Source organism: Rhizobium sp. K33, assembly GCF_056501445.1.
In genome coordinates, this window is the sequence record NZ_CP096478.1 from 2368107 (window position 1) to 2422342 (window position 54236).

General features: G+C 62.3%; 63 protein-coding genes (2 of these 63 cut by a window edge). 34 read left to right on the forward strand and 29 right to left on the reverse strand.

The window, feature by feature from the left end; all coding sequences use genetic code 11:
• The 3 genes from M1E12_RS11660 to M1E12_RS11670 all read right to left on the reverse strand — a co-directional run.
• Positions 1-434, reverse strand: the 5' portion of a protein-coding gene (locus M1E12_RS11660) for a hypothetical protein (RefSeq protein WP_479561895.1). 718 nt of this gene lie to the left of the window's left edge; 434 of the gene's 1152 nt are visible here — the first part of the coding sequence; it begins with the start codon at positions 432-434; its stop codon lies off the left edge, out of view.
• A gap of 78 nt (positions 435-512) precedes the next feature.
• A complete protein-coding gene (locus M1E12_RS11665; RefSeq protein WP_479561896.1) occupies positions 513-1601 on the reverse strand; it encodes a hypothetical protein in 1089 nt (362 codons plus the stop codon).
• 214 nt (positions 1602-1815) lie between these two features.
• Positions 1816-2202, reverse strand: a complete 387-nt coding sequence (locus tag M1E12_RS11670) for a c-type cytochrome (RefSeq protein WP_136541223.1) — start codon at positions 2200-2202, stop codon at positions 1816-1818.
• A gap of 257 nt (positions 2203-2459) precedes the next feature.
• Here M1E12_RS11670 and M1E12_RS11675 point away from each other — a divergent pair, with 257 nt between their 5' ends.
• From M1E12_RS11675 to aptA, 6 genes are all read left to right on the forward strand, one after another.
• Complete coding sequence (locus M1E12_RS11675) at positions 2460-3416, forward strand: choline ABC transporter substrate-binding protein (RefSeq protein ID WP_136541224.1); 957 nt, start codon at positions 2460-2462, stop codon at positions 3414-3416.
• Positions 3417-3510: 94 nt separating this feature from the next.
• Positions 3511-4380: a choline ABC transporter permease subunit gene (gene choW, locus M1E12_RS11680; protein ID WP_479561897.1), complete on the forward strand. Its 870-nt coding sequence runs from the start codon at positions 3511-3513 to the stop codon at positions 4378-4380.
• Positions 4377-5420 (forward strand): choline ABC transporter ATP-binding protein, encoded by a 1044-nt coding sequence (gene choV, locus M1E12_RS11685; RefSeq protein WP_113458646.1) that lies wholly within the window; start codon positions 4377-4379, stop codon positions 5418-5420. Before choW ends, choV begins: the two co-directional genes overlap by 4 nt.
• Positions 5421-5467: 47 nt before the next feature.
• Positions 5468-6214, forward strand: coding sequence for a HugZ family pyridoxamine 5'-phosphate oxidase (locus M1E12_RS11690; protein WP_136541230.1), 747 nt, complete (start codon positions 5468-5470; stop codon positions 6212-6214).
• Between the two features lie 117 nt (positions 6215-6331).
• Positions 6332-6649: an ArsR/SmtB family transcription factor gene (locus M1E12_RS11695; protein WP_113458648.1), complete on the forward strand. Its 318-nt coding sequence runs from the start codon at positions 6332-6334 to the stop codon at positions 6647-6649.
• 351 nt (positions 6650-7000) lie between these two features.
• Positions 7001-8329: an omega-aminotransferase AptA gene (gene aptA, locus M1E12_RS11700; protein WP_113458649.1), complete on the forward strand. Its 1329-nt coding sequence runs from the start codon at positions 7001-7003 to the stop codon at positions 8327-8329.
• A 53-nt stretch (positions 8330-8382) separates the two neighbouring features.
• On the opposite strand, the gene M1E12_RS11705 is transcribed toward aptA, so the two are convergent.
• Together M1E12_RS11705 and M1E12_RS11710 are read right to left on the reverse strand one after the other, a co-directional pair.
• Positions 8383-9702, reverse strand: coding sequence for an ABC1 kinase family protein (locus tag M1E12_RS11705; protein ID WP_479561898.1), 1320 nt, complete (start codon positions 9700-9702; stop codon positions 8383-8385).
• Complete coding sequence (locus tag M1E12_RS11710) at positions 9699-10886, reverse strand: FAD-binding domain-containing protein (RefSeq protein ID WP_479561899.1); 1188 nt, start codon at positions 10884-10886, stop codon at positions 9699-9701. Before M1E12_RS11710 ends, M1E12_RS11705 begins: the two co-directional genes overlap by 4 nt.
• A gap of 340 nt (positions 10887-11226) precedes the next feature.
• Between M1E12_RS11710 and M1E12_RS11715 the strand changes: the two genes are divergently transcribed.
• From M1E12_RS11715 to M1E12_RS11725, 3 genes are all read left to right on the forward strand, one after another.
• Entirely contained in the window at positions 11227-11499 is a 273-nt protein-coding gene (locus tag M1E12_RS11715) for a hypothetical protein (protein WP_479561900.1), read from the forward strand.
• A gap of 169 nt (positions 11500-11668) precedes the next feature.
• On the forward strand, positions 11669-12775 hold the full coding sequence (locus tag M1E12_RS11720; RefSeq protein WP_479561901.1) for a branched-chain amino acid ABC transporter substrate-binding protein: 1107 nt from the start codon (positions 11669-11671) through the stop codon (positions 12773-12775).
• A 195-nt stretch (positions 12776-12970) separates the two neighbouring features.
• Positions 12971-14224, forward strand: a complete 1254-nt coding sequence (locus M1E12_RS11725) for a DUF6250 domain-containing protein (RefSeq protein ID WP_479561902.1) — start codon at positions 12971-12973, stop codon at positions 14222-14224.
• Between the two features lie 117 nt (positions 14225-14341).
• On the opposite strand, the gene M1E12_RS11730 is transcribed toward M1E12_RS11725, so the two are convergent.
• From M1E12_RS11730 to M1E12_RS11750, 5 genes are read right to left on the reverse strand one after another with little or no spacing between them, the layout of a single operon-like run.
• Positions 14342-15019 (reverse strand): SDR family NAD(P)-dependent oxidoreductase, encoded by a 678-nt coding sequence (locus M1E12_RS11730; protein ID WP_479561903.1) that lies wholly within the window; start codon positions 15017-15019, stop codon positions 14342-14344.
• Positions 15020-15070: 51 nt separating this feature from the next.
• Complete coding sequence (locus M1E12_RS11735; protein ID WP_479561904.1) at positions 15071-15484, reverse strand: thiol-disulfide oxidoreductase DCC family protein; 414 nt, start codon at positions 15482-15484, stop codon at positions 15071-15073.
• Positions 15485-15515: 31 nt separating this feature from the next.
• A complete protein-coding gene (locus M1E12_RS11740; protein WP_479561905.1) occupies positions 15516-15740 on the reverse strand; it encodes a hypothetical protein in 225 nt (74 codons plus the stop codon).
• A 50-nt stretch (positions 15741-15790) separates the two neighbouring features.
• Positions 15791-16201 carry an SRPBCC family protein gene (locus tag M1E12_RS11745; RefSeq protein ID WP_479561906.1) on the reverse strand — a complete coding sequence of 137 codons (411 nt, stop codon included), beginning with the start codon at positions 16199-16201 and terminating at the stop codon, positions 15791-15793.
• Positions 16198-16521 (reverse strand): ArsR/SmtB family transcription factor, encoded by a 324-nt coding sequence (locus M1E12_RS11750; RefSeq protein WP_479561907.1) that lies wholly within the window; start codon positions 16519-16521, stop codon positions 16198-16200. The genes M1E12_RS11745 and M1E12_RS11750 overlap by 4 nt, the downstream gene beginning before the upstream one ends.
• A 137-nt stretch (positions 16522-16658) precedes the next feature.
• On the opposite strand from M1E12_RS11750, the gene M1E12_RS11755 reads away from it, so the two are divergent.
• From M1E12_RS11755 to M1E12_RS11775, 5 genes are all read left to right on the forward strand, one after another.
• Positions 16659-17060, forward strand: coding sequence for a rhodanese-like domain-containing protein (locus M1E12_RS11755; RefSeq protein ID WP_479561908.1), 402 nt, complete (start codon positions 16659-16661; stop codon positions 17058-17060).
• Between the two features lie 105 nt (positions 17061-17165).
• On the forward strand, positions 17166-18035 hold the full coding sequence (locus M1E12_RS11760; protein ID WP_479561909.1) for an aldose 1-epimerase family protein: 870 nt from the start codon (positions 17166-17168) through the stop codon (positions 18033-18035).
• A 9-nt stretch (positions 18036-18044) separates the two neighbouring features.
• Positions 18045-18494 carry an SAM-dependent methyltransferase gene (locus M1E12_RS11765; RefSeq protein ID WP_479561910.1) on the forward strand — a complete coding sequence of 150 codons (450 nt, stop codon included), beginning with the start codon at positions 18045-18047 and terminating at the stop codon, positions 18492-18494.
• Between the two features lie 69 nt (positions 18495-18563).
• Complete coding sequence (locus M1E12_RS11770) at positions 18564-19376, forward strand: cyclase family protein (protein ID WP_479561911.1); 813 nt, start codon at positions 18564-18566, stop codon at positions 19374-19376.
• A 10-nt stretch (positions 19377-19386) separates the two neighbouring features.
• Entirely contained in the window at positions 19387-19803 is a 417-nt protein-coding gene (locus M1E12_RS11775; RefSeq protein ID WP_479561912.1) for a carboxymuconolactone decarboxylase family protein, read from the forward strand.
• 31 nt (positions 19804-19834) lie between these two features.
• Here the strand turns inward: M1E12_RS11775 and M1E12_RS11780 are convergent, their stop codons facing one another.
• Entirely contained in the window at positions 19835-20272 is a 438-nt protein-coding gene (locus tag M1E12_RS11780) for a hypothetical protein (RefSeq protein ID WP_479561913.1), read from the reverse strand.
• Positions 20273-20275: 3 nt separating this feature from the next.
• The gene (locus tag M1E12_RS11785) at positions 20276-20542 is read right to left on the reverse strand and encodes a type II toxin-antitoxin system Phd/YefM family antitoxin (RefSeq protein ID WP_136541260.1); all 267 of its coding nucleotides are present in this window, start codon (positions 20540-20542) and stop codon (positions 20276-20278) included.
• 121 nt (positions 20543-20663) lie between these two features.
• On the opposite strand from M1E12_RS11785, the gene ade reads away from it, so the two are divergent.
• Genes ade through M1E12_RS11805 form a run of 4 tightly spaced genes read left to right on the forward strand, consistent with a single transcriptional unit; the run spans position 20664 to position 23752 of the window.
• Entirely contained in the window at positions 20664-22358 is a 1695-nt protein-coding gene (ade, locus tag M1E12_RS11790) for an adenine deaminase (RefSeq protein WP_479561914.1), read from the forward strand.
• Positions 22359-22417: 59 nt separating this feature from the next.
• Positions 22418-22681 (forward strand): type II toxin-antitoxin system Phd/YefM family antitoxin, encoded by a 264-nt coding sequence (locus M1E12_RS11795; RefSeq protein ID WP_479561915.1) that lies wholly within the window; start codon positions 22418-22420, stop codon positions 22679-22681.
• 3 nt (positions 22682-22684) lie between these two features.
• A complete protein-coding gene (locus tag M1E12_RS11800; RefSeq protein WP_479561916.1) occupies positions 22685-22951 on the forward strand; it encodes a Txe/YoeB family addiction module toxin in 267 nt (88 codons plus the stop codon).
• A gap of 9 nt (positions 22952-22960) precedes the next feature.
• Positions 22961-23752 (forward strand): ion channel, encoded by a 792-nt coding sequence (locus M1E12_RS11805; protein WP_479561917.1) that lies wholly within the window; start codon positions 22961-22963, stop codon positions 23750-23752.
• 3 nt (positions 23753-23755) lie between these two features.
• On the opposite strand, the gene aac(6') is transcribed toward M1E12_RS11805, so the two are convergent.
• Both aac(6') and bglA read right to left on the reverse strand, forming a co-directional pair.
• On the reverse strand, positions 23756-24196 hold the full coding sequence (aac(6'), locus tag M1E12_RS11810; RefSeq protein WP_479564873.1) for an aminoglycoside 6'-N-acetyltransferase: 441 nt from the start codon (positions 24194-24196) through the stop codon (positions 23756-23758).
• Positions 24197-24204: 8 nt separating this feature from the next.
• Entirely contained in the window at positions 24205-25866 is a 1662-nt protein-coding gene (gene bglA / locus M1E12_RS11815; RefSeq protein WP_479561918.1) for a beta-galactosidase BglA, read from the reverse strand.
• A 179-nt stretch (positions 25867-26045) separates the two neighbouring features.
• Here bglA and M1E12_RS11820 point away from each other — a divergent pair, with 179 nt between their 5' ends.
• Entirely contained in the window at positions 26046-27140 is a 1095-nt protein-coding gene (locus M1E12_RS11820; protein ID WP_479561919.1) for a glycosyltransferase family 4 protein, read from the forward strand.
• 10 nt (positions 27141-27150) lie between these two features.
• Here the strand turns inward: M1E12_RS11820 and der are convergent, their stop codons facing one another.
• The 3 genes from der to M1E12_RS11835 all read right to left on the reverse strand — a co-directional run bounded on the left by der (position 27151) and on the right by M1E12_RS11835 (position 29978).
• Complete coding sequence (gene der, locus M1E12_RS11825; protein WP_113458669.1) at positions 27151-28578, reverse strand: ribosome biogenesis GTPase Der; 1428 nt, start codon at positions 28576-28578, stop codon at positions 27151-27153.
• Between the two features lie 39 nt (positions 28579-28617).
• Entirely contained in the window at positions 28618-29289 is a 672-nt protein-coding gene (locus tag M1E12_RS11830) for a tetratricopeptide repeat protein (RefSeq protein WP_479561920.1), read from the reverse strand.
• 110 nt (positions 29290-29399) lie between these two features.
• Complete coding sequence (locus M1E12_RS11835; protein ID WP_479561921.1) at positions 29400-29978, reverse strand: NnrU family protein; 579 nt, start codon at positions 29976-29978, stop codon at positions 29400-29402.
• A 128-nt stretch (positions 29979-30106) separates the two neighbouring features.
• Here M1E12_RS11835 and M1E12_RS11840 point away from each other — a divergent pair, with 128 nt between their 5' ends.
• Positions 30107-31123 (forward strand): polysaccharide deacetylase family protein, encoded by a 1017-nt coding sequence (locus M1E12_RS11840; protein WP_479561922.1) that lies wholly within the window; start codon positions 30107-30109, stop codon positions 31121-31123.
• Between the two features lie 81 nt (positions 31124-31204).
• Positions 31205-31360, forward strand: coding sequence for a hypothetical protein (locus tag M1E12_RS11845; protein ID WP_479561923.1), 156 nt, complete (start codon positions 31205-31207; stop codon positions 31358-31360).
• A gap of 79 nt (positions 31361-31439) precedes the next feature.
• Here the strand turns inward: M1E12_RS11845 and sbmA are convergent, their stop codons facing one another.
• The gene (gene sbmA, locus M1E12_RS11850; protein ID WP_113458672.1) at positions 31440-32720 is read right to left on the reverse strand and encodes a peptide antibiotic transporter SbmA; all 1281 of its coding nucleotides are present in this window, start codon (positions 32718-32720) and stop codon (positions 31440-31442) included.
• Between the two features lie 214 nt (positions 32721-32934).
• Here sbmA and M1E12_RS11855 point away from each other — a divergent pair, with 214 nt between their 5' ends.
• The gene (locus tag M1E12_RS11855) at positions 32935-33171 is read left to right on the forward strand and encodes a hypothetical protein (RefSeq protein ID WP_113458673.1); all 237 of its coding nucleotides are present in this window, start codon (positions 32935-32937) and stop codon (positions 33169-33171) included.
• 26 nt (positions 33172-33197) lie between these two features.
• Here the strand turns inward: M1E12_RS11855 and map are convergent, their stop codons facing one another.
• Positions 33198-33950 carry a type I methionyl aminopeptidase gene (gene map, locus M1E12_RS11860; protein WP_479561924.1) on the reverse strand — a complete coding sequence of 251 codons (753 nt, stop codon included), beginning with the start codon at positions 33948-33950 and terminating at the stop codon, positions 33198-33200.
• Positions 33951-33990: 40 nt separating this feature from the next.
• Positions 33991-35037 (reverse strand): LLM class flavin-dependent oxidoreductase, encoded by a 1047-nt coding sequence (locus tag M1E12_RS11865; RefSeq protein WP_479561925.1) that lies wholly within the window; start codon positions 35035-35037, stop codon positions 33991-33993.
• A 229-nt stretch (positions 35038-35266) separates the two neighbouring features.
• On the opposite strand from M1E12_RS11865, the gene M1E12_RS11870 reads away from it, so the two are divergent.
• The 3 genes from M1E12_RS11870 to xdhB all read left to right on the forward strand — a co-directional run bounded on the left by M1E12_RS11870 (position 35267) and on the right by xdhB (position 40284).
• On the forward strand, positions 35267-36040 hold the full coding sequence (locus M1E12_RS11870; protein WP_479561926.1) for a 3-hydroxybutyrate dehydrogenase: 774 nt from the start codon (positions 35267-35269) through the stop codon (positions 36038-36040).
• Between the two features lie 92 nt (positions 36041-36132).
• The gene (gene xdhA, locus M1E12_RS11875) at positions 36133-37605 is read left to right on the forward strand and encodes a xanthine dehydrogenase small subunit (RefSeq protein ID WP_479561927.1); all 1473 of its coding nucleotides are present in this window, start codon (positions 36133-36135) and stop codon (positions 37603-37605) included.
• Between the two features lie 342 nt (positions 37606-37947).
• Positions 37948-40284, forward strand: a complete 2337-nt coding sequence (gene xdhB / locus M1E12_RS11880) for a xanthine dehydrogenase molybdopterin binding subunit (protein WP_479561928.1) — start codon at positions 37948-37950, stop codon at positions 40282-40284.
• Positions 40285-40288: 4 nt separating this feature from the next.
• On the opposite strand, the gene M1E12_RS11885 is transcribed toward xdhB, so the two are convergent.
• Positions 40289-41173 (reverse strand): hypothetical protein, encoded by an 885-nt coding sequence (locus tag M1E12_RS11885; protein WP_479561929.1) that lies wholly within the window; start codon positions 41171-41173, stop codon positions 40289-40291.
• Positions 41174-41341: 168 nt separating this feature from the next.
• Between M1E12_RS11885 and xdhC the strand changes: the two genes are divergently transcribed.
• Entirely contained in the window at positions 41342-42142 is an 801-nt protein-coding gene (gene xdhC / locus M1E12_RS11890) for a xanthine dehydrogenase accessory protein XdhC (protein ID WP_479564874.1), read from the forward strand.
• A gap of 72 nt (positions 42143-42214) precedes the next feature.
• Here xdhC and M1E12_RS11895 read toward each other — a convergent pair whose 3' ends face one another.
• Positions 42215-42445, reverse strand: coding sequence for a hypothetical protein (locus tag M1E12_RS11895; RefSeq protein WP_479561930.1), 231 nt, complete (start codon positions 42443-42445; stop codon positions 42215-42217).
• 111 nt (positions 42446-42556) lie between these two features.
• On the opposite strand from M1E12_RS11895, the gene M1E12_RS11900 reads away from it, so the two are divergent.
• The 7 genes from M1E12_RS11900 (at position 42557) to M1E12_RS11930 (ending at position 49795) form a co-directional block, all read left to right on the forward strand.
• On the forward strand, positions 42557-43474 hold the full coding sequence (locus M1E12_RS11900; RefSeq protein WP_479561931.1) for a LysR substrate-binding domain-containing protein: 918 nt from the start codon (positions 42557-42559) through the stop codon (positions 43472-43474).
• Between the two features lie 164 nt (positions 43475-43638).
• Positions 43639-44871 (forward strand): urate hydroxylase PuuD, encoded by a 1233-nt coding sequence (gene puuD / locus M1E12_RS11905; RefSeq protein WP_479561932.1) that lies wholly within the window; start codon positions 43639-43641, stop codon positions 44869-44871.
• Positions 44871-46187: a guanine deaminase gene (guaD, locus tag M1E12_RS11910; protein ID WP_479561933.1), complete on the forward strand. Its 1317-nt coding sequence runs from the start codon at positions 44871-44873 to the stop codon at positions 46185-46187. Before puuD ends, guaD begins: the two co-directional genes overlap by 1 nt.
• A 7-nt stretch (positions 46188-46194) precedes the next feature.
• A complete protein-coding gene (locus M1E12_RS11915) occupies positions 46195-46614 on the forward strand; it encodes a hypothetical protein (RefSeq protein WP_479561934.1) in 420 nt (139 codons plus the stop codon).
• Positions 46615-46642: 28 nt separating this feature from the next.
• A complete protein-coding gene (locus M1E12_RS11920) occupies positions 46643-47077 on the forward strand; it encodes a potassium channel family protein (protein WP_479561935.1) in 435 nt (144 codons plus the stop codon).
• A gap of 105 nt (positions 47078-47182) precedes the next feature.
• A complete protein-coding gene (locus M1E12_RS11925) occupies positions 47183-48328 on the forward strand; it encodes an alpha-hydroxy acid oxidase (protein WP_479561936.1) in 1146 nt (381 codons plus the stop codon).
• A 129-nt stretch (positions 48329-48457) separates the two neighbouring features.
• Positions 48458-49795: a TIGR02594 family protein gene (locus M1E12_RS11930; RefSeq protein ID WP_479561937.1), complete on the forward strand. Its 1338-nt coding sequence runs from the start codon at positions 48458-48460 to the stop codon at positions 49793-49795.
• A 6-nt stretch (positions 49796-49801) separates the two neighbouring features.
• Here the strand turns inward: M1E12_RS11930 and M1E12_RS11935 are convergent, their stop codons facing one another.
• From M1E12_RS11935 to M1E12_RS11960, 6 genes are all read right to left on the reverse strand, one after another.
• Positions 49802-50548 (reverse strand): metallophosphoesterase family protein, encoded by a 747-nt coding sequence (locus M1E12_RS11935; protein ID WP_479561938.1) that lies wholly within the window; start codon positions 50546-50548, stop codon positions 49802-49804.
• The gene (uraH, locus tag M1E12_RS11940) at positions 50548-50904 is read right to left on the reverse strand and encodes a hydroxyisourate hydrolase (RefSeq protein ID WP_479561939.1); all 357 of its coding nucleotides are present in this window, start codon (positions 50902-50904) and stop codon (positions 50548-50550) included. The genes M1E12_RS11935 and uraH overlap by 1 nt, the downstream gene beginning before the upstream one ends.
• The gene (locus M1E12_RS11945; protein WP_479561940.1) at positions 50901-51401 is read right to left on the reverse strand and encodes an ureidoglycolate lyase; all 501 of its coding nucleotides are present in this window, start codon (positions 51399-51401) and stop codon (positions 50901-50903) included. The genes uraH and M1E12_RS11945 overlap by 4 nt, the downstream gene beginning before the upstream one ends.
• A gap of 5 nt (positions 51402-51406) precedes the next feature.
• Positions 51407-51772, reverse strand: coding sequence for a HepT-like ribonuclease domain-containing protein (locus tag M1E12_RS11950; RefSeq protein ID WP_479561941.1), 366 nt, complete (start codon positions 51770-51772; stop codon positions 51407-51409).
• Entirely contained in the window at positions 51769-52062 is a 294-nt protein-coding gene (locus tag M1E12_RS11955) for a nucleotidyltransferase family protein (RefSeq protein ID WP_136541315.1), read from the reverse strand. The genes M1E12_RS11950 and M1E12_RS11955 overlap by 4 nt, the downstream gene beginning before the upstream one ends.
• A gap of 134 nt (positions 52063-52196) precedes the next feature.
• A complete protein-coding gene (locus M1E12_RS11960) occupies positions 52197-53237 on the reverse strand; it encodes a glutamine synthetase beta-grasp domain-containing protein (protein ID WP_113459710.1) in 1041 nt (346 codons plus the stop codon).
• Between the two features lie 393 nt (positions 53238-53630).
• On the opposite strand from M1E12_RS11960, the gene M1E12_RS11965 reads away from it, so the two are divergent.
• Positions 53631-53810 (forward strand): DUF2735 domain-containing protein, encoded by a 180-nt coding sequence (locus M1E12_RS11965; RefSeq protein ID WP_113459711.1) that lies wholly within the window; start codon positions 53631-53633, stop codon positions 53808-53810.
• A gap of 100 nt (positions 53811-53910) precedes the next feature.
• Here the strand turns inward: M1E12_RS11965 and alc are convergent, their stop codons facing one another.
• Positions 53911-54236, reverse strand: the 3' portion of a protein-coding gene (gene alc, locus M1E12_RS11970; protein WP_479561942.1) for an allantoicase. 697 nt of this gene lie beyond the right edge of the window; only the last 326 of its 1023 coding nucleotides appear in the window; its start codon lies off the right edge, out of view — the gene reads right to left on this strand; it ends in the stop codon at positions 53911-53913.

Sequence of the window (54236 nt, forward strand, 5' to 3'; positions counted from 1 at the left end):
GAGAAGATCTCGCCGGCGCCCACCTGTTCGAGATAAAGCCGTTCGGCGATCTGCTGCTGTAGCGCTGAGGGGAAATCCTTCTGCCGCAGGATGAAATCGACCATCTCCTCGCGCAGCTTGTCGACATCAGGAATGGTCGAGAGCCGCGTCGCCGCCCCCGCCCGGTCGTTTTCCAGTTCCAGAACGTTCTGGAAGATCGGAAAGCCGCTTTCCGCCTGGGCGATCTTGAACTGGCCCGTGAAGCCGATCCGGTTCTGCCAGGAGGTGAAGGAATTCCGCAGCCGGTCCAGATAGGGCAGCATATGCAGCGTCGGCGGGCCCTTCTCGCCAAAGCGGCGATCGGTCTGCCCGAAGAACTGTTCAAGACCGGCAAGTGCCGCAGCCATGGTAGCAAAGTAGTGCGACACGGCACTGTTGCGATCGACGACGTTCATGCCCCTCCCCCGCTTAGACAATCTGCGCACCCGGGAAGCGGCACGCGGCCAGATGGCCGCGCCCACATTTCCGCATGATCAGGGCTTCACGTAGTTGGCAGCGTCATGCTTGTCGAGAACCGCCTGGAAGCGCCGGGCGAAAGCCTCGTCGGCGAGCTTCTTGCGGCGCTGGATATCCTGCGTCGAGAGCATGTTCTTCTCATGCAGCTCCAAGAGATCGCCGATATGCCGCTGGGCGGCCGCACCGATGCCGGCCATGGTTTCCTCCGCCGCCGTATCGACCTGGCTGCCGAGTGTGTTGATCCGGTGCGCCACATCCTGCTGGGCGGCCGTTTTCAACGAGTCCTCGAGCGCCTTGTAAAGAACGATGCGCTGTTCGGTGTCGATCGTCAGCTTGTTGATCAGCGTGTTTTGCGCGGCGATCTGGTTGTTCAGGCTGTCCACGAAGGTCTGGAACATCGAGGTGTAGCGTTCCAGCGTCTGGCTCTCGGCCAGCAGCTCCTGTTCGCGCGCCTGGGCCTGATTGTAGTCGGTCGCAAGCTTCGAACGCTCGGCTTCCAGCGCCGTGCGCTCCGAGGTGTCGGTGGAGGCAGCGATCTTGTTTTCGATGTCGAGCAGCGCCGGGTTCAGCGTCTCGATCTTCTTCTGGGTCTCTTCGAGATTGGCAATCGTCTGCTTGCGGCGCTCGATGACCTGCACGAGGCTTGCCTCGGAGGTCTTGTAACGCTCTTCGAGAACCTTCTTCTGTTCCTTCAGGATGCCGACGATGCTGTCGGACTTCGCGAGCAGCTCCTGCAGATTGCCGGCAAGCGACATGTTGCGCACGCGCTCGGTGCGCATGCGCTGCGCCTTCTGCTTGGAGAAGATGCCGACGAACTTCTCCATGCCGGAAAAGCTCTTCATGCTTTCGAACTCGGCACCGAACACATTGGTTGCGTCTTCGAGCCCGATGATCAGGTCGGCGATGTTCGATTCCATCACCTTCTGCTGCTTCAGGACGTCTTCGATCCGCGCGTTCTCGATGTCGAATTCCTGCCCCGTCAGCTTGGAATCGCTCTTGGCGAGCGTATCCAGAACCACGCCGGACTGTTCGATCTTGCCGCGCATTTCGGAGACGATCTTGCGCGTTTTCTCGATCTCGCTGTCGAAGGATTGCAAAGTCGCCATATTCTCTCCCTGTCGCCACTCCGGCGGCGCGCCGGATTCGTGTGATGCCACCATAGCGCGTTTCCGGGCGCGGGAAAGTACCGCAGCGCACAGGACAGAACGCCCCTCATCGATATGGATGGTCGAAGCCCCCACACAAGAGGCGCTAGCAGAGAAATGCGACAGCCGCGAAACAGCTGTCGCATTCCAAAACGCATTCAGGGGTTGAGAGGAATCACTGGCCGCCGGCGGCGGGATCCTTGAGATAGGCGATGATATTGGCCAGATCCTCGTCCTTCTTGACGCCGGCATAGGCCATCTTGGTGCCCTTCACGACCGCCTTCGGCGCCTTCAGATACTCCGACAGAAGCGCTTCGTCCCAGACCTTGCCAGCCCCGAATTCCGTCATCGCAGGCGAATACTTGTAGTCGGCAATCGACGCGACCGGGCGCCCGACAACGCCCTGCAGATGCGGGCCAACCTTGTTCTTCGCTTCGGTCGCGATGTGACAGGCCTGGCAGGCTTTGAAGGCCTTGGCACCGGCAACGGGATCACCGTCGGCGAATGCGGGAAGCGGCGCTGCGGCCAAGGCAAGCAGCACGATCAGGGAAGACGTCTTCATCGAAACTCCTATCTCCAAACAATGGGCGCCGAAGCGCTGCAACCATCGCATCACCTGTTGGCACGAGACTCAAGGCGGCGCTTTGACGCCCATCAAGATCCCGAACTTTTTTTTGCAGCGCCACATTTCCCGGCTCAAAGGGGATGAAGGTCGCAAACAGCGCCGGTCGAGCGACGCAAACGCGCGGGCATCCTTGCATTTCTCCGGTATTGAATGTTGACTTGGGAACCATCAATAAAAAAACCGGGAGCCTGACAATGCCGTATCTTTCCACCCATCGCCGCACCCTCGTGGCCGCCGTTTCGCTCTTCGCCGTCATGGCGACGCCACTTGCTGCACAGGAAGCCGAGAGCTGCTCCACCGTGCGCTTCTCGGATGTCGGCTGGACCGACATCACTGCGACCACCGCCACTGCCTCCGTCATCCTGAAGGCGCTGGGCTATGAGCCGACGACCACAGTTCTTTCCGTGCCGGTCACCTATTCGTCGCTGAAGAACAAGGACATCGACGTCTTCCTCGGCAACTGGATGCCGACCATGGAAGCCGACATCGCGCCGTATCGCGAAGACAAGTCGGTCGAAATCTTCGGACCGAACCTCGAAGGCGCGAAATACACGCTCGCAACCAATGCCAAGGGCGCCGAGCTCGGCATCAAGGACTTCGCCGACATCGCCAAGAACAAGGACGCGCTGGACGGCAAGATCTACGGCATCGAGCCGGGCAATGACGGCAACCGCCTGATCCTCGACATGATCGACGGCAACAAGTTCGAACTCGGCGACTTCGAAGTCGTTGAATCCTCCGAACAGGGCATGCTGGCCCAGGTCGCCCGCGCCGAAAAGGATGGCACGCCAGTTGTCTTCCTCGGCTGGGAACCGCATCCGATGAATGCCAACTTCAAGCTGACCTATCTGTCGGGCGGCGATGACGTCTTCGGCCCGAACTTCGGCGGCGCGACGATCTACACCAACACCCGCGCCGGCTACACCACCGAGTGCCCGAATGTCGGCAAGTTCGTCACCAACCTCAAGTTCTCGCTCCAGATGGAGAACGAGATCATGGGCAAGATCCTGAACGACGGCCAGGACGCCGAAGCGGCTGCTTCCGACTGGCTGAAGGCCAACCCGACGGCGATCGAGCCCTGGCTTGCCGGCGTCACCACCAAGGACGGTGGCGAAGGCCTTGCAGCGGTGAAGACGGCACTGGGCCTCTGAGCCCTGTCCATCGATCGTGGAACCGCGCGACCGGAAGGGGGATCCGGCCGCGCGGCCTCCCAGGCATTGAACCTGTGGCCAATCGGGGACGAACATGGAATTTCTGACAGACAACAAACTGCCCATCGGGCCCTGGTCGAAGAGTGTCGTCGACTGGCTGACCGATAACGTCGATTTTGTCTTCGACTTCATTGCGAACATCTTGAGCGCGTCGATCGACGCCCTGCTCTTCGTCTTGCAGGCACCTTTTCTCGACAACACCCCGGCTGAAAGCTTCTATCCGCTTTTCATGATCCTGCTGTTCTCGGTGGTCGCCTGGGTCATGCGCCGCTCGCTGGGTGTCACCGCCTTCACCTTTCTCGGCCTGCTGCTGATCTATAACCAGGGCTACTGGGAAGAAACGATGGAGACGCTGGCACTCGTGCTGGCCGCGACCTGCGTCTGTATGGTCATCGGCGTGCCGATCGGCATCGCCTGCGCCCGGCGCCCCTGGCTTTACGCCGCCGTCCGGCCGGTGCTCGACCTGATGCAGACGATCCCGACCTTCGTCTATCTCATTCCGGCGCTCATTCTCTTCGGCCTCGGCATGGTCCCCGGCCTGATCGCGACCGTGATCTTCGCCATCGCCGCGCCGATCCGGCTCACGCGTCTCGGGATCATCTCCACGCCGCCCTCGCTGGTCGAGGCTGCCGTCGCCTTCGGCGCGACACCCATGCAGGTGCTGCGCAAGGTCGAGCTGCCCTTTGCCATGCCGCAGATCATGGCCGGCCTCACCCAGACCATCATGCTGTCCCTGTCGATGGTCGTCATCGCAGCACTGGTCGGCGCGAGCGGTCTTGGGGTTCCGGTTGTGCGCGCGCTGAACACCGTCAACATCGCCCGGGGTTTCGAGGCAGGCCTCTGCATCGTCATCCTCGCCATCATCCTGGACCGGATCTTCCGCATGCCTGGAGAAGACGCATGACCGACGCAGTGATCTTCGAGAATGTCGACATCGTCTTTGGCGACAACCCTGAACGCGCCCTGGAAATGGTCGACCAGGGCAAGACCCGCGACCAGATCGGGGCCGAGACCGGCCTGGTTCTCGGCGTCGCCCATGCTTCGCTCACCGTCAAGGAAGGCGAGATCCTCGTCCTGATGGGTCTGTCAGGCTCGGGCAAGTCGACGCTTCTTCGCGCCGTCAACGCGCTCGCTCCCGTCGTGCGCGGCAATGTCCGCGTGCGCACCGAAAACGGCTATGTCGAGCCCTACAAGGCCTCGGCACAGAAGCTGCGCGATCTGCGCACGCACACCGTGTCCATGGTCTTCCAGCAGTTCGGCCTTCTGCCCTGGCGGACGGTGGCCGAGAATGTCGGTTTCGGCCTTGAACTGGCGGGCGTTTCGGAAGCCGAGCGAAAGGACCGGGTCGCCACGCAGCTGGAACTCGTCAACCTGTCGCAATGGGCAGACCGCAAGGTGAACGAGCTTTCGGGCGGCATGCAGCAGCGCGTGGGCCTTGCCCGCGCCTTTGCCACCGGCGCACCGATCCTGCTGATGGATGAGCCCTTCTCGGCGCTCGACCCGCTGATCCGCACCCGCTTGCAGGACGAGCTCCTCGAATTCCAGGCGCGCCTGAAGAAGACCATTCTCTTCGTCAGCCACGACCTCGATGAGGCCTTCCGCATCGGCAACCGCATTGCCATCATGGAAGGCGGCCACATCATCCAGTGCGGCACGCCGCAGGAGATTGTCCAGAACCCGACCAACCAGTATGTCGCGGACTTCGTGCAGAACATGAACCCGATCAACATGCTGACGGCCTCGGACGTCATGCGCAACGGCGTCAGCGGCGAGCAGGGCCAGGTGACCGGCACGACCGGGCCGACCACGCCGCTGGTCGACGTGCTCGATGCCCTCTCGCGTCAGCCCGGGACGATCGGCGTCGTTGACAACGGCGTCGTCATCGGCACGATCGATGCTCAGGATGTGGTGAGCGGACTGACGAAGCACCGCCGGAAGGCCTGAACCGGCCCTGCCCCGCATCGCTTGAAGGCTGCATGCGGGAGACAGAGATGAACGACAAGCCCCAGGTGATTCGCGACACCGACGACGATGCGCGCCGACAGGCGCGCATTCTCTTGCGCGGGGCACGCTTCGCTGCCATCGGGGTGCTTGATCCGGAAACGGGCTTCCCCTTCGTCAGCCGCGTGCTGCTCGGCATGGACAGTGACGGCGCAGCCGTGATCCTCGTCTCCAATCTCTCGGCCCACACGACGGCGCTGCTCGCCGATCCGCGCGCTTCACTCCTGACGGGCGAGCCCGGCAAGGGCGATCCGCTCGCGCATCCACGGCTGACGCTGCAATGCACGGCCGAAAGCGTCGATCGGGACAGCGACAGCCATCAAAGGCTGCGCGCCCGCTTCCTCGCCCGCCACCCGAAGGCACAGCTCTATATCGACTTTCCCGACTTCCGTTTCTTCCGCTTGAGGCCCGAACGCGCGAGCCTGAACGGCGGATTCGGCCGTGCCTACCATTTGAGCAGCGCCGACTTTTTTATACCGAAAATAGACGATGATTTGTTCCAGACCGAGGAGGCCCTACTGCGAGATTTGGGGGGTCGTCATCCCGATCTCGCCACCCGCCTTGCCACCGGATTGAATGGCGCCCCGGACGGAGATTGGCGCATCGCGGCCATTGATTCTCACGGATTGGATATTGTTTTCAAGGACTTGCTGATCCGGCACGAATTTGTGACGCCCATCACAACAGTAGAACATCTGCTATTAGAGTTACCTAAATCAGTATACGCAGTACCTTAAATTTAGGCATATACAATTTTGGTGGTGCTGCTAAGGTTTGGCCTCCAGTTAAGTCATGGATTTTTCAACGACTGCCGCTCCCCCCAAGGGCACTCGACCAAGGAAAGTTGAACTGAGATGAAAACGAAAGCATTGTCCGAACAATCGACTGTCGCAGCCGGTTTGTTGTCCGCCATGGCAAACCCGAAGCGTCTGATGATCCTCTGCAGCCTCGTCGAGGGCGAGGTTCCGGTCGGTGTTCTGGCGACCCAGGTTGGCCTCAGCCAGTCGGCCCTTTCGCAGCACCTGTCCAAGCTGCGCGCACAGAAGCTCGTGAAGACCCGTCGCGATGCTCAGACCATCTACTATTCCTCGACATCCGAGTCGGTGATCAAGATCCTCTCCACTCTGGAAAGCATCTACTGCACCCCGGCAGCGAGCAAGACTGCCGCCTGATGACAGCGCTGCCAGCGCAGCGCTGATCAAGGATGGGAGGGATCGGCGCAGCACTCGCGCGAGCGGGTGAACCCTCTGGCGAGCTGATGTTTCTAAAGCCCCGGTCGCATTGGCGATCGGGGCTTTTTCGTGCCCGGCCACCGGGTGTCAGCTGCCCGTCTGCCCTTACGCGCTGCAGGGCTTTTCCATCACCTAAATTCAGTGATCCATGACCTTTGTTGATGCGGCCGGGCGCATGGCTTGACCGTGCTTCGCGCCCTGCTAACGTGACGGCGCAATCAACGGATATCGGCCCTCGCAGCCGACATCAGGGACAATGGCCGCCCGCAACCAAAGGCCATGGAGAACACGATGTCTAACCGCCTGAATTCAACGCCGAACGACCTGCGCGCCTTCTGGATGCCGTTCACAGCGAACCGCCAGTACAAGAAGGAGCCGCGCCTCTTCGTCGGCGCCAAGGACATGCATTACACCACTCATGACGGCCGCCAGGTGCTCGACGGCACCGCCGGCCTCTGGTGTGTGAATGCCGGCCACTGCCGCCCGCTCATCACCGAAGCGATCCGCGAGCAGGCCGGCGAGCTCGACTATGCGCCGGCCTTCCAGCTCGGCCATCCCAAGGCCTTCGAACTGGCCAACCGCCTGATCGACATCGCGCCCGACAACATGGCGCATGTGCTCTACACCAATTCCGGTTCGGAATCGGTGGAAACGGCGCTCAAGGTGGCGCTTGCCTATCAGCGCGTGAAGGGACAGGGCTCCCGTACCCGCCTGATCGGCCGCGAGCGCGGCTATCACGGCGTCAATTTCGGCGGCATCTCCGTCGGCGGCATCGTCTCCAACCGCAAGATGTTCGGCACGCTTTTGACCGGCGTCGATCACCTGCCGCACACCCACCAGCCGGCCAAGAACGCCTTCACCAAGGGCATGCCGGAGCATGGCGGCGATCTCGCCGACGAGTTGGAGCGCATCGTCACCCTGCACGACGCCTCGACCATCGCAGCCGTCATCGTGGAACCGGTTTCGGGCTCGACCGGCGTGCTGATCCCGCCGAAGGGCTACCTGCAGCGCCTGCGCGAGATCTGCACGAAGCACGGCATCCTGTTGATCTTCGACGAAGTCATCACCGGTTTCGGCCGCCTCGGCGCGCCCTTCGCCTCGCAGTATTTCGACGTGAAGCCCGACATCATGGTCACCGCCAAGGGACTGACCAATGGCGTCATCCCGATGGGTGCGGTCTTCGTGACGGCCGAAATCCACGACGCCTTCATGACCGGCCCCGATCATATGATCGAGTTCTTCCACGGCTACACCTATTCCGGCAACCCGATCGCGTCTGCTGCCGCACTGGGCACGCTCGACACTTACCGCGACGAGAACCTTCTGACGCGGGCGGCCGAGATCGCGCCCTACTGGGAAGAGAAGCTGCATTCGCTGCGCGACTGCCCGAACGTCATCGACATCCGAAATCTCGGCTTGATCGGTGCAATCGAGCTGAAGCCGATCGACGGCGAACCGACGAAGCGCGCCTTCAACGCCTTCCTCAACGCCTATAACGACGGGCTTCTGATCCGGACGACCGGCGACATCATCGCGCTCTCGCCGCCGCTGATCATCACCCACGAGCAGATCGACGAACTCTTCGACAAGCTGCGCAAGGTGCTGATGAACAACATCTGAGCTTCGTCTCGATCTCAGGAAAAGCGGCCCGCGTGGCCGCTTTTTTTTGTCGCTCAGGCGTAATCCCGCAGCATGTCGGCGAGCGGCAGCCGCACCCGCAGCTTCAGAGCGAGAAACGCAAGTCCTGTGATCTTGCGCTGCAGGAACATCTTGTCGGGAGACGGCAGAGCCCAGAGCGCCCGATCGGCAAACACCGGCAGGGCACGTTCGCGGACCCTCGCGATGGGACTGTGGTCACCGAAATCGATCAGACCGTCCGGCGCGTTCTGGACCAGATCGACGACGATCGAGATCATCTCGTCGAGCAAGCGCCCATGGCGGTCGACCTGCGCGCGGGAGAGATACTGCATCTCGATCAGCGCGCCACGCACATCCTCGACCCGTCCTGTGAGGCTCGCCCTGAGAAGCCGGCGATAGTCGTCGGCGCTCTCAGGCGCGACCGGGCGAACGGCGCCGAAATCAAGAAGCACAATCCGGCCATCGTCGGGCCGCCAGAGATAGTTGGCGAAGTTCGGATCCGTCTGCATGTGGGCAAAGACGAAGAGTTCACCCAAGGCGAGATCGGAGATCGCCGTGACCGCAGCGTCGCGCTTCGCCTGCGAAGCCGCAGCAAGCCGCTCGAGCGGAACGCCTTCGACGAAATCCATCGGCAAGACCGTCGGCCGCAACAGTGTATCCACTGGCGACGGCACAATGAAACGCGTGTCGTCGGCCAGCAGCCTGCCGAAGCGGCGCATCTCCTCGGCCTCGCGCAGGTAGTCCGCCTCCTCGCGCAACTGCCTCTTCGCTTCCGCCAGATGCGGTGTGATGTCGAGGCCGGCGGGCAGAAGGCCGGAGAGGCGCAGGAAGGCCGCAACATTGTCGATGTCGGAATCGATGCTTCTGACGACACCCGGATACTGCACTTTGACCGCGATGGCTTGCCCTGATGTCAGCACCGCCCGGTGCACCTGGCCGATCGACGCCGCCGCAATCGGCACCATGTCGAAGCGGTCGAAATGGCGGCGCCAGTCGGGACCCCAGGCATCGGAGAGGCAGGCGGTCAGCTGGCCCGGCGGCATGAAATGCGCGGAAGCCCTCAGTTGCGAGAAGATCGCCTGCAATTCGGGCGGCAGAAACTCGCCCGGCTCGAGCGAAATCATCTGGCCGAGCTTCATCGCGGCACCGCGCATACGCGACAACTGGTCGGCCGCCTTGATCGCGTTCGAGGGCGTCAGCAAGAGGTCTCGCAGATGCGGCCTCTCGCCCCGCGCCAGTCGTCCCAATCCTTCGGCGACTATGCCCGAGGCGACGCCACCGGCAATCTGGCCCAAGGCTGCAAGACGGCTGAGGCGCCCCTGAGGCACCGGACGAAAACGATCCCTCTCGCTCATGGCGTCACCGTCTCTTGCACAAGCGCCGGGATCTTCTCCTTGAGCGCAAAGAAGCCCTTCCGGCAATGGGGCCAGCTTCTGCGATCCCAGTCACGCAGCAATTCCGCGAACCGAAGCCCGTGTTCGGCAAAGGCTGCTCGCTGCGGCGCAATCGAGGCAGCAACCGGTCCGGCCGGGAGAAACGCGGTGGCGATCTGGCTGCAGCCGTGCGCGTTCGCTGTCTCGGCAATGTCGGCAGGAGAGACATTGCCGACCAATGCCGCCTCCGGCCAGACCTGCGCGGCACGGGCAAGGCCGTCTGACAACGCGGTTTGGTCCCAGGCGTTGCGCCCTTCGAGGACGGCGAGCGCCTGGACGGGAAGTGAACGCATCGGCGCCAGCTGCTCGACCGAGAGGTCTTCCACGGTCAGGAGGAGCAGCGTCGCGACCGAAGGGTTCACCTGATGTGCCTGACGAACGGCTGCGGGCTGGGGCACAACGAGGCTATCGGCCGGAATGCGGGCCGTGCGCGCGAGGTCCCGCGGGGCAAAGCGCCCCTCGTTCATCGCCCGGATCCGCTCGCCATCGGCGAGATAGGCCTTGCCGGCGGTGTGAAGCCCCGCCACCCAGCGCCAGGACAGAGTGTTCGAGGCCGGATCGGCATCGATCAGATGGTCGAACATGAAGGCGGCCCCGAGCTCCCATGGCAGGCCGAGCGTGAAGATCCAGATCGAGGCAAACTGCATGCGGGCCCAATTGTGCAGATAGCCGGTCTGCGTGAGTTCCAGCGCCCAGGCGTCGAAACAGTCGATTCCCGTCCGGGCCTCCATCGCCGCCGTATAGCGCTGGCCAAGTTGGGCCGAAGCCTCCAGCTGGGAAGAAGCCCGTTCAACCGCCTGGACGTAGCCGTCCCAGATCGACGGGCGTTGCTCGAGCCAGCCTTTCCAGTAGGTGCGCCAGAAGACTTCGCTCACGAATTTTTCCGCCTTGGAGAGACCGTGCCGCGCGACCACGGCACGGACCACCTCTTCCTCGCTGACCAGTCGTCGGCGCAGAGCGGCCGAGAGCCGGGAGACATGCACATGGCGGCCCGGCCCGTTCTCCTTGTTGCGCAACCGGGCATAGGCACCTGCCGCATCCGGCAGAAAGTCGTCGAGGCGACGCAAGGCGGCATCACGGGTCAAGGCTATTGCGGTCTCTGCCATGCAAACTCCAGGTAATTGGTCGGCAGCAGACCACATCCGACGGTCCGCGAGCGGGACTAAGCTGTCTGCCGCCTTCATCTACGGATGGCGGCGCCCGGCGGACTTCTGCTTGCCCCGGAAAGACGAGACCGCCTCGCTAGCTTGCGCGAGGCTGACCACGCGCCGTGGCTGCGCTTGTCCGCCGGCCTTCCCTCCCGTATCTTCTGAAGAATCGCACGATCGATCCCGGCGCAGATGACCGCGCGGGACACGGCCGACGACTTTGGCAGCCCCCGGCCGTTTCCGCTTCCGACATCACGTCTGAGGCGATCTGTCCGGGTCAGGTCCCGGGAGGATATCCGTGGTCGACCTCTTCAAGCGCATGTTCGGTAACAACGCGTCTCTCGAAGCCTCACGGGACAAAGCCGCTCCGGAACCGGAAGCGCGATCGGCCGCCCGCGCCGATGAGGCAAGGCTTGCCGCCCGCCGCGCCCAGATCAGCAACGATCTCTTCGAACTGCAGCAGATCGCCATGGCGGAACTGGCGCTCCGCCGCGAGCAGGACGCCGCCGCGGCGAAAGCCGGCTTCGAGGCGGACGACCAGACCTCCGGCGGACGCGTCCTCACCGTCTGAGCCTCATCGTCTCATCTGCTTCGAGAAAGCTGTGGCGTGAAGGCGCAGCTGAGCTTCCGGTCTTTTGCTGCCGTTCGTTTTTGTCTAAAGCGATCGTGGGGAGCAACAAAAGAACCCGAATGGCGCCCAAACCGACAGAGATCGGTCGCGCCGACCCAAGGAGCAGGACATGAAATTTCAACTCTTCGCAAGCGCGGCCCTTGCCGCGCTGATCGCCATCGCCCCCGCCGCCCGCGCCGAGATCGTGCTCGGCCTGATGGCGCCGCTCACCGGCCCGCTGGCAGCCGTTGGCGCGCAGATCAAGAACGGCGCAGAAACCGCCGTCGAGGAAATCAACAAGAAGGGTGGCGTGAACGGCGAACAGCTGACGCTGCAGATCGCCGACGACGCCGGCGAGCCGAAGCAGGGCGTTTCGGCTGCAAACCAGCTGGTGGGTGAAGGCGTTCGCTTCGTCGTCGGTCCGGTCACCTCGGGCGTCGCCGTGCCGGCTTCCAGCGTTCTCGCCGAAAACGGCGTGCTGATGGTCACCCCGACCGCAACCGCTCCCGATCTCACCGCCCGTGGCCTCACCACCGTGCTGCGCACCTGCGGCCGCGACGACCAGCAGGCCGATGTAGCGGCACAATATGTGCTGGGCGCCTACAAGGACAAGAAGATCGCCATCCTCGACGACAAGGGCCAGTACGGCAAGGGTCTGGCAGATGCCTTCCAGGCCGCGCTGAACGCCGGTGGCGTCACCGAAGTCTTCAAGGATTCGCTGACCGCTGGCGAAAAGGATTTCGGCGCGCTCATCACCCGTCTGAAGGCGGAAGGCGTCGAGGTCATCTATTTCGGCGGCTACCATCCGGAAGCGGGCCTCCTTGTGCGCCAGATGCAGGATGCCGGCCTGAAGGCACAGCTGATCGCCGGCGACGGCCTGTCGAACAACGAATTCGTCACCATCGGTGGCGAGGCAGCCGAAGGCACGATCTTCACCAATGCTGCCGACGCTCTGAAGAACGAAGACAGCAAGGCCGCCGTGGCTGCCCTTGAAGCCAAGAACATCCCGGCCGAGGCGTTCACCCTGAACGCCTATGCCGCGGTCGAAGTCATCGCGGCCGGCATTGCCAAGGCCGAGAGCGCCGAAGACGCCGAAGCTGTTGCCGCAGCCCTGAAGGACGGCTCGGAAATCCCGACCGCCATCGGCAAGCTGACCTATGGCGAAAGCGGCGACCTGACCTCGCAGAGCTTCGCCGTCTACAAGTGGGAAGCCGGCAAGACCGTGACTGCCGAATAAGCGCGCCATCATCTGAGAAAACGAAAGGCGGCCCCCGCGAGGCCGCCTTTTTTTGTCGGAGAATAATCGAGGCCACGGAACTCACCCGCATCTGTATTTGGCTCACCTCGATGTGCTCTGGCCTAGGCAAGGTCTCGGAAAGCTTCGCTCAATGTTGGGCTGCAAGGAGTGTTCAGCTCAACTGGTGGAACACTCATGGCGCCAATTATCCTGATTACCTTCGCAGGCCGACGCAACCGGATGGAAATCCTCACGAACTATGTCCAGGCGGCTCTGGCTGCCGGGATCATCGATGAATGGCATGTCTGGGATTTCACCCGTTCCGAAGAGGATCGGGTCTGGGTCAGCGAGAACTTTGGCCCCGCGCGATTCATGCACCCTGACACGCCCTATGTGAGCGCCGGCCAGGTGACGCCCATGGCGCCATTCCGGATGGATGCCGGCATCGCTGCCGATCTCCATCTCGCGCTTCTTCCGAAGAACGATCCCGATAACTTCTACGAATTCGTCATCGGAGGCTGGGACAACCAGTTGAGCGCCGTGCGCAAGATGCCGCGCGTCGAGCTCGCGACCTTCGCTCGTGACCATGTCCCGCGCATGGCAGACTTCTCCACCCCCGGCATTCTGTCCCCGAGCCTGCCGAACTCGGTCGTGATGTCGATCGATCGCAACGGCCATCCGGTGCTGACCGCCAATGGAATGAAGATCGGCCCGATCGCCGATGTGGATGTCTCAAGCGGCGCCGACGTCATGGTCCGCGGCGGCTGGGGTGCGGACCTCGAAATCCTCAACGTGAACGACAAGGTCCGCCGTTACATCGGACCGAGGAACGAGAAATACCCCTACCACCACACCTATGCCTATTACTCGAAACATGCGAACCGGTTCTCGGACGCCATCTTCCTGAAATGCGACGACGATATCGTCTACATGAAGCTCGATCGGCTGGGTGATTTCATCAATTTCCGCCGCGACAATCCCACGCCCTTCCTTGTCTCCGCCAATGTCGTCAACAATGGCGTTTGCGCCCATTGGCAGCAGCGCTCGGGCTCGCTTCCGATCGAAGTCGGCCATTTCGAAATGCCGCCCGGCGGCCTGAACGGCAGCCTGTGGGAAAGCGGAAAGCGGGCCAACGCGCTGCACGACTACTTCCTGCAGACCCCGGACAAGCGTCTGCCCCTGCACCAGCCGTTCATCGAGGTGAAGGAACGCGTGTCCATCAACTTCATCTCCTGGCTCGGCCAGGACCTCAAGCACTTCGGTTTCAGACGTCTGGGCGACGAAAAGGCTCTGGCCGTCGATATGCCACGACTGCTCAATCGGCCCGTTGCGATCTATTCAGACTTCATCGTCAGCCATCTGAGCTTCGGCCCGCAGGAGGCCGAACTGCATGTCGACCGTCTGGTATCGGCCTATAGCGACCTGATGCGAGAGCAACTCGCGGCGTAAACCATGACAGCCGCACGGTATCCTTGCTTTCCGTGCGGCCAGTCGGCCGGGGCCATACTGAACTCGCCAGGAGGGCCTCGTCAGCGCTTGAAACGCAACGCAGCCGTCGAGAAGCCTTCACTCCGCATAGATCATCTTGCGCGTCATGCCGCCGTCGAGCGTCAGCACCTGGCCGGTCATGAAACCGGCCTCCGCGAGATAGAGCACAGCCTTGGCCACATCGCTTGGCCGCCCGACCCGACCGACCGGATGCTGGTCGTGATCCTCGGCCCTGAGATCCTCGTCCTTGGTGATCCAGCCCGGCGCAATGCCGTTCACCCGGATCTTCGGGCCGAGACTGACGGCGAGCGCATGGGTCAGGCCGAACAAGCCGCCCTTGGAAGCCGCATAGGCTTCCGAGTTCTTCTCCGACATGAAAGCGCGGGTGGAGAGCATGTTGACGATCGAGGCACCCTCGCCCATCAGCGGCACGCAAGCGCGCGTCATCAGGAAGGCCGCGGTCAGGTGACTGTCGGTGACCTTGCGCCAGTCGTCGAGGGAGAGATCGGCGATCGGCCCGCGATGCGGATCTGCAATGCCGGAATTGTTGACGAGCAGGTCTAGGCTATCCCAGCCCAGCTCGGCAAAGGCCGCCGCGACGGCCGCCTCGTCGGAGACATCGCAGAGCACGGACCGGATACCGGCCGGTGCGTCCTTGAGATCGAAGGAAGCGACTTCGTAATCGGCCATCTGGAGGGCTGTGCAAAGTTCTGCGCCGATAAGGCCGGCGCCACCTGTGACGATCGCATGTTTCATGCAGCCCTCAACGACAGTGGACAGGGAAAGTTTCCTGGATCTTCTAAGGATCTACAGCAGCCGGTCATGAAACTTCGCTGACGGCAGCCAGCAACTCTCGCGCCTGCCGAAGATCCGGTAGCGATTGCGCGCGACGAAGAGATAGAGCGGATCACGGATGAAGCGCGGAACGAGGCGAAAGACGGCAAGCGCTCTCCATGGCCAGCCGAGGCCGGCATAGATGGCAAGCACCGCATCGCTGTCACGCAGCATCTTGTCCCCATCCACGACGATGATGCTGTCTGGATTGGTGGGATCGATACCGAAACGGCGATAGAGGCCGGAGCCCACCTCCCCTTGCATGGCGGCGAGGCGGAAGCGCTTCTTCCTGTCGTGGGTCAGCACGAATTGCGCATTGGCCGAACACAAGATGCATTCGGCATCGAAAAGGATGATCGGCCCTGCGGTGTCAGCTTTGGCGTCCATGGTTTGAAGCTAGGTCATCGACCCAGCCGGCTCAATGGGACAAAGCGTCTTTCGCAGTGCTTGCCGTCCGGCGGTAGGGCAAGAGGAAGAGATAGATGCCGGTGCCCAACAGCGGCAGAAGCGGCACGAGCGCAACGAAGCCGATCCATTGCGGCGAGCCAGGAATCATCATCGCGATCAGATTGGCGACGACGGCCAGCGTGAAGGCGAGCGATAGCCCGCGATGCCATTGGCGTATGCGGTGGCTGATGGACATGCGCAATCCTCTCTTGAAACAACAACGGTGAGAGCGGGTGGTGAAAGGCTTCAGACGGCGCGATCCAGCACCGCTTCAAGGCTGTCGAAGTAGCGCGGCCACCCCATCTTTGCGCCGCCGTAATATTGCGGCTGGTCGCGGCGGAAGCCGGTCTGCTCCATGCGAAGCAGCGTGCCCGCACCGCTCGGTGTCAGGGTCCAGGTGACAAGGCTCCTCAGCGGCCCCGCATCCCAGCTATAGGCAAGCCGCCGGGCCGGTTCCACCACCTGCACCTCGCATTCGACCGCTCCCCAGTCGGCGCTGAGCGTGAAGCGGTGCCCGATATCGGGCGCGAACGCATTGTCCATCAGCCACTCGGCGATCAGCTCTGGCTGGGTCAGCGCCCGCCAGATTTTTTCCGGCGCATGGCGAAACTCGCGCTCGACGACGACGGAGAGGCTGTCTGTCTTGAGGTCGGTCATTGGTCCATCCTGTTCAGGAGATCATCGAGCGCATCGAAACGCATCGGCCAGAAAGCTTCCATCTGCCGCGCCCAGGCAACGAGCGGATCGAGCGCCTGACGGCGCACGCTGTAATGGCTCTGGCGTCCGCTCACCCGATCCTCGACGAGGCCCGCGCGCTTCAGCACAGCGAGATGTTTTGAAACGGCGGGCTGCGACACCCCGGCCCCGGCGGTGAGACCGCCGACAGTCTGACTGCCGTCGCGGCAGAGCCGCTCGAAAAGCGCCCGACGCGTTGGATCGGCCAGTGCGGCAAAGAGGGTGTCAGTCGCGTTGTCCATGCAGGATCCATAACTTCAGGGCTATATATTTCTTATAACCACAGAGTTATACGATTGTCAAATGCAGGGCTAGAACGGCCCGTGACAGCAGCAGCCGACATGCTAGATTGGCTGCGGAATCCGCACGGAGGAGCGCTGTGAAGAAGGGTTACAAGGACTTGCTGGCCGAGGCGAACGCTCTGGTGGAGGCCGTCGACAGCGCAGAAGCAGGACGTCTGCATGCAGCGAGCAACGTCGTTTTCGTCGATCTGCGCGATCCCCGTGAGCGGGAGCGCGAGGGCACGATCCCGAACGCTTTCTCCTGCCCGCGCGGCATGCTCGAATTCTGGATCGATCCGGAAAGCCCCTATCACAAGCCGGTCTTTGCCGAAGACAAGCTCTTCCTCTTTTTCTGCGCCAGCGGCTGGCGCTCGGCGCTCGCCACGAAAACGGCACTGGAAATGGGCCTTGAGAATGTCTGCCATCTCGAAGGTGGCTTTTCCGCCTGGCGGGATGCGGGCCTGCCGGTAGAGGCTGTCGCAGCCAAGGCGAAGGGGTGATCGGCCGCAGCTGGCATGGACGGCCCTGCCCTTGAGCATCCTTTTCCCCGTCGCGCTCCCGCGCCGGAGGCTCTAAGATGGGCCGAACCATCCAAGGGAGTGCTCATGCCAGAGACGATTCGTATCGCCAGTGATCAGCTTGCCATCGAGGTCTCGACGCTGGGCGCAGAAATGCAATCGCTGAGGACGGCGGATGGGCGAGACTTCCTCTGGAATGGCGACGCCGCCTGGTGGACGGGTCGCTCGCCGATCCTCTTTCCGATCGTCGGCAAGGCGCCGGACGACAGGCTGGCGGTGAACGGCAAGACCTACCCGATGGCGCAGCATGGCATTGCCCGCCGGCGGGAGTTTGCGGTCATCGAGCAGACGGCAACCTCCTGCCGCCACGAACTCGTCTCGTCGCCGGAGACGCGTGAAGTCTATCCCTTCGACTTCCGCCTGGTGCTGGAACACGCGCTCGACGGCAATAGGCTCTCGGTGAACGCGACGGTGCAGAACAGCGGAGAAGCGCTGCTGCCCTTCGGCATCGGTTTCCACCCGGCCTTCCTCTGGCCGCTTCCGGGTGCGGACGGCAAGCCACACGAGGTGATCCTCGACAATGGCGCAGAACCCGGCGTCATCCAGCTGGAAGGCGGCCTGATCGGCAAGACGCTGCCCACCTCCCCCTTCAAGGCGGGGCGGCTGACGCTGAAGTCTGACCTCTTTGCAAACGATGCGCTGATCTTCCCGGAAGATGCAGGAACCGGGCTCACCTTCCAGGCGGAAGACGGCCCCTCCCTGCATTTCACCTTCGAGAACCTGCCCAACATCGCGCTCTGGCAAAAGCCCGGCGCCCCCTTCCTCTGCATCGAGCCTTGGCACGGCATGGCCGCCCATGCCGGTGGCACGGCGGAACTGGTCGAGCGCCCCTACACGGTGGCGCTGCCGGCGGGAGAAGAGATGCGGTTCGGGTTCACGGTGGAGATCAGGAACTGAGGAAACGCGATGGTGGTGAAGGCATCGCAACGGCTGACCGAGATCGCTGACGCACTGCCGCTGACCGCAGGCATGCGGGTCCTGGAAATCGGCTGCGGGCCAGGCGTGCTGGCGCGTTTGATAGCGGAACGCATGAAGGGCGACGTCCATGTGCTTGGCATTGACCGCTCGGCGTCAGCGATCGCTGCGGCGACGGCGCAGGTGACGGGGAGCGCCCATCCGAGCGCCATCGCCTTCCGTCAGGTGGCCGCCGAGCACTTCATGCTGGTTGAAGATGAAGAACCCTTCGACCTCGCCGTCGCCATCCGCGTCGGCGCCCTTGACGGCCGCCATCCGGAGGGCGGAAGGCTGGTACTTCCACGTATTCGCGCGGCACTTCGGCCCGGAGGGCGTATCTTCATCGACGGGGGCAATCTGCTTAGGGAAATCCCCCTGACGGGGCTCCCGGACCAGCAATGACGCAGCTCTTGCTCGTTGCCGTCCTTCGGCTACTCTCAACCGGTTATCAACCGTGGAGAGGGCAGAACAATGTGCAATCATTGCGTGACTGAGAATGTGAAGCAGAACATGCTGTCGCGGCGCTCGCTGTTCAAGGGCATGGCCTTTGCCGGCGCGGCCGTCGCCGCCGGCGGGGTCTCCAAGCCGGTTCTGGCGCAGCAGACCGCAAGCAAGGTCGTGGACCTGACCCATGCCTATGACGAGAGCTTCCCGACCTTCGACGGGAATCCGGGGATCCAGTACGAATGGGCCGTGGAATTAGCCGGCAACGGCTATCAGCTGCACAAGCTGACCATCTTCGAACACACGGGCACCCATATCGACGCGCCCTTCCACTTCAGCGCCGACGGCAAGAGCGTCGACCAGATCGAACCGCAACAGCTGGTCGCCCCGCTCGCGATCATCGACATCACAGACCGGGCCAAAGAAGACGCAAATGCGACCGTCGAGGCAGCAGACGTCGAGGCCTGGATCAGCGCCAATGGCGAAATCCCCGAGGGCGCGGTCGTGGCACTGCGCTCCGGCTGGGGGAAGAAGGTGAGTGAACCCGCCTTCCGCAACGACGGCGAAGGCAAGTTCGCCTTCCCCGGTTTCGGCAAGTCGGCAACCGACCTCCTGGCAACCCTGAACGTGGCCGCGATCGGTGTCGACACGCTCTCGCTCGATCCCGGCAATTCGGCCGACTTTGCCGTGCACAACAGCTGGCTGCCGGGCGGGCGCTACGGCATCGAATGCCTGAACAACCTCGAAGAGCTGCCGGTAACTGGCGCGACGATCTTGGTCGGCGCACCGAAACACAAGCGGGGCACCGGTGGTCCAGCCCGCGTTCTGGCACTGATGTGAGGAGGCGCAGATGGCGGTCCTCCCTCTCCTGAGTGACGAGGAGGCGAGCGCGGATGCGCTCGCTGTCTTCAACGACATCCGCGCAAAACGCGGCACCGACTACGTCAACAATTTCTGGCGGGCGCTCGCCCATGATCAGGACGAGCTGAAATCCGTCTGGGACCGACTGCAGACCGTGATGGCACCGGGCGCCCTCGACCCGCTGGTCAAGGAGCTGATCTATATTGCGGTATCCGCCACCAATGGTTGCACCTATTGCGTCCATAGCCACACGGCCTCGGCCAAGGCCAAGGGCATGACGCCGGACATGCATGCTGAACTGCTGCAGGTGATTGCCATGGCGAGCCGCACCAATGCGCTGGCGGTGGCGCTGGGCGTGCCGGTGGATGATCGGTTCGAGGCGGAGGTCGCAAGGAAGGGAAAGTAGCGCCGGTATCCATTCAGCTCAGTGCCCCCCGCTATTCGCTTCGCGGCACAAAACCCGCTCTGCCAGCCCTGGCGAGTTGAACGAACCGATCTCGCACGTCCAGGAAAAGCCTGCGCGGCAACAGCCCGTAGACGACACTGCTGCCCGCCTCGGTATCGAAAGGTCGAAGATCCGGGCCCGGCCAGAAAAATCGATTGGCCTCTGTCAGCACGATGAAGGAAGGCAAGTTATCGAGACCAAGTCGCTGCTTGGTGGCGGCCGGAATCTCCACCGCATACGCAGGATTTGAAGGCGGCGTGTGGGTGATCGGCAGCACCACCACCTGTGTTTCACCGTCATCCCGCGTCAAGGCCAGGATGACGGCACAAGGCCTGTCCTTGCGACCTTCCTCGAGCCCGCGGTGAAACTCGTGGTGCCACAGATAAGAGTAGCGAATGACCTGCCCCGGCTCCGGCGCGGGCCAAGACACGGGTCAGCGATCCAGTTCGCCGTCGAACGCATCCGCGCCCGATGGCGGCAGGCTTTCAGCGATGTCTTGCAACTCGGCGTCGGAGAAATCCGCAGCCGCTAAAACCTCCCGGTCGCGCCGCTTCAGCCGCTGATACTCCTCTGTCGAGATCATCACCGTACGGTCGCGGCCATTGCGCGTGATCACGACGGGTTGCGTGAGGGCAAGATCGAAGTAGCGCCCACTCTGCCGCTGAAACTCCGCAGCACTCACCTTCACCGGATCAGCCATCAATAAGCCTCCCATTTATACATAAGATCAGTATCAAACATAGAACATGTAATTTCAAGATCGTTGGCCCCGTCTGATCAAGAGGCTACACTCCTGAGATCAACAGAATCGGAGACGCCGCATGACCGACCTTGAACGCCGCATCGATCAGGGGACCGGCCGCCAGCCGGCGGACATCGTGCTGAAGGGCGGACGTTTCTTCGATCTGGTCACGGGCGAACTTGTCGAATCCGATATTGCGATCTGCGGCGAGACCATCATCGGGACGGTTGAAAGCTATGAAGGCCGGGAGATGATCGACATCTCCGGCAAGATCGTCGTGCCGGGTTTCATCGACACGCATCTGCACATCGAGAGCTCGCTGGTCACCCCGCATGAATTCGACCGCTGCGTGCTGCCCTATGGTGTCACGACCGTGATCTGCGATCCGCATGAGATCGCCAATGTGCTCGGCACCGAGGGCATCCAGTTCTTCCTGGATTCGGCCGAACAGACGATCATGGATATCCGCGTCCAGCTGTCCTCCTGCGTGCCGGCGACGCATCTGGAGACGGCGGGCGCGGATCTGCCGATCGAGCGGCTCCTGCCCTTCCGCAACCACCCGAAGGTCATCGGCCTTGCCGAATTCATGAACTTCCCCGGCGTGATCCACAAGGATCCGATCTGCGTGGCAAAGCTCGAGGCCTTCCAGGACGGCCATATCGACGGCCATTCGCCGCTCTTGTCGGGTCGCGACCTGAACGGCTATCTCTCCGCCCGCATCCGCACCGACCATGAATGCACCAGTGCCGCCGAAGCCATGGAAAAGATCCGCAAGGGCATGCATATTCTCGTGCGCGAAGGCTCGGTGTCGAAGGACCTGCATGCGCTGATGCCGATCCTGACCGAGCGGCTCTCGCCATTTCTGGCGCTCTGCACCGACGACCGCAACCCGCTCGACATCGCCGAACAGGGCCATCTCGACTACCTGATCCGCGAGGCGATCAGGAACGGCGTCGAGCCGCTCGCCGTCTATCGCGCCGCCTCGATTTCGGCCGCTCGCGCCTTCGGCCTGCGGGATCGCGGGCTCGTCGCCCCGGGCTGGCGGGCGGATCTGGTCGTGATCGACAGTCTCGAAAACTGTAAGGCCGAGATGGTGTTCGCAGCCGGCCGCCGCGTGACCAACGAGCTCTTCGCCACCCGCAAGCCGGTCGCGCCCGTCGGCCTCGACAGCGTCAAGGCAAGGCTGGTGAAGGCCGCCGATTTCGGTGTGCCGGTGGCGGAGGGTGAAACGCCTGTCATCGGCGTCATGCCTGGCAAGATCATCACCGAACACCGCCGCTACCGCCTGCCGAGCTCCGGCAACCAGACCGCCGTCGATCTCGCAAACGACGTGATCAAAGTCGCCGTCATCGAGCGGCACGGCAAGAACGGCAACCACGCCAATGGCTTCGTCCAGGGGTTCGGCCTGAAGAAGGGCGCGATTGCCTCGACCGTCGGCCATGACAGCCACAATATCTGCGTTGTCGGCGTCTCCGAGGAAGACATGGCGCTCGCCGCCAATCGCCTGGGAGAGATCAAGGGCGGCTTCGTCGTGGTCGAGGACGGCAAGGTAACCGGCGAGATCCCGCTGCCCGTCGCCGGCCTGATGAGCCTCGAACCCTACGAAAGCGTGCGCGATACGCTGCATCACTTGAGAAAAGCGGCCTATGCTCTTGGAACGACTCTGGAAGAACCCTTCCTGCAGGTCGCCTTTCTGCCATTGCCGGTGATCCCGCATCTGAAGATCTCCGACAAGGGTATGGTCGATGTCGATCAGTTCCGGCTGATCGGGTGATCTAAGTTGCATCAACTCGTGAGTTGTACCATATTACGGACAACTCGGAGTTTGCCATCATGGACACCATCTTTTTCTCGAAGGCACGGGCCGAGCTTGCCGGCTTGCTCGATAAGGTCAACGACGACGCGGCACCCATCGAAATCGTCAGGCGTGACAAGCCCTCAGCCGTGTTGATGGGCAAGGATGAATATGACAGCCTCGTCGAGACCATTCACCTTCTGTCATCTCCTGCGAACGCCGCGCGATTGCTAAAGGCCAAGCAAGACCTGGAGGCTGGAAACTTCGCCGAGCCTCCTGCGACGTTCGACATTGGGCACTAATCCATGCGGATCGCCTTCACGCCGGATGGCTGGGAGGATTACCTGTATTGGCAGGGGCAAGACCGGAAGACACTGGCGCGGATCAACGAGCTCATTCGAGAGATGCGCCGCCATCCCTTCGAAGGGATCGGCAAGCCTGAACCGCTGAAGGGCACGCTGAAGGGAATGTGGTCTCGTCGCATCACCCAGGAACACCGGATTGCGTACGCCGTTGTCGGTACAGGCGAGCACCAGACGCTGGTGATCCTGCAATGCCGCTACCACTACTGAAGAGGCCCTATGGCATTCGAGACTGCGAAATCCGCGACCCAATCCATACGCCAGCGCCTGACGCGCCTCTATTATGGCCGGGACACGGCAGCGATCCGTTTCCAGTTCGCATTGATGATCATCGACATTGCGATCATCGGATTTTTCCTGGCGGGCCCCTATCTGCGTGATCGGCCGAGTTATCTGATACTGGACTACACGATTGCCGCCTGGATTGCGCTGGAGCTCATCGCCCAGTGGTCGGCGACCTATCCCGCCCGCCGTTACCTCATGCGGCCGATGACCTGGATCGATCTTTTCGTTCTCTGCACGCTGCTCTTTCCGCAATGGCTATTCAACTTCGCCTTCCTGCGCGTCGCGCGCATCTGGGCGGTTGCGCAGCGACCGGTCTTCACGCTGATGCTGAACAGGCTCGGCCTGAAAGAGCAGACGGATGTCGTGACGGCCTTCATCAACCTCTTCGTCTTCCTCTTCCTGGTGACCGGCTTCGTCTACACCTTCTTCTTCTACCGGGAGGATGCCGGCACCGGCTTTATCGATGCGCTCTATTTCACCGTCGCGACGGTCACCACGACGGGCTTCGGCGACATCACGCTGCCGGGCACGGCCGGCAAGCTGACCTCGATCGTGACGATGATCATCGGCATCTCGCTCTTCGTGCGGCTCGCCCAGGCGATCGTCCGGCCCTATAAGGTCACCTTCCCCTGCCCGCAATGCGGCTTGCAACGACACGATGCGGATGCTGTGCATTGCAAGGCCTGCGGCCATGTGCTGAATATTCCCGACGAAGGGGCGGTCTGAAGGTCAAAGCGCCCGGCGGAAACAGACGACGCGTTCGGTTTCCTCAAAACCCAGTGCTGCATGCATCGCATGCGAAACCGTGTTGTCGAGTTCGGCATCGGAGGCGAGTTCGCTGAGGCCTTTACCTCGCGCCCACGCACACACGGCAGCGACCAGCAGAGCCGCAACGCCCTGCCGACGCGCGGCGGGATCGACGACGATGCCTTCGAGAAAGGCGACCGGCGATGTCTCGCAGCCATTCACATAGTCGGAGCGGATGCTGGCTTCCGCCAGCCCCAGGGCACGACCCTCAGTGTCGGAGCACAGGAAGGAGCAGAGCCGGTCCGGCTCTGACAGCGCCGCGACGATCTCGGCCCGATGGTCTTCCAGAGCAAGATGCGGCCAGAGCTGGTGGCGCAGCGCCGACCACGCGTTCAGGTCTTCCTCCGTCGCTTGATGAACCAAAAACTCGGTCACGAGAGCCTCGCGCAGATGCCATCAAGCGGCCCGAGCCGGATCTCGCCTTCGGCGGCCGTGCCGGTCAGTCCTGGCATGGCAAGCACCTCCTTCACCGCATGCCCCTTCGGCAGCGTGAATTCCTGCGGTCCGCGGCGAAGATTGAAGACGAAGAGCAGCCGCTCATCGCCCTTCGAGCGGGTGAAGACGAGCACGTCCTCATTCGTCACCAGAAACTCCATGTCGCCGTCGATCAGCGCGGGGTGGGTCTTCCGGAAGGTGAGCGTCGCCCGATAATGGGCGAGGACGGACTGGGATGACTTCTCCTGGGCATCAACGGCCAGCGCCTGATGCTCGGCCGGGACCGGCAGCCAGGGTTTGGCGGAGGAGAAGCCCGCATGCTTCTTCCCCTTCTCCCAGACCATTGGCGTTCGGCATCCGTCGCGTCCCTTGAAAGCCGGCCAGAAGCGGATACCATAGGGGTCGCGCAGATCCTCGAAAGCCAGATCCGCCTCGGGCAGCCCCAGTTCCTCGCCCTGATAGAGGCAGATCGAGCCGCGCAGTGCTGCAAGCACGGACATGGCAAGCTTTGCGACCGCATCCCGCTCCTGCGGCTGCTGCACGAACCGGCTGACATGGCGTGTCACGTCGTGATTGGAAAAGGCCCAGCACACCCAGCCGTCCCGCACCTGCCGCTGGAAGCTTTCGACGCAGTGGCGGATATGGCTCGGCGTGAAATCCGGTCCGAGCAGGTCGAAGGTGTAGCACATGTGCAGCTTGTCGCCGCCGGAGGTGTAGGCCGCCACCGTCTTCAGCGAGCGCGCCCCGTCGCCCACTTCACCGACCGTCGTACGATCCGGATACTGGTCGAGCAATGCCCGGAAGCGCTTGAGGAACTCGATATTCTCCGGCTGGGTCTTGTCGTAGAGATGACTTTGCATGCCGTAAGGGTTAACGTCGGGCGCATCGAGGCCGGCGTCTTCGCTGTCGGGCACATGGGGCGGATTGTCCCGCAGCTCCTTGTCATGGAAGTAATAATTGACGGTATCGAGCCGGAAGCCGTCGACGCCGCGATCGAGCCAGAACTTCACCGCATCGAGCACCGCATCTTGAACCGCACGATTGTGGAAGTTGAGATCCGGCTGCGAAGCGAGGAAATTGTGCATGTAATACTGCTTGCGGATTCCGTCCCACTCCCAGGCTGGGCCGCCAAAGACCGAAAGCCAGTTGTTCGGCGCCGTTCCATCGGGCTTGGCCGCGGCCCAGACATACCAGTCGGCCTTGGGATTATCGCGGCTCGTCCGGCTTTCCTTGAACCAGGGATGCTGGTCCGAGGTATGCGAGATCACCTGGTCGATGATCACCTTCAAGCCGAGCCGCTTCGCCTCCGCCATCATCGCATCGAAATCGGCAAGCGTGCCGAACATCGGGTCGACATCGCAGTAATCGGAGACGTCGTAGCCCATATCCGCTTGCGGCGAGGTGAAGAAGGGCGAAAGCCAGATCGCATCGACGCCGAGCGAAGCGATGTAGGGCAGCCGCTGGATGATGCCCTTGATGTCGCCGATGCCGTCGCCGCTCGTATCCTGAAAGGAGCGCGGATAGACCTGGTAGATCACGGCACCGCGCCACCAGTCGGCGGCGCTCGAACGTGTGGACTTGGCGGGTGGCTTGGTCATCAGGGGATCCTCCGGCGGGAATCGTCAGCTGCCCTTAGGCAATCGACTTGCACGGCCGATGTCAAACGGCCCCTCGGTAGACTGACATCAAGCTGTAATGTTCCCCGCCCATAAGGCGCCAAGAGCTTGTGAGAGAGAATCGCCGCTGCGGCGGCCGTTCGGATGAGGGCGGACACGCCATGCCGAAACTGACCATCGTGACCGATGCCTGGCACCCGCAGGTGAACGGGGTCGTCCGCTCGATCGAGACCACCAACCGTGAACTGAAGGCGATGGGCGTCGAGGTCTCGATGATCACGCCCGAGCCCTTCCGCAGCATTCCGATGCCCACCTATCCGGAAATCCGGCTGTCGCTTGCCACGCCCGGCCGCATTGGCCGGATGATCGAGGCGCAAAGACCTGATTACGTGCACATCGCGACCGAGGGGCCACTCGGACTGATGGCGCGCCACTGGTGCATCCGCAACAAGCGCCCCTTCTCGACCACCTATCACACCCGTTTCCCGGAATATGTGGCAGCCCGGCTGCCGGTGCCGCTCGCCTGGCTTTATGCCTTCGTGCGCTGGTTTCACAATCGCGGCGGCGCCTGCATGGTGGCAACCGAGAGCCTGCGCCGGGAACTGGCCGCACGTGGCATCAACAATCTCTGCCTCTGGAGCCGCGGCATCGATACCGCTCATTTCCGGCCGCGCGAGAAATCGGAGAGACCCTTCGGCCTGCCGCGCCCGATCTTCATGACGGTCGGCCGTGTGGCGGTGGAAAAGAACCTTCCCGCCTTCCTCGATCTCGATCTGCCGGGCTCGAAAGTTGTGGTCGGGGATGGCCCGGCCCGCGAGGAACTGCAGGCGCGCCATCCGGACGTGCTCTTTACCGGCGTCAAGCATGGCGAGGACCTCGCGCGTGCCTATGCCGAAGCTGATGTCTTCGTCTTCCCGTCAAAGACCGACACCTTCGGCAATACCATCCTGGAAGCGCTGGCGTCTGGCGTGCCCGTCGCCGCCTACCCCGTGACCGGTCCGGTCGACATCATCCCGGCAGGCTCGAATGCCGGCGCGCTCGACCACGACCTGCAGATCGCCTGCATCGCAGCCCTTCAGGCCTCGCCGGCGTCAGCCCGCAGGCTGGCCGAGACCTATTCCTGGGAAGCCGCCACGCAGCAATTCTTCGACAATGTTGTGGAGGCCAAGGAGCAGCGCCGCAAGCGCGGTCTGCGCCAGCGCTTCGGCGCCCGCCCGGCCGAGATCGACGCCCACGGACGCCCTGCCACCGAATAGCCGGCGTCGATTACCGCCGCCGCTTGCGGCCCTCGAACGGGTTCTCGCCCGCCTTGAAGTGGATGCGGATCGGCACGCCCGGCATGTCGAAATCGGCGCGCAGACCATTGGTCAGGTAACGCACATAGCTTTCCGGCAGCGCGTCAGGCCGCGTACAGGAAATCATGAAGGCCGGCGGACGCGCCTTCACCTGGGTCATGTATTTGAGCTTCAGGCGACGGCCGGAGACGGCCGGTGGCGGATGCTGGGTCGTGACCGCATCGAGCCAGCGGTTGAGCTTGGCCGTCGAGATACGCTTGTTCCACACCTTGTCGGTGTCGACGATGTTCTGCATCAGCTTGTCGAGGCCGTAACCGGTCTGGCCGGAAATCGGCACCGCGCGAATGCCACGCGCCTGGGGCAGCAGACGCTCTGTCTTCTCGCGCAGGTCTGCAAGAACGGCCTGCGGGTCTTCGACCAAATCCCACTTGTTGAAGGCGAGAACGGCAGCGCGGCCTTCGCGGATGACGAAGTCGACGATCTGCAGATCCTGCTTTTCGAAGGGAATGGTCGCATCGAAGATGATGACCACGGTTTCGGCGAAACGCACGGCACGCAGCGTATCGGCAACCGACAGCTTTTCGAGCTTCTCCTGCACGCGCGCCTTGCGGCGCATGCCGGCCGTGTCGAACATCTTGATCGTGCGACCGCGCCAGTCCCATTCGACCGAGATGGAATCGCGGGTGATGCCGGCTTCCGGACCGGTCAGCAGGCGGTCTTCACCGAGGAACCGGTTGATCAGCGTCGACTTGCCGGCATTCGGACGACCGACGATCGCCACGCGCAGCGGCTTGCTGTCGTCGTATTCGGGCTCCGCCTCGTCATCCTCGTCGTCGAACTCGCCGTCCTGCGAGAGCACCACATCGGTCTCGGCTTCATCGTCCGGTTCCGGGAAGGCGCGGTCCTCGCCGATCGCCTCGACGATCGCGTCGCGCAGGTCGATCATGCCCTGGCCGTGTTCGGCCGAGATCGGCACCGGCTCGCCGAGGCCCAGCGTATACGCATCGTAGAAGCCGGCGTCGGATCCGCGCGCTTCCGATTTGTTGGCAACGAGCACGACCGGCTTGCCACGCCGGCGCAGCATTTCGGCCAGCGTTTTGTCGAGCGGGGTCAAGCCGAACTTGGCGTCGACGACGAAGAGCGACAGATCCGCCTCGTCGATCGCGGCTTCCGTCTGGGCGCGCATGCGGCCTTCGAGCGTATCGGCACCGGCCTCTTCGAGACCGGCGGTATCGATGATGGTGAAACGCAGGTCCACGAGTTTGGCCTCGCCCGGCCGGCGGTCGCGGGTAACCCCCGGCGTGTCATCGACAAGCGCCAGCTTCTTTCCGACCAGACGGTTGAAAAGCGTGGACTTGCCGACATTCGGACGCCCGACGATGGCGACTGTGAAACTCATGGGAACGCTAGCTTTCCGGCCGTTCAGGCCTTGTCGTTGTTACAGGGCCTTGCCGGAGGCCTTGATGTTGTCGAGCAGCATCTGGGCACGGTTGGCGACATTGCGCGGCGCTTCGGCATCTTCCACGATCTGCTCGAACCATTCGCGCGCACGGGTCATGTCACCGGCCTTGTAGGCGGCAAGACCCAGCGCTTCGCGGGCGGCGTGGCGCATGGCATTGGTGGGCGTCGCCATGGCTTCGACCATGGCCGAAACGTCTTCATAGCTTCCGGTGTCGACCAGCAGCCACGCCGCGCGCACCTTGGCCGTGTTGCGAACCGCTTCCGGGATCGAGGCATCATCGCCGATCGTCTTGAACGAGGCAACGGCACCCGAAGGGTCACCCTTTTCGGCGAGAACCGAGGCCGCACGGAAGCGGGCAAGAATGCCATAGGCACCGTAACCGTCCTGTTCCAGTGCCTGCAGCGCGGCTTCCGCCTCATCGCGCTTGCCCTGGTCGGCCAGCGTCAGCGCGGCAAGGAACTTGTCGCCGGCATCCGACGCCTGGGTCGAATCCCAATGGGTCCAGAGGCGATGGCCAGCCGTGCCGAGAACGATCACCACGGCAGCACCGATGATCAGGCGGCTGTAGCGCTTCCAGGCATTGCGCACCTGGTCGGAGCGGAGCTCCTCGTTCACTTCGCGGATAAAGCTGTCGTTCTGGTCAACCATTCATACCTCCGGGCAATGCCGGCCTTTCGATGCAGTCTCTCATGCGTGAGCGGCCTTCTAGCCGATTTTTGCCCGCTTGTAAGGGGAAAACCGCCAACAGGCTTAAGGCGTCACATGGCAAGCGGCGCAACCCCGATCAACAGTTCGTGCAGCCACATGAGGATGACAGCCCAGAGCACGATGCCGCCGACAACGGCGATCGCATCGTAGCGGGCGGAAACGAAGGGCTTGAGCACGAGCTCACCGGCCCGCACACGCCGCTTGTAGTTGATCCGCAAAATGACCCCCCAGGCGAGCAGCGAAGCAAAGAGAAGGACGGAAGCAAGATCGCCATTGGCAAGAAGGTGGGCGGCGGCCCAGATCTTGATCGACAGGACGATTGGATGCTTGGTCTTGGTCGCGATATGTCCTGCGGGAAGGAAGCCCGCCACCAGACAGATCATGGCAAACAGCATCAAGGTCGTCGTCAGATGGTTCATGCCCACGGGCGGGAACCAGAGATTGATGACCGGTGCCGACGCATAGCCCCAGATCAGCACGATCAGCGACACGAGGCTCATCACCGAATTGATCACCCGCCAGCCCTTATCCCCGAAGCGCTCGATCATCGACAGCCGGAAACCGGGGGCGACGACCCGGATCAGATGGGTGGCGACAAACAGGATGATGCCGAGGATGAGAAGCGTCATGAGTGAGAACCTTTCAGGTCGAGTTGCCCCAAGCCTTACTGGTCCGCAAAGCGAATTTCCAGTGCGTTCAAAGCTTCGCCGCATTTGGATGGGAGGCACACGGCGTGTTGATTGCCGGATATTTGCTGATGTTTCATCGCCTGATTGCCTTGTCCCTTGCCCTCACGGCCTCCACCGCACTGGCCACAGAGCCGCCCCCTGCGGCAAATGGCGCGGACGAGGCCCGCCCGAAACAGCTTCTGCTCATCTCCTTCGACGGTGCCCATGACAACAGGCTCTGGGCTCGCAGCCGGGCGCTTGCCGAACGGACCGGCGCCCATTTCACCTACTTCCTCTCCTGCACCACGTTGATCCCGCGCGCCCGCGCCGAAGACTACAAGGCACCGGGCATGAAATCCGGCCGCTCCAATATCGGCTTTGCACAGGATGCCGAGGAAGTCTCGGTCCGGCTGGATCATATCTGGAAGGCCCGGACCGAGGGCCACGAGATCGCCAGCCACACCTGCGGCCATTTCGACGGCAAGGATTGGTCGAAGGCGGAATGGTTGAAGGAGTTCAAGGCCTTCGATCGGGTTCTTCTCAATGCCTGGAAGGACAACGGGCTTGCCGATCGCGAGCCGGAGGGCTGGGCCGATTTCGTCGAGAACGACATCACCGGCTTTCGCGCCCCCTATCTCTCCGCCCCGGACAGCCTGTTTAAGGCCGAGCGCGAACACGGTTTCCGCTACGATGCGAGCATCGTGACCCATGACCCGGAATTGCCGGCAAACGACAAGGGCCTCGCCCGCTTCGGTCTGCCGCTGATCCCCGAGGGGCCGAAGGAGCGGCGGATCATCGCCATGGACTACAATCTCTTCATCCGCCATTCGGCCGGCATCGATCATCCCTCGAAGGGCGACGAGTTTGCCGAGCGCAGCTACCGAGCCTTCCGCAAGGCCTTCGACAGACAATATGAGGGCGACCGGATCCCGCTTCAGATCGGCCTGCACTTCGTCACCATGAATGGCAGCGCCTACTGGGCCGCCATGGAACGGCTGGTCGCGGAAGTCTGTCCTCGTCCCGACGTCGCCTGCGTGACCTATGCCGAGGCGCTCGACATGCTTGAGAACCGCAACGCTGGGAAGGCTGCACCCGGCGCCATGTGATCGGGCGCCATGTGATCGCATGACGCATTTACTTGAGCGGGCTCTGCCCCGATATGAGCGGTCAAAACCTCGGGGCTAATCATGAAGATCCTGTTTCTCATCGCCTGTGCCTGCGTCATCGCCGCCACCATCGGCGCCGTCGCTATCGGCCTCTCGCTCTTTACCCAGCCGGAGGCCTATGCCGTCTTGGAGGCTCCGGCCGCAGTTAAGACAAACATCACGGTTCCCCTCGCCTGACACTTCGATCCGCCCCAAGAGAAAAAGGCCGCGCTGGCTTCCCGGCGCGGCCTTCTCGGTTTCGTGCAGTCGCCGACCCTTAGTAGGGACGGTCCGCCGCGATTTCACCTTCGGCTGCCTCGCGCAACAGATAGCGCTGATCGATCTCCGGCAGCGGCTCGCCATCAATGGCTGCCTCGAAGGCCGCAAGACGCTTGTGGATCGACAGGAGCTCGATGATCGTCGACCAGTAGCTGACGAGATACTGGAAGCTGTCCGTCACCTGACCGAAGGCGGTCGCGATCTGCTGCCACACGCCCATGGTGATGCGTCCGGCCACGACCGTCGGGATCAGGATGAAGGTGAGGAACAGGGCGTCGAGCTGGCCGTAGGTGTAACGGGCAACGTTGAAGTAGGTGTAGTGCCAGTACATGCGGAAGTAGTTGCGGCGGACGTTGGAGAAGAGCTCCCGGACCGTCACCGGCTGGGCACGTTCGGCATTGTCTTCGCCATAGACCAGTTCCTTTCGGAACGCAGCCTCGACGCGCTGGTTGCGGAACTGCAGACCCGGCAGCTTGATGCCGGCGACCATGAGAAGGATGGTGCCGAAGGCCGACCAGGCGATCGCCAGCCAGAACAGCGAATGCGGAATGGCGCCGAGGATTGGCAACTCGCTGACATTCTCCGACATCCGGAAGAGGATCGGCAGGAAGACCACGAGCGTCATCACCGAGTTGATCAGGGCAACGCCGAGACCTTCGAGAATGTTAGCAAAGCGCATCGTGTCTTCCTGAACACGCTGCGAGGCACCTTCGATGTGACGCAGCTTGTCCCACTTCGACATGTAGAAGTCGTTCATCGCGTTGCGCCAGCGGAAGACATAGTGGTTGGTGAAGAAGGCGGTGACGACCGAGAGCGTCACGCCGACCATGCCGATCTCGAGGAAGCGAAGCTGCAGCTCGTAAAGCTGGCCGGCGGTCACCGTGCCGTCACCGTTCAGCGCCTTCTGGAAGAGGTCGAAGAACGGGCCGCGCCAGTTGTTGACGGCGACCGAGATCTGCACGCTGAAATAGGCGATGAAGATGATGAAGGCCGAGCCCCAGATCGACCAGTTGGTCCAGGGATGGTCGCGCGCGACCAACTGCCAGGCGACACCGAAGATCACCACGAAGATGGTGAAGTAGAGGTAGAACCAGAGATTATCCGGCGTGAAGAAGAAGGCGAGCCCGACGGGCGGCTGCTGTCCCTCTGCCAGTGGCGGCATTCCCAGAGCGGAACCGATCTCGGGTCCGACCGTGTACCAGACGATGATGCAGACGAGCGTCCAGAGGGCCGCCGAAGTGAAGAACAGCTTGGGCTGCGGAAAGAAGGAGTGAAACACGCGGAAAACCTTCGTGTAGGAGAAGTCCTGTAGAACCTGGCGGGAACCTAGGGCAGAAGGTTCCGCCCAGCAATGGCATCGCCAAATTGTGGCAGAATTACCCCCGCCAAAATTAAGGGTCGGTAAGGTTAGGTCGCGGCTGTTGATTTACGCCGTCCTTGCCTCCTCTTCAAAAATCGCTAGGGAAGGGCCAAAGCTTTTTCAGGAGTGCCCCATGAGCGACCTCAGCCTGCAGCAGGCCATCGACAACATCTACACCTCGATCAACAACGACAATGAAGAGATCGACGCACACATCGCGGCGCTGAAGGCGGCGATGGCGCGTGAGGGTGTGAAGGAAGCCGTGTTCGAGCCGTCCAAGCTCGCCCAGTCGAACCGCCAGGGCCGCAAGATCATGCAGTCCTATTTCAAGAAGAAGGGCGTTGCCGTCGCTTTCTCGAAGTCGGAGTAAGATAGCAGTGATGTCAGAGCGCTCGCCTAGTCGGCGAGCGTCAGCACCAGCGGCCCGTTCCGGGTCACCACGATCGTGTGTTCGAACTGCACCGTCGGTGCCCGCGGCTCGCTGTAAAGCGTCCAGTCGTCATTTTCGCCGTCTTCGGCCCATTGGCCGCCCAGCGACAGGAAGGGTTCGATGGTGAACACCAACCCCTCCTCCATGACCCGGGTCTCGTCCGGATCGGGCCAAGTGGAAAGCTCGGTCGGCTCTTCGTGCAGCGAGCGGCCGACGCCGTGGCTCGCGAGATTGGTGATCAGCGTATAGCGGTTCTTCTTCGCAAACGCCCCGATCGAATTGCCGATATCGGCGAGCGGCCGGCCGGTCTTCACCTGGTTGAGGCCCACCCAAAGCGCCCGCTTGCCATCCCGCAGAAGCCGTTCGAGCTTGGTCGTGCCCGGCGGCACGATGAAGGATTGCCCGGTGTCGCCGAAATAGCCGAGCTTCTCCGCTGACACATCGATATTGACGAGATCGCTCGCCTTGATCACCCGGTCACCGGGAATGCCATGGGCGATCTCTTCATTGACCGAGATGCAGGTGGCGCCCGGAAACTTGTAACAGAGTTCCGGCGCCGACTGTGCGCCGTTCTCCTCAAGCACCTTGCGCCCGATCTGGTCGAGTTCGCGCGTGGTGATCCCCGGCTCGAGTGCTGCCGCCATGGTCTTGACCGCCGTCGCGCAGATCCGCCCGATGTCTTTAAGACGCGTGAGGTCCTCTTCGGTTTCGACGATCATGTGGGTCCTTCACTGCTCTTCGGTGGGGGTGACCGCTGCCTTAGGCGGCGGATGCCTTCTCCGTCAACGCCTTCCGAACCAGCGGCGCGACTTTTGTTCCGAAGAGTTCGATCCCGCGCATCAGTTCCTTGTGCGGCATCGGGCCGATCGCCATCTGCATCAGGAAGCGGTCATTCTTGAAGATGCCGTGCATGGCGACGATCTTCTCGGCCACGGCTTCCGGATCGCCGACGAACAGCGCGCCGCGAGGACCGCGCGAGGCATCGAACTGGGCGCGGTTGGCCGGACCCCAGCCACGCTCACGACCGATGCGGTTCATCACCTGCGCCTGCGGCTCGTAGAAGATATCGGCCGCTGATGCCGTCGTGTCGTGGATAAAGCCGTGGACGTTGATAGAGGTCTTCAGCGTCTTCGGATCGACGCCAGCCTTCGCCGCGCTCTGGCGATAGAGATCGAAGAAGGGCGCAAACCGATGCGGCTCGCCGCCGATGATGGCGAGCGCCAGCGGCAGGCCGAGATAACCGGCACGCGCCGCCGACTGCGGGGTACCGCCGATCGCGATCCAGAGCGGCAGAAGATCCTGCAGCGGACGGGGATAGACGCCCCTGCCCTGGATCGGCTTGCGGGTCTGCCCTTCCCAGGTGATCACTTCGTTTTCGCGGATCTCCATGAGCAACTGCAGCTTCTCGGCAAACAGCAGGTCATAGTCTTCGAGGTCATAGCCGAAGAGCGGAAAACTCTCGATGAAGGAGCCGCGACCGACCATCATCTCGGTGCGGCCGTTGGAGAGCAGATCGACGGTGGCATATTGCTGGAAAACGCGCACCGGATCATCCGAGGAGAGGACCGACACAGCACTCGTCAGCCGGATGTTCTTGGTCTGCACGGCAGCGGCCGCCAGGATCGTCGCGGGCGAGGACGCCATGTAGTCAGGGCGGTGATGTTCGCCGAGGCCGAAGACATCGAGCCCCACCTCGTCGGCGAGCTTGATCTCGGCCAGCAACTCGTCGACCCGCCGCTTCGCATCGGCCCCCTTGTTGGCGGCATTGGGATCGACATCGGCAAAGGTATAAAGCCCGAGTTCCATGACATGACTCCTGATCGCGTGTATTGGCTCAAGACATAGAGATTTGTGGCTGCAGACAAAAGGCCCGGAGAGCGAACACTGTGTCTCGTTGAAACCGGGGCGAGAGCGGAGCACGGGTGCTGCGGCAAAACGCCGTTGCACGCGAACTTCCTTTAGGACTAACCTTTGCCTTCGCGGGTGCAACAAGACACCCGTCATCCATCGGCATCCGTCGAGAAGGAACAATCAGATGAAGAAAACAGTCGTCGTCACCGGTTCTACCAGCGGCATCGGTCTGGGTATCGCCCGCGCCTTTGCGGCCGAAGGCGCCAATGTCGTGATCAATGGCTTTGGCGACAAAGCCGAGATCGAAGCCATCCGCAAGTCGCTCGAGGACAAGGGCGGCAAGGCGCTCTACCACGCCGCCGACATGACGAAGCCGGCGGAGATCGCCGACTTGATCGCCAAGGCCGAGCGTGAATTCGGCGGCGTCGACGTGCTCGTCAACAATGCCGGCATCCAGCATGTTTCACCCGTCGAGGATTTCCCGATCGACAAATGGGACATGATCATCGCGATCAACATGTCGAGCGCCTTTCACACGATTCGCGCCGTTGTGCCCGGCATGAAGGCGAAGAAGATGGGCCGCATCATCAACATCGCCTCGGCCCATGGCCTCGTCGCCTCGCCCTTCAAGTCGGCCTATGTGACGGCCAAGCACGGCATCCTCGGCCTTACGAAGTCTGTCGCCCTCGAAGTTGCCGAATTCGGCATCACGATCAATGCGATCTGCCCGGGTTATGTGCTGACACCGCTGGTCGAGAAGCAGATCCCGGACACGGCCAAGGCCCGGGGCATTTCGGAAGAACAGGTGAAGACCGAGGTCATGCTGCGCCTGCAGGCGACCAAGGAATTCGTCTCGATCGACGAAGTCGCCCAGACCGCGATCTTCCTCGCGAGCGACGCAGCCCGCCAGATCACCGGCACGTCGATCTCCATTGATGGCGGCTGGACAGCACAATAAACTTGAAAGATGACGCTGCGCCGCCCACCATCGACAAATCGGGCGACGCAGCCGCGTCCGGCAGCCGGACATCGAGGGGACAAGACCAGTTCATGGCAGACAGCATTCGTTTCATTCTGAACGGCGAGGATATCGCCCTTGCAAGCCTCGACCCGACCGAGACGCTGCTCGACTTCCTGCGCCTGAAGCGCCGGCTGACGGGCTCCAAGGAGGGCTGCGCGGAAGGCGACTGCGGCGCCTGCACGGTGCTGGTCGGGCGCCTCGTCTCGGGACGTCTGGTCTATGAAACGGTCAATGCCTGCATCCGCTTCGTCGGCTCGTTGCATGCCACCCATGTCGTGACCGTCGAGCATCTAGCCGCAAAAGACGGCACGCTGCATCCGGTCCAGCAGGCCATGGTCGACTGTCACGGCTCGCAATGCGGCTTCTGTACCCCGGGCTTCGTCATGTCACTTTACGGTCTGTGGCTGACCTCGGAAAACCCTGGCCGTGCCGAGATCGAACGGGCGCTGCAGGGCAATCTCTGTCGCTGCACGGGATACGAGCCGATCGTTAAGGCGGCCGAACAGGTGGCCCGCATCCGCCCCTCTGCCCTTTTCGACCCGCTGGAGCGCGAGCGTGCTGAAATCGTCGCGCGGCTGGAGGACCTCTCCACCCGCGACACGATCCTGCTGAAGGGCGCCGATGGCCGCAGCCTCGTGGTGCCCGGCAGTGTCGAAGCCCTTGCGAACACGCTCGCGGCCCACCCCAAGGCAACCGTAGTTGCCGGTGCGACCGATGTCGGCCTCTGGGTGACCAAGCAGATGCGCGTGCTGGATCCGGTGGTCTTCATCAACCACCTTGAAGACCTGCAGAAGATCACCGTTATGCCTGACGGCATCACGCTCGGCGCCGGCGTCAGCTACAGCAGCGCCTTCGCCGCACTCCGCCGCGAAATCCCCGCCTTCGGCCGCCTGATCGAGCGCATCGGCGGCCAGCAGGTGCGCAACATGGGCACGATCGGCGGCAATGTCGCCAACGGCTCGCCGATCGGCGACAGCCCGCCGGCCCTCATCGCCCTGGGTGCGACCGTCACCCTGCGCTCGGCTTCCGGCACCCGCACCCTGCCGCTCGAGGACTTCTTCATCGATTACGGCAAGCAGGACCGCCAGCCGGGCGAATTCGTCGAAAGCCTTTTCGTCCCCCGCCCGAAGGCGGAGAGCCACCTGGCGATCTACAAGATCTCCAAGCGCCGCGACGAGGACATCTCCGCGCTCTGCGGCGCCTTCCATCTGGAGAAGGATGCGGCTGGCATCGTCACCCATATCCGCATCGCCTTCGGTGGCATGGCGGCCACGCCCAAACGCGCCCGATCCGTGGAGGCAGCGCTCTACGGCAAGCCCTTGACGCAAGCCACGGTGGAAGCGGCCCGCGACGCCTTCGATCTCGATTACAAGCCGCTCACCGACTGGCGCGCCACGGCGGAATACCGCCAGCTGACAGCAAAGAACCTGCTGACACGGTTCTTCCTGGAGGTGTCGGGCACGCCGCAAGAACTGCAGCGGTTTGCGGTAGAGGAGGCGTGATGGGGAGCGTTTTGCATTGGGGTTGCCCCCCTCTGTCGACTGCGCCGACATCTCCCCCACAAGGGGGGAGAGTGGCCGCTGGCCGACTGCCCACCTACCCCTTGAGGGGGGAGGTCGCCGCGAAGCGGCGGGTGGGGGTGATCCGGGCCGCGAGTTCAATGCAACGGACCGGGGCAGATGTATCGTCTATCACCCCACCCCGGAGCTACGCTCCGACCCTCCCCCTCAAGGGGAGGGTGAGGCCGCGCCGCTTCCCCACACCGCTCTCCCTCCGTGTGGGGGAGATGTCCGGCAGGACAGAGGGGGGTACCTCGCGCGCTACATTTAGAGACGGAGGCCTTGATGGATAAGGCGACCTACGAGACGACGAAATACATCAAGGGGCCGATGCACCAGTCGCTGCGGCATGATTCAGCGCACAAGCATGTCGCCGGAAGTGCCGAATATATCGACGATATTCCCGAACCCGCCGGCCTGTTGCACGGCGCGCTCGGCATGGCGGATCGCGCCCATGCGGAGATCCTGTCGATCGATCTTTCGGCGGTGAAGGCCTATCCCGGCGTGATCGACGTCCTGAAGGCCGACGACATCACCGGCGTCAACGATGTCTCCTCCGGCGGCCGCCACGACGAGCCGCTGATTGCGACCGACAAGGTCGAGTTTCACGGCCAGACCATCTTCGCCGTCATCGCCGAGACCCGCGACGCGGCCCGCAAGGCGGCGCGGCTTGCCAAGGTCGAATACCGCGACCTGCCCTTCTGGACCGATATCGACGGCGCGCTGGAGAATGGCAGCCCGCTCGTCACGCCCGGCATGACACTGAAGCGCGGCACGCCGGAAACCGAGCTCGACAAGGCACAGCATCGCATCAAAAGCTCGATGCGCATCGGCGGCCAGGAGCATTTCTATCTCGAAAGCCATATCGCGCTCGCCATTCCCGGCGAGGACGACGATGTCACGGTTTGGTCCTCGACCCAGCACCCTTCCGAGATCCAGCACATCGTCGGCCATGTGCTCGACATCCCCTCCAATGCCGTGACCGTGAACACGCGCCGCATGGGTGGCGGCTTCGGCGGCAAGGAAACCCAGGGCAACCAGTTCGCAGCCCTTGCGGCGCTGGCCGCCAAGAAGCTGAAGCGCGCCGTCAAATTCCGCCCCGACCGCGACGAGGACATGGGCGTCACCGGCAAGCGCCACGACTTCAAGATGGATTTCGATGTCGCCTTTGATGACGACGGAAAGATCCACGCCATCGAGGCCAACTTCGCCGCCCGCTGCGGTTATTCCTCGGATCTTTCCGGCCCGGTTACCGACCGCGCCCTCTTCCATGCCGATTCGAGCTATTTCTATCCGCATGTGAAGCTTACCTCGCAGCCTTTGAAGACCCACACCGTCTCCAACACCGCCTATCGCGGCTTTGGCGGACCGCAGGGCATGCTGGGCGGCGAGCGAGTGATCGAGGAGATCGCCTATGCGCTGGGCAAGGATCCGCTGGAGATCCGGAAAGCCAACTTCTATGGCCAGAAAGGCTCCGGTCGCGACGTGACCCCCTACCACCAGCAGGTGGAAGACAACATCATCCTGAAGGTCGTCGAGGAGCTCGAAACCTCCTGCGACTATCAGGCGCGCCGTCAGGCGATCATCGACTTCAACAAGACGAGCCCCGTGATCAAGAGGGGTATCGCCCTCACCCCGGTGAAATTCGGCATCTCCTTCACCATGACCGCCTTCAACCAGGCGGGCGCGCTCGTCCATATCTATCAGGACGGCTCGATCCATTTGAACCATGGCGGCACGGAGATGGGCCAGGGCCTTTACACCAAGGTTGCCCAGGTCGTTGCCGACTGTTTCCAGGTCGATGTCGACACGGTGAAGATCACCGCGACGACCACGGCCAAAGTACCCAACACCTCGGCCACCGCCGCCTCCTCCGGCTCGGATCTGAATGGCATGGCGGCATGGGATGCCGCACGACAGATCAAGGAGCGGCTGATCGCTTTTGCCTGTGAAAAATACGCTGTCCCGGCCTCCGAGGTCGAATTCCTGCCGAACCGGGTGCGCGTCGGGGAGCAGATCTTCTCCTTCGGCGACTTCGTCAAACAGGCCTATTTCGGCCGCGTCCAGCTCTCGGCTGCCGGCTTCTACAAGACGCCGAAGATCCACTGGGATCGCGCTGCGGGCCGGGGCACGCCCTTCTACTACTACGCCTATGGTGCGGCCTGCTCGGAAGTCTCGATCGACACGCTGACGGGCGAATATCTGATGGAGCGCACCGATATACTGCACGATGTCGGCAAGTCTCTGAACCCGATCATCGACATCGGCCAGATCGAGGGCGGCTTCGTCCAGGGCATGGGCTGGCTGACGACGGAAGAACTCTGGTGGGACGGCAAGGGCAGGCTTCGCACCCACGCGCCTTCCACCTACAAGATCCCGCTCGCTTCCGACCGCCCGAAGATCTTCAACACGAAGCTCGTGCCTTGGTCTGAAAACACCGAGCCCACCATCGGCCGCTCCAAGGCCGTCGGCGAGCCGCCCTTCATGCTGGCGATCTCGGTTCTGGAGGCGCTGTCCATGGCGGTGGCATCGGTGGCGGGTTACCGGATCTGCCCGCGGCTCGATGCACCGGCAACGCCGGAGCGGGTGCTGATGGCGGTGGAGCGGCTGAAGCGGTCGTGATGGATCAGCGCGTCGCGGCCCGCAGCAGATAGAGGAAGGCTGCGAGGATCAGCACCGGCAGGACCAGCAGCTTGACGAGATAGGCCGCCGCGATCCCGATCGAGGCGGTGAAGAGATCGGTCGAGATTGCCACGCCATCCTGGATCACCTGCGCATTCGCGGCTGCGGTTTCCGCCATGTCAGAGGCTGCTTGTAGGGTGCCGGTAAATGCGGAGCCGAGGCGATCGAACATGCCATCGTCCGCCGGCGGGATCCGATCAGTGGGAGACAGGGTTTCCGCATGTGGCACCACGTCCACGTCGGCACCGGCCAGATCCTGCTGCCCGCGCATGCGGTCGAACACTTCCGTTGCATTGGTCCAGGCGCGGTCGGTGATCGCGTCACCGGCATAAAAGGCAATCGTGTACGAGGCGGGCAGCAGAACGGCACCGAGCAGACCAAGAACGAAGACCGCCTTCGTCAGGCGAGACAGCAAGGGCGGCACCTGACGTGCGGTCAGGATCAGTCCGGCTGAGAACAGCGCGCAGGCGCCGAGTGCGACCGAAGCGACCTTGGCAACGGGCACCAGCACGAGCGACAGAATGCCGGAGACGATGGCGAGGCCGAAGAGGAGATCGACGAGCCGCTCGATGGTATTGATAACCGGCTGCAGCAATTGTCCGGGGCTTGCGGTCACCGAGGCAACACCGACGCCGCCGGAGATATCGGCGTCGCGGGCGACACTCATCACCGAATTGGCCACCCGCAGCGTTCCATAGAGCGCGCCGCTGCCGACCATCACGTCACGGCTGAAGCGGGCGGCAATATCGGCGAGCGGATTGACGAGGAACAGCGCCACGGCAAAGCAGGCGACGAGCAACCAGATGATCAGGCCCTGCGTTCTGTTCATGTGACCCCCTGTGTCTTCAAGGCGAAACCATAACACCCCCCTGTGTCTTCAAGGCGAAACCATAACACGTCGGGCATGTTACAGGCGCTGTGAAACCTTTGTCGGATAAACTGAAAGCCGCGCTGTCCAGTTCCCCCTTGAGAATGCTAGGATTGCCGCATCATGAGCCTGACCACCCTCCCCGCCTTCCTCAAAACCCACCCCAACGCCGTTCTCGTCGAAGTCACCGAGACCAGGGGATCGACCCCGCGCGAGGCCGGCACATTGATGCTGGTGGCGGCTGAAGCGATCTGGGGCACGGTCGGTGGCGGCCATCTGGAATTCATGGCGATCGAACACGCCCGCAAGCAGCTGGCCGGCGAAACGGTGCCGGAGACGCTCGACGTGCCGCTCGGCCCCGAGATCGGCCAGTGCTGCGGTGGTCGCACGATCCTGTCGTTCCGCGTCGTCGATCAGACCCTTCTTGCCGAGCTCACGCAACGCCTGGCAAGCGAACGCGCGGCATTCCCCGACGTCACGGTCTTCGGCGCCGGCCATGTCGGCCTGGCGCTCGCCCAGGCGTTGGCACCCCTTCCCTTGAAGGTCAGCCTGATCGACACGCGCACGGAGATCGACGGCGACGTGCCCGCCGGCATCACCTTCCGCCGCGTCGCGATGCCGGAGGCCGAGGTGGCGAAGGTCAGGCCCGGCGGCGCCGTCGTCATCCTGACCCACGACCATGCATTGGATTTCCTGATCGGGAAGGAGGCGCTTCACCGAACTGACCTCGCCTATGTCGGCATGATCGGCTCGAAGACGAAGCGTGCCACCTTCGCCTCCTTCCTCGATCGCGAGGGCGCCCAGCGCTCGGCGGTGGAACGTCTCACGCTGCCGATCGGCGGCAATGCGGTGAAGGACAAGCGCCCGGCGGTGATCGCGGCCATGGTCGCGGCGGAATTGCTCGGCGTGCTGCTCGGCTCCCGGAGCTGAATCAGTCTCTCAAGCGCCGGAATCACATTGCCAGAACATGTCGACAAACGACTGATCCCAAACTCTTTTTTTTCAAAAGGGACCGGGACGGAGATAGTCCGTCACACCACGGCGATACCGCCAGAGATCGCTGCGCGGATCGGATGATGACGTCCGTTTCTCGATGCCGATATCCTTCAGGAGATCCTCGGGAATGTCATCGATATGGGGCAGCTGCTGGCGACGAGGCGACCGGGTCACTCCGGACCACAGGATCGACACCAGCCTGTCGAATGGCAAAATTCTACGGATCGCGGACACCATGTCTGCCTCCACGCGGGTTCAATCTTTGGGTTTCTGATGCTCCTTTTGTGCCTGCAGTTGCGGCGGCAATCCAATTCAATTACGCTGCCCGTGCATAAAGAGGCCTTATCCATGAAACTGTCGAAACAGCTTCCCCTCAACGCCTTGCGCGTCTTCGAAGCCGTTGCGCGACTTGAGAGTTTCACCCGCGCCGGCGAAGAACTGGGCATGAGCCAGACGGCGGTGAGCTATCAGATCAAGCTTTTGGAAGCGCATGTCGGTGAGGCGCTTTTCCTGCGCAGGCTGCGACGCATTTCGCTCACCGAAGCCGGAGAGCGCCTTTTGCCGAAGGTCACCGAAGGTTTCGAACTGCTGCGCGAGGCGCTGGCCGATCTGCGCAACACGGCTGACGGCACGCTGATCATCCACGCCACCGCCACCTTCGCCTCGCAATGGCTGGCCCGCCACCTCGGCCTTTTCCAGCTGAATAACCCGGGCATCGCCGTGCGGCTCGAGACCTCGCAGGAGGTGATCGATTTCAGCCGGACGGAGGCCGATCTCGCCATCCGCAGCGGCAAGGGCTTGTGGCCGGGGCTGCGCGCGCACTTCGTCATGCACAACCATTTCACGCCGATGCTGAGCCCGAAGCTCGCCGACAGCATCGGCGGCGTTCGCGAACCGCTCGACCTTTTGAAGCTGCGCATCATCGACCCGTCCGATCCCTGGTGGCGCATCTGGTTCACGGCGGCCGGCTATCCGGATGTCGAACTCGACACCCACCAGCGCACCCGGCTCGGCGCTCAGTCCTTTGAAGCGGCCGCCGCTGTTGCAGGCCATGGCATCGCCATCCTGCGGCCCGAATTCTATCCGGAGGAGATCGCCTCGGGCGCCCTGATCCAGCCGTTCGACCTCACCTGCGAGGACGGATCGCATTATTGGCTGGTGTATCCCGAAGCTCGCCGCAATGCCGGCAAGATCCGGGCTTTCCGCGAATTCCTGCGCAGCACCCTTCCGAGCTTCGAGGCGATGCCGGCAGGCGCAAAGAGCTGAGGCGCGTCGGCCGGGCGCTGGAGAGCGCGCCGTCCAAATCCGTGTCGAGGCCAAACACCAAAAACTTCCCGTGCAGCTTTTGCTGCAGTGCGTCCTTTCCGCTTTCCTTCCCGCGGAATTTTTCGCAATGTCGATCCAACAGGGGAACATGAAAGACTTATCAGATGTATGAATACGCGATCGCCTGGGAATGGCTGTCCTTCGCCGTCCGCTGGCTGCATGTGATCACGGCCATCGCCTGGATCGGCTCGTCCTTCTACTTCATCGCGCTGGATCTCGGCCTCGTGAAGCGCCCCGGCCTGCCGGTCGGCGCCTATGGCGAGGAATGGCAGGTGCATGGCGGCGGCTTCTACCATATCCAGAAATATCTGGTGGCCCCCGCCTCCATGCCGGAACATCTGACCTGGTTCAAATGGGAAAGCTACGCCACCTGGCTCTCGGGCTTCGCGCTGCTCTGCGTGGTCTATTATGGCGGCGCCGATCTCTTCCTGATCGATCGCACGGTGCTCGACATCGAGCCATGGCAGGCAATCGGCCTGTCGCTCGCATCGCTTGCCGTCGGCTGGATCCTCTACGATCTCCTCTGCAAGTCGCCGCTCGGCAAGAACACCTGGGGCCTGATGGTCTTCCTATACCTGGTGCTGATCGCCATGGCCTGGGGCTATACGCAAGTGTTCACCGGCCGCGCCGCCTTCCTGCATCTGGGCGCCTTCACCGCCACCATCATGTCGGCCAACGTCTTCTTCATCATCATTCCCAACCAGAAGATCGTCGTTGCCGACCTGATTGCCGGGCGGACCCCCGATCCCAAATACGGCGTGATCGCCAAGCAGCGCTCGCTGCACAACAATTACCTCACGCTGCCCGTCATCTTCTTCATGCTGTCGAACCACTATCCGCTGGCCTTCGCGACAGAGTTCAACTGGATTATCGCAGCCCTCGTCTTCCTGATGGGCGTCACCATCCGTCACTGGTTCAACACGACGCATGCCCGCAAGGGCAAGCCGACCTGGACCTGGCTGGTGACGGTGCTGATCTTTATCGTCATCATGTGGCTGTCGACAGTGCCCAAGGTGCTGACCGGCGAGGAAGAACAGGTGAGCCTTTCGACCCGTGAACAGACCTTTGTTGCAAACGGCCATTTCGAAGCCGTGCGTGATGTCGTACAGGGCCGCTGTTCGATGTGCCACGCCGCCGAGCCCGTCTGGGAAGGCATCGCGGGGGCACCAAAGAACGTGAAGCTTGAGACGGACGGCGAGATCGCCGCCCATGCCCGTGAAATCTATCTCCAGGCCGGCCGCAGCCATGCCATGCCGCCCGGAAACATCACCGATCTCTCGCCCGAAGAGCGCCAGTTGCTCGTCGCCTGGTACGAGACGACGGTCGAAGGCAAATGATGACAATTGAGACCCTGATCCGCGGCCGCCTCCTTTCCTTCCGTCGCGCCCCCGGGCACGCCGGCGACCGCGAGAGCTATCTCTACGAGGAAGACGGCGCGCTGCTGGTGCGGGACGGCAAGATTGCAGCCGTCGGCGTCTATGCCGATGTGAAACCCAAAGCGGGCGCAGACGCGACCGAGATCGACCACCGTCCGCATCTGATCCTGCCCGGCCTAATCGATTGCCACGTGCATTTTCCCCAGATGCAGGTGATCGCCTCCTATGCCGCCAACCTCCTGGAGTGGCTCAACACCTACACCTTCCCCGAGGAATGCCGCTTTGTCGAAAGCGCCCATGCCGAGCGCATCTCCACGCAATTCTTCGACGAATTCCTGCGCCAGGGCACGACGACAGCGGTCGCCTATTGCTCCGTGCACAAGGCGTCCGCCGATGCCTTCTTTGCGGAAAGCCTGCGTCGCGGCACGCTGATGATCGGCGGCAAGGTGATGATGGATCGCAATGCGCCGCAGGGTCTGCTCGACACGCCGCAGCTCGGTTATGACGAGACGCGCGCGGTGATCGAACAATGGCATGGCAAGGGCCGCAACCATGTCGCCATCACCCCCCGCTTTGCCATCACCTCGACGCCCGAGCAAATGGCGATGACGCAGACGCTGGCGGAGGAATTTCCCGACCTGCACATCCAGACGCATCTGTCGGAAAACCACGACGAAATCCGCTACACCTGCGAACTCTATCCTGACGCCACCGACTACACCGACATCTACGCCCGCTACGGCCTTCTGCGGAAAAAGGCGCTCTTTGGCCATGCCATTCATCTGTCGGAGCGCGAGGCGGATGCCATGGCCGAAAGCGGCGCGGTCGCGGTCCACTGCCCGACCTCCAACCTCTTCCTCGGCTCCGGTCTCTTTCCGCTGAAGTCAATCAAGCGGCGCGAGAAGCCCGTGACGGTCGCGGTCGCGACCGATATCGGTGGCGGTTCCAGCTATTCCATGTTCAAGACCATGGACGAGGCCTACAAGATCCAGCAACTGCTCGGCGAACGTCTGAACCCGCTAGAGAGCTTCTACCACATGACGCTCGGCAATGCCGTGGCGCTCGACCTTGCCGACAAGATCGGCACGCTGGACGAAGGCACGGACGCCGATATCGTCGTTCTCAACGCGGCGGCGACCCCGGCCATGCGACTGCGCATGGAGACCGTGACGTCTCTGTCCGAAGAGCTTTTCCTGCTGCAAACACTGGGCGACGATCGGTCGGTCGTTGAGACCTATGTGGCAGGCAAGGCCTCGAAGCCGGGAGCGGGGGCATAAGACGGTCATGAGCGAAAGCGGCTATTCCGGCACCCCTCTTCCGAAGAAACTCGGTTTGAAGCCGGAATTTGCCGCTCTCTTCATCGCACTGCCGCCGGACCTTCACCATCTGACTGCTGATCTGCCTCATGTATCACAGGCACCGACCCTTGAGGGCGCACAGGGCGCAAACCTCGACTACGCCCATGTTTTCGAGACCTCGCGCACGCGTCTCGAAGACCATGCGCTTCGCCTGAAAGCCATGCTGAAGCCGACGGGCATGCTGTGGATCTCCTGGCCGAAGAAGGCGTCGAAAGTCCCGACCACAATCACCGAGGATGCGCTGCGCACCATCCTCCTGCCGACCGGCCTCGTCGACGTCAAAGTCTGCGCCGCCACCGAGATCTGGTCGGGCCTGAAATTCATGATCCGCAAGGACCTGCGCTGAACCACAGTCATCCGGAGGAGGATGCGTCGTGCTGATCACCAACCTCGCCCTGGGCACCCTGATGATCTCTCTCACGGTCGTCATCCACACCTTCGGCCTGATGGGCGTGACCCATGTGATGAGCATCGTGACCGACCGCATCCGCCTGCACGGTCATCGCAGTCGGATGCTCGCCATGAACACCGTCGTCATCGGGGTTTTCGCGGTGCTGACGGCCGAAGTCTGGCTCTGGGCGAGCTGCTACTGGCTGATCGGCTTTCTCGATGACTTCGAAACCGCCCTCTACTTCGCCACCATCACCTTTTCCACCGTCGGCTATGGCGACGTCATCCCGCATCCGGAATGGCGCATGCTGGCGGCGCTGCAGGGCGTGAACGGCTTTCTGCTGATCGGCTGGTCCACCGCTTATCTGGTCGCGGCGGGCATTCGCGTCGGGCCATTCCGATCCGGCGAGCACTTCTGAAATGGACAAGAGGTAAAATTATCTTACCTCTACCACCTCTCCCCTGTTCACAGTCGGCTCCGTGGCATGATATGCCGGTTGCACGATATTGGCGGAGAGAGAGACATGGGGCCGATCCTTGAAATTTCCGATCTGAAGAAGCTTGCCCGCAAACGCGTGCCGAAACTCTTCTTCGATTATGCCGACAGCGGCTCCTATACCGAGAGCACCTACCGGGCGAACGAGAGCGATTTCGCCAAGATCAAGCTGCGTCAGCGTGTGCTGGTCGACATGAGCGGTCGCACGCTGGAAACGACGATGATCGGCGAAAAGGTGAAGATGCCGGTGGCGCTGTCGCCGACCGGGCTGACCGGCATGCAGCATGCCGATGGTGAGATGCTGGCGGCGAAGGCGGCGGAAGAGTTCGGCGTGCCCTTCACGCTCTCGACCATGAGCATCTGCTCGATCGAGGATGTGGCGTCCGTCACCAAGCGGCCTTTCTGGTTCCAGCTCTACGTGATGCGCGACCGCGATTTTGTCGTGAACCTGATCGAGCGCGCCCGTGCCGCCGGATGCTCGGCGCTTGTCCTCACCGCCGATTTGCAGCTGCTTGGCCAGCGTCACAAGGATATCCGCAACAGCCTCGCCGCTCCGCCGAAGCTGACGCCGAAGCACCTCTACCAGATGGCGATCCGTCCACGCTGGTGCTGGAACATGCTGCAAACCAACCGCCGCACCTTCCGTAACATCCATGGCCACGCGAAGAACGTGACCGACCTCTCCTCGCTGCATTCCTGGACAGCCGAGCAGTTTGACCCAAAACTCTCCTGGGCCGATGTCGAATGGATCAAGAAGCAATGGGGTGGCAAGCTGATCATCAAGGGCATTCTCGACGTCGAGGACGCAAAGATGGCCGCCGAAACCGGCGCTGATGCCATCATCGTCTCCAACCATGGCGGACGCCAGCTGGACGGGGCCCATTCCTCGATTTCCATGCTGCCGAGGATCGTCGATGCGGTCGGCGACAGGATCGAAGTCCACCTCGACGGCGGCATCCGCTCGGGCCAGGATGTGCTGAAGGCCGTCGCGCTGGGCGCCAAGGGCACCTATATCGGGCGCCCCTTCCTTTATGGCCTCGGCGCCATGGGCCAGGCAGGCGTGACCAAGGCGCTCGAGATCATCGCCAAGGAGATGGACATCACCATGGCGCTCTGCGGCAAACGCCAGTTGGCGGATGTCGACAAGTCGATCATCGCGGAAAACCCGTTCTGAGCCCGACCGGGCGCGATCGCACAACCGGAAACAACCGGTAATGCGCAAGTCACGCCTCATCGCTCGGTAGACGCGTAATGACCAGAAGATACTCTTTTCCCGCGAAATGACTTCGCGGGGGATACCATCATGACACGTACCATCATAGACACGCCCTACAGCGTGAAGGCGCGGGCGCACTCTCTGGCATCACAAGGCGTTCGCTGCGTGATCCGTTACTACAACCGTCAGAACAGCCAGACTTTCCCGGACAAGCGACTGACCAAGGCTGAAGCCGAGGCCATCGTCGAGGCCGGCATGTCGATTGCGGTGGTCTTTCAGCAGAACCACCGTCTGATCGGCGATTTCTCGAAGGACTGGGCCGCCAAGGATGCCGACGCTGCCTTACGCTGCGCAGCGGATGTGGGACAGCCGGCAGACAGCGCCATCTATCTCGCCGTCGATCATGACTTCCTGGCAAACGAGGATCTCAACACCATCGCCGCCTATGTCGACCACGTGGCGGGAGCATTGCGTTCGGAAGCGTTCAAGATCGGTGTCTACAGCTCCGGCCGGGTGGCGCGATTTCTGCAGTCGGCAAACCTCGTCGATCATGTATGGCTCGCTCGCCCCTTGGGCTGGTCGGGCAGTCGTGACTATCTGAAGACGGATGCCTGGAGCCTTTATCAGGATGCCGTTGGCCTGAAGATCGACGGACTGGACTGCGACAGCAACATCACCCAGCCGGGCCGGCCGGATTTCGGCCAGTTCACCTTCGGCAACGCGCCTGCCATCGCCCAGGCACGCATGCTCGACGCTGGCGCATCCCGCAGCCTCTACGAAATCGATGCCCGCGGCAGCCTCAATCTGCGCGGTGGACCATCGCTCGATTATCCCGTCATCCGCACACTCGTACCCGGAACCCGGCTCTATGGGCTGCAGCGCAGCGGGAACTGGATCCAGGTGGATGTCGAAGGCGATGGCCGACCCGACGGTTATGTCGCCCTGGATTATCTCGTTGCGCTGGCCGGCGACACGCGCGATCTACCCGTCACGGGATTGCAGGCGATCGACATCGCCTATCGGGAACTGGAGCTTCAGGTTCGCGAGGTGCCGGGTGGCGCGAGCAATCCACGGATCGCGCTCTACTACCAGCGCATGGACGGCCGAGCCGCCACGCCGGATGATGGCGAGGTTGCCTGGTGCTCCTACTTCGTCAACTTCTGCTTCTCCGAAGTCGGGCAAAAGGGGTCGGGCCGCGCCAATGCACGCTCCTGGATTACCTGGGGCAGACCTGTCAGTGGCGCCCCACAACGTGGCGACGTCGTCGTGCTGTGGCGGGAATCGCCCGACAGCTGGAAGGGACATGTCGGCTTCTTCGTCGGCTATGACGGAGACGACTGGCTCCTGCTCGGCGGCAACCAGGACGACGCGGTCTCGATCCGGCCCTACGACCCGAGCCGCGTTCTCGCCGTCAGGCGGATGTGATCTGGTTCACTCGAGGCGGCCGGTGGCAAGCCCGGCCGCCCACGTGGGACGACGGTTGCGCCCGGCAAGCTGCGACTGCGTCATGTGATCATAAGGCACGAGGCGAAACGAGACGGACCAGCCGAAAGGCGTCTCGTCGAGGATCGCATAGGACGCAAGCGGGCTGCCGGCCTCCACCTTGTGATAGACCGGCGCATCATCGTCATAGGCCGGGCAGCCGACGCTGCCGGGATTGACGATCAGGCGTCCATCGGCAAGCCGGACGGCCCGCGGCAGGTGGGTATGGCCGCAGAGGATCAGCGGCTGTTCGATACCCTCCGCCCAGGCCTCGATCTCCTGCCTGTCGCGCAGGACGACATTCCTCTCAGGAGTAACCTGATCGAGCCAGTAGGTGCCGTCATCCTGGGGCCGGGCATGGCAGAGATAGGCCACGTCCTGGAAGACGGCATCGAAGGGCAAGGTCCGCAGCCAGTCGAGATGCTGAGGGCTGAGCTGGCCGAACGCATCCGCTTCCCATTCATGCATGTCGCCGGCCGCATGTTCGATGAGATAGCGATCGTGATTGCCGCGGACGGTCAGGAGCCCGAGCGGCACGAGGATGTCGGCGGTTCTTCCGGCTTCGAGCGGCCCGGACAGGCAGTCACCGAGATTGACGATGTCGGAGGTCGCGATCCCCTGCGCCGCGATATCCGCGAGCACCGCCTTGAGGGCAGCAGCATTGCCATGAATGTCGGCGATCGCTGCAAACCGCATCAGCTGCCCCGATAGGTCGAATAGCCGTAGGGCGAGAGAAGCAGCGGCACATGGTAATGCGCCGTGGTGTCGGAGATGCCGAAGCGGATCGGGATCACGTCGAGGAATGGCGGCTCCGTCAGCGCGGAGCCTTTGCCTTTCAGATAGTCACCGGCATGGAAAAGCAATTCGTATTGCCCGACCTGGAAATCGTCGCCGATCAGCATCGGCCCGCCATCGACACGGCCGTCGTCATTGGTGAAGACCGTCTTGATCAGTTCTGCCTCCTCGCCCGTCATCCGCATCAACTGGATGCGCAGACCCTGGGCGGGTTTGCCGAGCGCTGTGTCGAGCACATGGGTGGTGAGGCCGGTCATATCTGGGGCTCCCGAATCATGAAGGGGGTCTCGAAGAAGAATTCCTCGAGATTGTTGCCGGGTCCGTCGCGATCGACAACCAGGAAATCGCTGACCTCGCCGATCGCCATCAGGGGATGGTGCCAGGTGTTGCGCCGATAGTTCACGCCTTGATGCGGGCTGGCAAGAAACACCTGTGGCTCCCCGGGCTTTCCGTCCTCATCAAGTGATACGGCAATCAGGAACGGCCGTCCGGAGAGCGGCGAAAAGCTCTGACTACCGAAAGGATGCCGCTCCATCATGTTGATCTCATAGGGAAAGGCGCGCGGCTGGCCACGGAAGATGTTGACGATCACCCGCGCCCCCTCGCCCGTCACCTCGGGTGAAAACAGCGCATGAAAGCGTTCCGTCGTGCCGCCATTGATCAGCCGCATGGTCGAGGGATCGGCCTCGATCACCTCGCCGAAAGGCGCAAATGTTTCAGCCGTCAGCGGACGGATCGTCAGGTCGATGGGCAAAGGGGTTATTCTCCCTCGGGATAAATGTGGATTAGGGAGTCGACGATCCGAACCAGATCAAGCGCTTCATGCTTCGCAGTCTGGTACACATAATCGAGATTTATGTCGAAATACCCGTGCGCCATCCGGTTACGCATGCCACGGATCGTCACCCAATCGATTTCAGGATGCTCTGCAACGAAGTCCGGCGAAAACGCTTCGAGTTGGACAACGCTCTCGCTTGCCATCAAAAGGCTCATCCCGACGCCGCGTTTAACAAGAAGATTCGTGCGGAACTCTTGCAGACCGAGCGCACCCAACAGCTCATGGGCATCCAAGGATGCACTTCGGATCCGTTCGAGAAGCGAGCGAATACGATGTTCACGCTTCATATTGGCAGCGCTTCCGCCAGGATACGTCCCCGATGCTTCTGCGGTATCTCGCTAGTCGTCACCAGATGCACCGGCACTCCCTCTGCAAGATCTTCGAGGGCAGACTGCAACCCGCCAAGCGTCATCAGGGAAGAACCCGGAAGCGCATCGACGAGAATATCGAGATCACTGTCTGAGCGGTCTTCTCCGCGCGCAACGGAACCGAAGACACGAGGATTCGTCGCGTTGTGACGTGCTGTCACCTCGCGGATCAAAGCTCTCTTTCGTTCCAGTATATCTGACGGTCGCATCACCGGGCTCCTTGACGACAATATATGTCACAGCGGCCGCAAACAAAAGACGCCCGGCTGTTGCCTAGACGCCAGAAACGAAAACAGCGCCGGCGTTTCCACCGGCGCTGCAATCATTGTCGCTCAACCTGAAATCAGGCGGCAGACTTGGCGTAGTCGGCCGTCGGGACTTCGGAGATCGTCTTCAGGACGATGGAAGCGATCGCATAGGGGTCGCCCTGCGAGTTCGGGCGGCGATCTTCCAGGTAGCCCTTGTAGCCGTTGTTGACGAAGGAGTGCGGAACGCGGATCGAGGCGCCACGGTCGGCAACGCCGTAGGAGAACTTGTTCCACGGAGCCGTTTCGTGCTTGCCGGTCAGGCGCAGATGGTTGTCCGGACCGTAGACGTCGATGTGCTCCTGCCAGTTCTTGGCAAAGGCCGCCATGAGGGCTTCGAAATATTCCTTGCCGCCCACTTCGCGCATGAAGGTGGTCGAGAAGTTGCAGTGCATGCCCGAGCCGTTCCAGTCGGTGTCGCCGAGCGGCTTGCAGTGGAATTCGACGTCGATGCCGTACTTTTCGCAGAGGCGGAGCAGCAGGTAGCGAGCGATCCAGATCTGGTCGGCGGCCTTCTTGGAGCCCTTGCCGAACACCTGGAATTCCCACTGGCCCTTGGCCACTTCGGCATTGATGCCTTCGTGGTTGATGCCGGCTTCCAGGCAGAGGTCGAGATGCTCTTCGACGATTTCACGCGCGATCGAGCCGACATTCTTGTAGCCGACGCCCGTGTAGTACGGACCCTGCGGAGCCGGGTAGCCCTGCTCGGGGAAGCCGAGCGGACGGCCGTTTTCGTAGAAGAAGTATTCCTGCTCGAAGCCGAACCATGCACCCTCGTCGTCGAGGATCGTCGCACGGCTGTTCGACGGATGCGGGGTGACGCCATCGGGCATCATGACTTCGCACATGACGAGAGCGCCGTTGGTGCGGGCCGGGTCGGGATAGATGGCGACCGGCTTCAGCACGCAATCAGACGAGTGGCCTTCGGCCTGCATCGTCGAGGAGCCGTCGAAGCCCCAGAGCGGCAGCTGTTCCAGGGTCGGGAAGCTGTCGAATTCCTTGATCTGCGTCTTGCCACGCAGGTTCGCTACCGGCTTGTAGCCATCGAGCCAGATATACTCGAGCTTAAACTTGGTCATGGTGCTCTCTCTTCAGTCTCGCGCCACTCATCGGCGCAACAGAGGGGTGATTCTCCGGCTTGCCCGGGAGTCGCATTTCAAAATGCAGGAAGCGTGCCAGTTTGCTCCGAGCCCTCGGATCCTGGCCATTTTGTCGCAGCCAGGCTGCGAAATTCCCGCGAAGCATGGGCTTTCTTTAACAGATACCGCTCATATTCAAGGAACCGCAGAGCCCGGCTGCGTGTTGTTGGAACACGACAGATCACGGAAGCACCGTGATGATTTTAAATTCATCACTTTTTCTGCGTGAATACTGCACACAAAATAGGCAAATTGCACTTTTCGTGTGCATATCAGTTTTGAATGTGATAGGGATGAAACATCGAAGAACTCGGTGAGACGAGAGGTAGTAGCATGACAACGAACATTGTTCGGGAATCGGCGAAGATCTACGAATTCCCGGTGCGTGACGCCGCAAGGCTGAATGCCATGCGCGAGCGTATGGCGCCCAAGCCCGTGATCTATGAAAGCGGCTCGGCCAGCTGGTATCACGAAGAGGCAATCCGCGAAGCCGAACAGGCCCGCAAGCAGTAATCGCCAACACGGCAAACGGAAAAGCCGCCCGCATTGCGGACGGCTTTCAGCATGCGATGAGCGGGCCTTGAGCCCGCTCTTTTCGTTTCCACCCTGCTTTTCAGGCCTTGGTGCCGAAGAGACGCAGGCGCATCACGCCACCATCCGGATGAACGCCAATGCGCACATGCGTGACCGGCCCGATCTTCTGGACCTGATCCCCTTGATAAAGATGCTCCGCATCCATCTGCATCTTCTGCCGCGTCAGGATCGGCTGCCACTGCTCGGAGGCCGCAATCTCGGCCTCGCTGAACGTGTCGCCGGCGTCGGGCAGATAGGCACCGAGCAGCTCGCAGGTATCGGGGTAGTTGCCCTTGTAGAAATGCGTGTCGATCAGCACTCTGTTGATCACGCCGGCATGCCCGAGCCGGATGATCGCCCAGTCGT

Excerpts from the sequence above, each read along its gene's own strand:
- M1E12_RS11775 (WP_479561912.1), top strand. The coding sequence starts at position 19,387 with ATGGCGGTCCTCCCTCTCCTGAGTGACGAGGAGGCGAGCGCGGATGCG.
- choV (WP_113458646.1), top strand. The coding sequence starts at position 4,377 with ATGACCGACGCAGTGATCTTCGAGAATGTCGACATCGTCTTTGGCGAC.
- M1E12_RS11760 (WP_479561909.1), top strand. The coding sequence starts at position 17,166 with ATGCCAGAGACGATTCGTATCGCCAGTGATCAGCTTGCCATCGAGGTC.
- M1E12_RS11835 (WP_479561921.1), bottom strand. The coding sequence starts at position 29,978 with ATGACGCTTCTCATCCTCGGCATCATCCTGTTTGTCGCCACCCATCTG.
- M1E12_RS11675 (WP_136541224.1), top strand. The coding sequence starts at position 2,460 with ATGCCGTATCTTTCCACCCATCGCCGCACCCTCGTGGCCGCCGTTTCG.
- M1E12_RS11785 (WP_136541260.1), bottom strand. The coding sequence starts at position 20,542 with ATGGCTGATCCGGTGAAGGTGAGTGCTGCGGAGTTTCAGCGGCAGAGT.
- M1E12_RS11720 (WP_479561901.1), top strand. The coding sequence starts at position 11,669 with ATGAAATTTCAACTCTTCGCAAGCGCGGCCCTTGCCGCGCTGATCGCC.
- M1E12_RS11795 (WP_479561915.1), top strand. The coding sequence starts at position 22,418 with ATGGACACCATCTTTTTCTCGAAGGCACGGGCCGAGCTTGCCGGCTTG.
- bglA (WP_479561918.1), bottom strand. The coding sequence starts at position 25,866 with ATGACCAAGCCACCCGCCAAGTCCACACGTTCGAGCGCCGCCGACTGG.
- M1E12_RS11885 (WP_479561929.1), bottom strand. The coding sequence starts at position 41,173 with ATGAACAGAACGCAGGGCCTGATCATCTGGTTGCTCGTCGCCTGCTTT.
- ade (WP_479561914.1), top strand. The coding sequence starts at position 20,664 with ATGACCGACCTTGAACGCCGCATCGATCAGGGGACCGGCCGCCAGCCG.
- M1E12_RS11735 (WP_479561904.1), bottom strand. The coding sequence starts at position 15,484 with ATGGACGCCAAAGCTGACACCGCAGGGCCGATCATCCTTTTCGATGCC.
- M1E12_RS11670 (WP_136541223.1), bottom strand. The coding sequence starts at position 2,202 with ATGAAGACGTCTTCCCTGATCGTGCTGCTTGCCTTGGCCGCAGCGCCG.
- M1E12_RS11960 (WP_113459710.1), bottom strand. The coding sequence starts at position 53,237 with ATGACCAAGTTTAAGCTCGAGTATATCTGGCTCGATGGCTACAAGCCG.
- M1E12_RS11900 (WP_479561931.1), top strand. The coding sequence starts at position 42,557 with ATGAAACTGTCGAAACAGCTTCCCCTCAACGCCTTGCGCGTCTTCGAA.
- M1E12_RS11845 (WP_479561923.1), top strand. The coding sequence starts at position 31,205 with ATGAAGATCCTGTTTCTCATCGCCTGTGCCTGCGTCATCGCCGCCACC.
- M1E12_RS11765 (WP_479561910.1), top strand. The coding sequence starts at position 18,045 with ATGGTGGTGAAGGCATCGCAACGGCTGACCGAGATCGCTGACGCACTG.
- M1E12_RS11770 (WP_479561911.1), top strand. The coding sequence starts at position 18,564 with ATGTGCAATCATTGCGTGACTGAGAATGTGAAGCAGAACATGCTGTCG.
- M1E12_RS11805 (WP_479561917.1), top strand. The coding sequence starts at position 22,961 with ATGGCATTCGAGACTGCGAAATCCGCGACCCAATCCATACGCCAGCGC.
- M1E12_RS11935 (WP_479561938.1), bottom strand. The coding sequence starts at position 50,548 with ATGCGGTTTGCAGCGATCGCCGACATTCATGGCAATGCTGCTGCCCTC.
- M1E12_RS11925 (WP_479561936.1), top strand. The coding sequence starts at position 47,183 with ATGGGGCCGATCCTTGAAATTTCCGATCTGAAGAAGCTTGCCCGCAAA.
- M1E12_RS11745 (WP_479561906.1), bottom strand. The coding sequence starts at position 16,201 with ATGACCGACCTCAAGACAGACAGCCTCTCCGTCGTCGTCGAGCGCGAG.
- M1E12_RS11820 (WP_479561919.1), top strand. The coding sequence starts at position 26,046 with ATGCCGAAACTGACCATCGTGACCGATGCCTGGCACCCGCAGGTGAAC.
- M1E12_RS11865 (WP_479561925.1), bottom strand. The coding sequence starts at position 35,037 with ATGGAACTCGGGCTTTATACCTTTGCCGATGTCGATCCCAATGCCGCC.
- M1E12_RS11855 (WP_113458673.1), top strand. The coding sequence starts at position 32,935 with ATGAGCGACCTCAGCCTGCAGCAGGCCATCGACAACATCTACACCTCG.
- M1E12_RS11725 (WP_479561902.1), top strand. The coding sequence starts at position 12,971 with ATGGCGCCAATTATCCTGATTACCTTCGCAGGCCGACGCAACCGGATG.
- M1E12_RS11750 (WP_479561907.1), bottom strand. The coding sequence starts at position 16,521 with ATGGACAACGCGACTGACACCCTCTTTGCCGCACTGGCCGATCCAACG.
- map (WP_479561924.1), bottom strand. The coding sequence starts at position 33,950 with ATGATCGTCGAAACCGAAGAGGACCTCACGCGTCTTAAAGACATCGGG.
- der (WP_113458669.1), bottom strand. The coding sequence starts at position 28,578 with ATGAGTTTCACAGTCGCCATCGTCGGGCGTCCGAATGTCGGCAAGTCC.
- M1E12_RS11895 (WP_479561930.1), bottom strand. The coding sequence starts at position 42,445 with ATGGTGTCCGCGATCCGTAGAATTTTGCCATTCGACAGGCTGGTGTCG.
- M1E12_RS11950 (WP_479561941.1), bottom strand. The coding sequence starts at position 51,772 with ATGAAGCGTGAACATCGTATTCGCTCGCTTCTCGAACGGATCCGAAGT.
- M1E12_RS11840 (WP_479561922.1), top strand. The coding sequence starts at position 30,107 with ATGTTTCATCGCCTGATTGCCTTGTCCCTTGCCCTCACGGCCTCCACC.
- M1E12_RS11930 (WP_479561937.1), top strand. The coding sequence starts at position 48,458 with ATGACACGTACCATCATAGACACGCCCTACAGCGTGAAGGCGCGGGCG.
- M1E12_RS11690 (WP_136541230.1), top strand. The coding sequence starts at position 5,468 with ATGAACGACAAGCCCCAGGTGATTCGCGACACCGACGACGATGCGCGC.
- M1E12_RS11955 (WP_136541315.1), bottom strand. The coding sequence starts at position 52,062 with ATGCGACCGTCAGATATACTGGAACGAAAGAGAGCTTTGATCCGCGAG.
- M1E12_RS11665 (WP_479561896.1), bottom strand. The coding sequence starts at position 1,601 with ATGGCGACTTTGCAATCCTTCGACAGCGAGATCGAGAAAACGCGCAAG.
- uraH (WP_479561939.1), bottom strand. The coding sequence starts at position 50,904 with ATGACCGGCCTCACCACCCATGTGCTCGACACAGCGCTCGGCAAACCC.
- M1E12_RS11800 (WP_479561916.1), top strand. The coding sequence starts at position 22,685 with ATGCGGATCGCCTTCACGCCGGATGGCTGGGAGGATTACCTGTATTGG.
- M1E12_RS11705 (WP_479561898.1), bottom strand. The coding sequence starts at position 9,702 with ATGAGCGAGAGGGATCGTTTTCGTCCGGTGCCTCAGGGGCGCCTCAGC.
- xdhA (WP_479561927.1), top strand. The coding sequence starts at position 36,133 with ATGGCAGACAGCATTCGTTTCATTCTGAACGGCGAGGATATCGCCCTT.
- M1E12_RS11740 (WP_479561905.1), bottom strand. The coding sequence starts at position 15,740 with ATGTCCATCAGCCACCGCATACGCCAATGGCATCGCGGGCTATCGCTC.
- M1E12_RS11830 (WP_479561920.1), bottom strand. The coding sequence starts at position 29,289 with ATGGTTGACCAGAACGACAGCTTTATCCGCGAAGTGAACGAGGAGCTC.
- M1E12_RS11710 (WP_479561899.1), bottom strand. The coding sequence starts at position 10,886 with ATGGCAGAGACCGCAATAGCCTTGACCCGTGATGCCGCCTTGCGTCGC.
- choW (WP_479561897.1), top strand. The coding sequence starts at position 3,511 with ATGGAATTTCTGACAGACAACAAACTGCCCATCGGGCCCTGGTCGAAG.
- M1E12_RS11870 (WP_479561926.1), top strand. The coding sequence starts at position 35,267 with ATGAAGAAAACAGTCGTCGTCACCGGTTCTACCAGCGGCATCGGTCTG.
- M1E12_RS11965 (WP_113459711.1), top strand. The coding sequence starts at position 53,631 with ATGACAACGAACATTGTTCGGGAATCGGCGAAGATCTACGAATTCCCG.
- xdhB (WP_479561928.1), top strand. The coding sequence starts at position 37,948 with ATGGATAAGGCGACCTACGAGACGACGAAATACATCAAGGGGCCGATG.
- M1E12_RS11695 (WP_113458648.1), top strand. The coding sequence starts at position 6,332 with ATGAAAACGAAAGCATTGTCCGAACAATCGACTGTCGCAGCCGGTTTG.
- M1E12_RS11915 (WP_479561934.1), top strand. The coding sequence starts at position 46,195 with ATGAGCGAAAGCGGCTATTCCGGCACCCCTCTTCCGAAGAAACTCGGT.
- M1E12_RS11730 (WP_479561903.1), bottom strand. The coding sequence starts at position 15,019 with ATGAAACATGCGATCGTCACAGGTGGCGCCGGCCTTATCGGCGCAGAA.
- puuD (WP_479561932.1), top strand. The coding sequence starts at position 43,639 with ATGTATGAATACGCGATCGCCTGGGAATGGCTGTCCTTCGCCGTCCGC.
- guaD (WP_479561933.1), top strand. The coding sequence starts at position 44,871 with ATGACAATTGAGACCCTGATCCGCGGCCGCCTCCTTTCCTTCCGTCGC.
- aptA (WP_113458649.1), top strand. The coding sequence starts at position 7,001 with ATGTCTAACCGCCTGAATTCAACGCCGAACGACCTGCGCGCCTTCTGG.